Origin of the sequence: Inediibacterium massiliense (assembly GCF_001282725.1) — a bacterium.
In the GTDB taxonomy this organism is placed as follows: Bacteria; Bacillota; Clostridia; order Peptostreptococcales; family Thermotaleaceae; genus Anaerophilus; species Anaerophilus massiliensis.
This window is the reverse complement of the sequence record NZ_LN876585.1, coordinates 1-57,671: the sequence shown is the minus strand read 5'-3', so window position 1 is coordinate 57,671 and position 57,671 is coordinate 1. Positions and strand designations below refer to the sequence as shown.

Annotated in this window: 48 protein-coding genes, 3 tRNA genes and 1 other annotated feature; of the genes, 9 read left to right on the top strand and 42 right to left on the bottom strand. The window is 32.3% G+C overall.

Features of this window, described 5'->3' with window-relative positions; translation table 11 throughout:
• Positions 1 to 54: 54 nt before the first annotated feature.
• The 9 genes from BN2409_RS03205 to BN2409_RS03165 form a co-directional block, all read right to left on the bottom strand.
• Entirely contained in the window at positions 55 to 1,431 is a 1,377-nt protein-coding gene (locus tag BN2409_RS03205) for a GntP family permease (RefSeq protein ID WP_053955228.1), read from the bottom strand.
• A gap of 22 nt (positions 1,432 to 1,453) precedes the next feature.
• Positions 1,454 to 2,452 carry a 4-hydroxythreonine-4-phosphate dehydrogenase PdxA gene (gene pdxA / locus BN2409_RS03200; RefSeq protein WP_053955227.1) on the bottom strand — a complete coding sequence of 333 codons (999 nt, stop codon included), beginning with the start codon at positions 2,450 to 2,452 and terminating at the stop codon, positions 1,454 to 1,456.
• A gap of 18 nt (positions 2,453 to 2,470) precedes the next feature.
• Positions 2,471 to 3,790, bottom strand: coding sequence for a four-carbon acid sugar kinase family protein (locus tag BN2409_RS03195; protein ID WP_053955226.1), 1,320 nt, complete (start codon positions 3,788 to 3,790; stop codon positions 2,471 to 2,473).
• Positions 3,791 to 3,805: 15 nt separating this feature from the next.
• Positions 3,806 to 4,567: a DeoR/GlpR family DNA-binding transcription regulator gene (locus BN2409_RS03190; RefSeq protein WP_053955225.1), complete on the bottom strand. Its 762-nt coding sequence runs from the start codon at positions 4,565 to 4,567 to the stop codon at positions 3,806 to 3,808.
• 160 nt (positions 4,568 to 4,727) lie between these two features.
• On the bottom strand, positions 4,728 to 6,836 hold the full coding sequence (locus BN2409_RS03185) for a methyl-accepting chemotaxis protein (protein ID WP_053955224.1): 2,109 nt from the start codon (positions 6,834 to 6,836) through the stop codon (positions 4,728 to 4,730).
• 263 nt (positions 6,837 to 7,099) lie between these two features.
• On the bottom strand, positions 7,100 to 7,888 hold the full coding sequence (locus tag BN2409_RS03180; RefSeq protein WP_053955223.1) for a sugar phosphate isomerase/epimerase family protein: 789 nt from the start codon (positions 7,886 to 7,888) through the stop codon (positions 7,100 to 7,102).
• A gap of 79 nt (positions 7,889 to 7,967) precedes the next feature.
• Positions 7,968 to 8,636 carry a PAQR family membrane homeostasis protein TrhA gene (gene trhA / locus BN2409_RS03175; RefSeq protein ID WP_053955222.1) on the bottom strand — a complete coding sequence of 223 codons (669 nt, stop codon included), beginning with the start codon at positions 8,634 to 8,636 and terminating at the stop codon, positions 7,968 to 7,970.
• A 121-nt stretch (positions 8,637 to 8,757) separates the two neighbouring features.
• Positions 8,758 to 9,612 carry a YitT family protein gene (locus BN2409_RS03170; protein ID WP_053955221.1) on the bottom strand — a complete coding sequence of 285 codons (855 nt, stop codon included), beginning with the start codon at positions 9,610 to 9,612 and terminating at the stop codon, positions 8,758 to 8,760.
• A 215-nt stretch (positions 9,613 to 9,827) separates the two neighbouring features.
• Entirely contained in the window at positions 9,828 to 10,409 is a 582-nt protein-coding gene (locus BN2409_RS03165; RefSeq protein ID WP_053955220.1) for an ECF transporter S component, read from the bottom strand.
• A 221-nt stretch (positions 10,410 to 10,630) separates the two neighbouring features.
• On the opposite strand from BN2409_RS03165, the gene BN2409_RS03160 reads away from it, so the two are divergent.
• The gene (locus tag BN2409_RS03160) at positions 10,631 to 11,095 is read left to right on the top strand and encodes a spore coat protein (protein ID WP_053955219.1); all 465 of its coding nucleotides are present in this window, start codon (positions 10,631 to 10,633) and stop codon (positions 11,093 to 11,095) included.
• A gap of 59 nt (positions 11,096 to 11,154) precedes the next feature.
• Here the strand turns inward: BN2409_RS03160 and BN2409_RS03155 are convergent, their stop codons facing one another.
• The 8 genes from BN2409_RS03155 to BN2409_RS03115 form a co-directional block, all read right to left on the bottom strand.
• The gene (locus BN2409_RS03155; RefSeq protein ID WP_053955218.1) at positions 11,155 to 12,393 is read right to left on the bottom strand and encodes a nitrogenase component 1; all 1,239 of its coding nucleotides are present in this window, start codon (positions 12,391 to 12,393) and stop codon (positions 11,155 to 11,157) included.
• Between the two features lie 2 nt (positions 12,394 to 12,395).
• Positions 12,396 to 13,664: a nitrogenase component 1 gene (locus tag BN2409_RS03150; RefSeq protein WP_053955362.1), complete on the bottom strand. Its 1,269-nt coding sequence runs from the start codon at positions 13,662 to 13,664 to the stop codon at positions 12,396 to 12,398.
• Positions 13,665 to 13,666: 2 nt separating this feature from the next.
• Positions 13,667 to 14,416, bottom strand: coding sequence for a nucleotide-binding protein (locus BN2409_RS03145; RefSeq protein WP_053955217.1), 750 nt, complete (start codon positions 14,414 to 14,416; stop codon positions 13,667 to 13,669).
• Between the two features lie 26 nt (positions 14,417 to 14,442).
• Positions 14,443 to 15,231: an ABC transporter ATP-binding protein gene (locus BN2409_RS03140; RefSeq protein ID WP_053955216.1), complete on the bottom strand. Its 789-nt coding sequence runs from the start codon at positions 15,229 to 15,231 to the stop codon at positions 14,443 to 14,445.
• A gap of 65 nt (positions 15,232 to 15,296) precedes the next feature.
• Positions 15,297 to 16,337 (bottom strand): FecCD family ABC transporter permease, encoded by a 1,041-nt coding sequence (locus tag BN2409_RS03135; RefSeq protein ID WP_053955215.1) that lies wholly within the window; start codon positions 16,335 to 16,337, stop codon positions 15,297 to 15,299.
• Positions 16,337 to 17,380 carry a FecCD family ABC transporter permease gene (locus BN2409_RS03130; protein WP_110942918.1) on the bottom strand — a complete coding sequence of 348 codons (1,044 nt, stop codon included), beginning with the start codon at positions 17,378 to 17,380 and terminating at the stop codon, positions 16,337 to 16,339. The genes BN2409_RS03135 and BN2409_RS03130 overlap by 1 nt, the downstream gene beginning before the upstream one ends.
• Before the next feature lie 95 nt (positions 17,381 to 17,475).
• Positions 17,476 to 18,465: an ABC transporter substrate-binding protein gene (locus BN2409_RS03125; RefSeq protein WP_053955214.1), complete on the bottom strand. Its 990-nt coding sequence runs from the start codon at positions 18,463 to 18,465 to the stop codon at positions 17,476 to 17,478.
• A 339-nt stretch (positions 18,466 to 18,804) separates the two neighbouring features.
• Complete coding sequence (locus BN2409_RS03115) at positions 18,805 to 19,626, bottom strand: helix-turn-helix domain-containing protein (RefSeq protein ID WP_053955212.1); 822 nt, start codon at positions 19,624 to 19,626, stop codon at positions 18,805 to 18,807.
• Between the two features lie 218 nt (positions 19,627 to 19,844).
• Here BN2409_RS03115 and BN2409_RS03110 point away from each other — a divergent pair, with 218 nt between their 5' ends.
• The gene (locus BN2409_RS03110; protein ID WP_053955211.1) at positions 19,845 to 20,039 is read left to right on the top strand and encodes a hypothetical protein; all 195 of its coding nucleotides are present in this window, start codon (positions 19,845 to 19,847) and stop codon (positions 20,037 to 20,039) included.
• 118 nt (positions 20,040 to 20,157) lie between these two features.
• On the opposite strand, the gene murJ is transcribed toward BN2409_RS03110, so the two are convergent.
• From murJ to cdaA, 14 genes are all read right to left on the bottom strand, one after another.
• Positions 20,158 to 21,711 carry a murein biosynthesis integral membrane protein MurJ gene (gene murJ, locus BN2409_RS03105; RefSeq protein ID WP_053955210.1) on the bottom strand — a complete coding sequence of 518 codons (1,554 nt, stop codon included), beginning with the start codon at positions 21,709 to 21,711 and terminating at the stop codon, positions 20,158 to 20,160.
• A 121-nt stretch (positions 21,712 to 21,832) separates the two neighbouring features.
• Positions 21,833 to 22,561, bottom strand: a complete 729-nt coding sequence (locus BN2409_RS03100) for a hypothetical protein (RefSeq protein WP_053955209.1) — start codon at positions 22,559 to 22,561, stop codon at positions 21,833 to 21,835.
• Between the two features lie 643 nt (positions 22,562 to 23,204).
• On the bottom strand, positions 23,205 to 24,134 hold the full coding sequence (locus BN2409_RS03095) for an ankyrin repeat domain-containing protein (protein WP_053955208.1): 930 nt from the start codon (positions 24,132 to 24,134) through the stop codon (positions 23,205 to 23,207).
• Positions 24,135 to 24,185: 51 nt separating this feature from the next.
• Positions 24,186 to 26,252, bottom strand: coding sequence for an RHS repeat-associated core domain-containing protein (locus BN2409_RS03090; RefSeq protein WP_053955207.1), 2,067 nt, complete (start codon positions 26,250 to 26,252; stop codon positions 24,186 to 24,188).
• Positions 26,253 to 26,279: 27 nt separating this feature from the next.
• The gene (locus BN2409_RS03085) at positions 26,280 to 26,897 is read right to left on the bottom strand and encodes an RHS repeat protein (protein WP_053955206.1); all 618 of its coding nucleotides are present in this window, start codon (positions 26,895 to 26,897) and stop codon (positions 26,280 to 26,282) included.
• A 649-nt stretch (positions 26,898 to 27,546) separates the two neighbouring features.
• Positions 27,547 to 28,347 carry an RHS repeat protein gene (locus BN2409_RS03080; RefSeq protein WP_053955205.1) on the bottom strand — a complete coding sequence of 267 codons (801 nt, stop codon included), beginning with the start codon at positions 28,345 to 28,347 and terminating at the stop codon, positions 27,547 to 27,549.
• 326 nt (positions 28,348 to 28,673) lie between these two features.
• Positions 28,674 to 28,946, bottom strand: a complete 273-nt coding sequence (locus tag BN2409_RS03075) for a hypothetical protein (protein WP_053955204.1) — start codon at positions 28,944 to 28,946, stop codon at positions 28,674 to 28,676.
• Positions 28,939 to 29,136 carry a hypothetical protein gene (locus BN2409_RS03070; protein WP_199872909.1) on the bottom strand — a complete coding sequence of 66 codons (198 nt, stop codon included), beginning with the start codon at positions 29,134 to 29,136 and terminating at the stop codon, positions 28,939 to 28,941. The genes BN2409_RS03075 and BN2409_RS03070 overlap by 8 nt, the downstream gene beginning before the upstream one ends.
• A 243-nt stretch (positions 29,137 to 29,379) precedes the next feature.
• On the bottom strand, positions 29,380 to 31,209 hold the full coding sequence (gene glmS, locus BN2409_RS03065) for a glutamine--fructose-6-phosphate transaminase (isomerizing) (protein ID WP_053955202.1): 1,830 nt from the start codon (positions 31,207 to 31,209) through the stop codon (positions 29,380 to 29,382).
• 352 nt (positions 31,210 to 31,561) lie between these two features.
• Positions 31,562 to 32,908, bottom strand: a complete 1,347-nt coding sequence (glmM, locus tag BN2409_RS03060) for a phosphoglucosamine mutase (RefSeq protein WP_053955201.1) — start codon at positions 32,906 to 32,908, stop codon at positions 31,562 to 31,564.
• Positions 32,909 to 33,066: 158 nt separating this feature from the next.
• A complete protein-coding gene (buk, locus tag BN2409_RS03055) occupies positions 33,067 to 34,140 on the bottom strand; it encodes a butyrate kinase (RefSeq protein ID WP_053955200.1) in 1,074 nt (357 codons plus the stop codon).
• A gap of 19 nt (positions 34,141 to 34,159) precedes the next feature.
• Entirely contained in the window at positions 34,160 to 35,068 is a 909-nt protein-coding gene (ptb, locus tag BN2409_RS03050) for a phosphate butyryltransferase (protein ID WP_053955199.1), read from the bottom strand.
• A gap of 200 nt (positions 35,069 to 35,268) precedes the next feature.
• A complete protein-coding gene (locus tag BN2409_RS03045) occupies positions 35,269 to 36,549 on the bottom strand; it encodes a CdaR family protein (protein WP_053955198.1) in 1,281 nt (426 codons plus the stop codon).
• Positions 36,542 to 37,363 (bottom strand): diadenylate cyclase CdaA, encoded by an 822-nt coding sequence (gene cdaA / locus BN2409_RS03040; protein WP_053955197.1) that lies wholly within the window; start codon positions 37,361 to 37,363, stop codon positions 36,542 to 36,544. The genes BN2409_RS03045 and cdaA overlap by 8 nt, the downstream gene beginning before the upstream one ends.
• Before the next feature lie 233 nt (positions 37,364 to 37,596).
• Here cdaA and BN2409_RS03035 point away from each other — a divergent pair, with 233 nt between their 5' ends.
• From BN2409_RS03035 to BN2409_RS03010, 6 genes are all read left to right on the top strand, one after another.
• Positions 37,597 to 38,280: a BON domain-containing protein gene (locus BN2409_RS03035; protein ID WP_053955196.1), complete on the top strand. Its 684-nt coding sequence runs from the start codon at positions 37,597 to 37,599 to the stop codon at positions 38,278 to 38,280.
• 5 nt (positions 38,281 to 38,285) lie between these two features.
• Positions 38,286 to 39,503 carry a 2,3-bisphosphoglycerate-independent phosphoglycerate mutase gene (locus BN2409_RS03030; RefSeq protein ID WP_053955195.1) on the top strand — a complete coding sequence of 406 codons (1,218 nt, stop codon included), beginning with the start codon at positions 38,286 to 38,288 and terminating at the stop codon, positions 39,501 to 39,503.
• A gap of 63 nt (positions 39,504 to 39,566) precedes the next feature.
• Positions 39,567 to 40,619 (top strand): M42 family metallopeptidase, encoded by a 1,053-nt coding sequence (locus tag BN2409_RS03025; protein ID WP_053955194.1) that lies wholly within the window; start codon positions 39,567 to 39,569, stop codon positions 40,617 to 40,619.
• The gene (locus BN2409_RS03020; RefSeq protein WP_053955193.1) at positions 40,610 to 41,632 is read left to right on the top strand and encodes a M42 family metallopeptidase; all 1,023 of its coding nucleotides are present in this window, start codon (positions 40,610 to 40,612) and stop codon (positions 41,630 to 41,632) included. The genes BN2409_RS03025 and BN2409_RS03020 overlap by 10 nt, the downstream gene beginning before the upstream one ends.
• Entirely contained in the window at positions 41,629 to 42,627 is a 999-nt protein-coding gene (locus BN2409_RS03015) for a M42 family metallopeptidase (protein ID WP_053955192.1), read from the top strand. The genes BN2409_RS03020 and BN2409_RS03015 overlap by 4 nt, the downstream gene beginning before the upstream one ends.
• A 125-nt stretch (positions 42,628 to 42,752) precedes the next feature.
• On the top strand, positions 42,753 to 44,366 hold the full coding sequence (locus BN2409_RS03010) for a PucR family transcriptional regulator (RefSeq protein ID WP_053955191.1): 1,614 nt from the start codon (positions 42,753 to 42,755) through the stop codon (positions 44,364 to 44,366).
• A gap of 67 nt (positions 44,367 to 44,433) precedes the next feature.
• Here the strand turns inward: BN2409_RS03010 and arcC are convergent, their stop codons facing one another.
• From arcC to allC, 8 genes are all read right to left on the bottom strand, one after another.
• Positions 44,434 to 45,375 (bottom strand): carbamate kinase, encoded by a 942-nt coding sequence (arcC, locus tag BN2409_RS03005; RefSeq protein WP_053955190.1) that lies wholly within the window; start codon positions 45,373 to 45,375, stop codon positions 44,434 to 44,436.
• 25 nt (positions 45,376 to 45,400) lie between these two features.
• Positions 45,401 to 46,243 carry an oxamate carbamoyltransferase subunit AllH family protein gene (locus tag BN2409_RS03000; RefSeq protein WP_053955189.1) on the bottom strand — a complete coding sequence of 281 codons (843 nt, stop codon included), beginning with the start codon at positions 46,241 to 46,243 and terminating at the stop codon, positions 45,401 to 45,403.
• Positions 46,244 to 46,282: 39 nt separating this feature from the next.
• A complete protein-coding gene (locus tag BN2409_RS17460) occupies positions 46,283 to 47,545 on the bottom strand; it encodes a YlbE family protein (RefSeq protein ID WP_053955188.1) in 1,263 nt (420 codons plus the stop codon).
• A 17-nt stretch (positions 47,546 to 47,562) separates the two neighbouring features.
• On the bottom strand, positions 47,563 to 49,314 hold the full coding sequence (gene fdrA / locus BN2409_RS17455) for an acyl-CoA synthetase FdrA (protein WP_053955187.1): 1,752 nt from the start codon (positions 49,312 to 49,314) through the stop codon (positions 47,563 to 47,565).
• A gap of 82 nt (positions 49,315 to 49,396) precedes the next feature.
• Complete coding sequence (gene allD, locus BN2409_RS02985; RefSeq protein ID WP_053955186.1) at positions 49,397 to 50,467, bottom strand: ureidoglycolate dehydrogenase; 1,071 nt, start codon at positions 50,465 to 50,467, stop codon at positions 49,397 to 49,399.
• Positions 50,468 to 50,501: 34 nt separating this feature from the next.
• Positions 50,502 to 51,287 (bottom strand): (S)-ureidoglycine aminohydrolase, encoded by a 786-nt coding sequence (allE, locus tag BN2409_RS02980; RefSeq protein ID WP_053955185.1) that lies wholly within the window; start codon positions 51,285 to 51,287, stop codon positions 50,502 to 50,504.
• Between the two features lie 16 nt (positions 51,288 to 51,303).
• The gene (locus BN2409_RS02975) at positions 51,304 to 52,542 is read right to left on the bottom strand and encodes an MFS transporter (protein WP_053955184.1); all 1,239 of its coding nucleotides are present in this window, start codon (positions 52,540 to 52,542) and stop codon (positions 51,304 to 51,306) included.
• 31 nt (positions 52,543 to 52,573) lie between these two features.
• Entirely contained in the window at positions 52,574 to 53,806 is a 1,233-nt protein-coding gene (gene allC / locus BN2409_RS02970) for an allantoate deiminase (RefSeq protein ID WP_053955183.1), read from the bottom strand.
• Between the two features lie 325 nt (positions 53,807 to 54,131).
• Between allC and BN2409_RS02965 the strand changes: the two genes are divergently transcribed.
• Entirely contained in the window at positions 54,132 to 54,977 is an 846-nt protein-coding gene (locus BN2409_RS02965; RefSeq protein ID WP_053955182.1) for an alpha/beta hydrolase, read from the top strand.
• Between the two features lie 55 nt (positions 54,978 to 55,032).
• On the opposite strand, the gene BN2409_RS02960 is transcribed toward BN2409_RS02965, so the two are convergent.
• The 3 genes from BN2409_RS02960 to BN2409_RS02950 all read right to left on the bottom strand — a co-directional run bounded on the left by BN2409_RS02960 (position 55,033) and on the right by BN2409_RS02950 (position 55,293).
• Positions 55,033 to 55,116: transfer RNA gene (locus BN2409_RS02960), tRNA-Leu, on the bottom strand.
• Positions 55,117 to 55,136: 20 nt separating this feature from the next.
• Positions 55,137 to 55,212: transfer RNA gene (locus tag BN2409_RS02955), tRNA-Val, on the bottom strand.
• A gap of 6 nt (positions 55,213 to 55,218) precedes the next feature.
• Positions 55,219 to 55,293, bottom strand: a tRNA-Glu gene (locus BN2409_RS02950).
• A gap of 41 nt (positions 55,294 to 55,334) precedes the next feature.
• Positions 55,335 to 57,671, bottom strand: a sequence feature (most likely nonfunctional fraction of RNA operon).

Here is a 57,671-nt window from a genome sequence, read left to right as displayed (position 1 = left end):
TTGATTAAAACCAATAGCCAAGCCACTCTTTTATTAAAAAGAGTGGCTGATATTTTAATGAAATATCATATTTACAATTAATAATTCAATAAGTCCTACTGCCCATGCAATAGTAGTAGTCATAGACCATACTCTAATTTGTTCCTTTGCCTCTTTAATTCCTAACATACGATTGACTACCCAGTAATAGCTATCGTTAAAATAAGAAAATACCAAAGATCCTATACAAGCTGCTAACGCTGCAAATACTGGATTTACATCTAATGTTGCAATCATAGGTGCAGTAATAGGCGCAGCCGTAATCATGGCCACTGTTCCACTTCCTTGAATCAATCTTACCAAAGAAGCTACTACAAATGGAAGAAGTATAGCTGGAATTGAAGATTGTGCAATTAAATTTGCAATATAATCTCCTGCACCACTATCACGAAGTACCATTCCTAGCGCACCGCCACCACCAGTAACTAAAATAATAATACCTGCTGACTTGATTCCATCTTCCATTTTCTCTAATGTATCTTTTCTTAATTCTTTTCCAGTAAGTCCATATATAGCTACTAACAAACCAATTCCTACTGCTATAATTGGAGATCCTAAAAATTTAACAACACTCACAAAATCTCCTTCTATTTTTAAAGCAGTTATTACTGTATTAGAAAGAATGAGTAATACAGGAACTAAAATAGGTGCAAACGCCATAAATGTAGAAGGAAGATTTTTGTCTTCTTCATCATCTAAAAAGCTTGAAATACTTTCTTGATAATTAGGTCTAATCCATCCTTGCCCATCTTCTGTAGGAAGCTGATAAATTCTTTTTCCTAACCATTTCCCATAAAGCATTCCCGCAATCGTCATAGGAATTGCCAAAACAATCCCCCAAAGAAGTATACTTCCAACACTTACTCCAAATATACCAGCAACACCTACAGGTCCTGGAGTAGGAGGTACTAAAGAGTGAGTAATCACTAATCCTAAAGCTAATGCAATCCCTAATGAAACTACAGATTTTTTGGTTTTTTTAGAGATTGCCTTTACAAGGGGTGATAAAATAACAAATCCAGAATCACAAAATATAGGAATAGATACAATAAATCCTGTTAATGCTAAAGCTAATTCTTCATTATTTTTTCCTAATTTTTTCACAAAAGTTTTGGCCATTCTCTCAGCTGCTCCTGAAACTTCAAAAATTTGCCCCATCATAACACCAAAACCAATAATAATTCCAATGCTTCCTAAAGTTCCTCCAAAACCTTTAGAAATAGACTGCATAACTTGATCGGCTGACATTCCTCCAATAAGTCCTGTCATAGATGCTGCAATAATAAGTGCCAAGAATGCATGAATTTTTGTTTTCATAATCATAAAAATAAGACAAATAATACCAATCGAAAGGCCTATGATCATTTGACTTCCTGATACCGAAGCTTCCATATATTTTCCCCCTTCACATTTATTATTGATTAAACTTTGGTGCATATAATGCTGCTAATCTTATGGCTTCTACCATACTGACTTCACTAGCTTTTCCTGTTCCTGCAATATCAAGTGCTGTTCCATGATCTACAGATGTTCTTAAAAAAGGCATATTATTTGTAATAGAAATAGTTCTTTCAAAATCAACCATTTTCGTAGCAATATGTCCTTGATCATGATAAAGAGATAATACTGCATCATATTTTCCTTTTAATGCAAAATAAAATACAGAGTCTGCTGGAACTGGTCCTACTACATTGATTCCTTGTTCTTGTCCTAATCGTACAGCAGGCTCAATTTCTTTTACTTCCTCATCTCCAAATAATCCATGCTCCCCACTATGAGGATTTAATCCTGCAACAGCTAATTTTCCGTTTTTAATACCAAGTCTTTCTAAAGCTTCACTACATCTTTTGATATAATCTAGTACCCTTTCTTTTGTAGCTATAGTACATGCATCTTTTAAGGATACATGTCTAGATAAAAAGAACACTCTTAAATCGTGTACTTGAAACATGGTAAGAGGATCTTTTGTATTTGTTAGATCTTCTAATATCTCTGTATGTCCTATATAATTTACTCCTCCAGCTTTAAATGCTTCTTTATTAATAGGTGTAGTAGCAATAGCATCTACTTTTTTGTCCATTGCTAATTCCACTGCAAGTTTTATATATTCAAAAGCAGCTTTTCCAGCCATTCCTTGTACTTTTCCTATTTGAAGTTTTTCTATATTTATATTTTTTAAATCTATTACATTCAAAATTCCTTTTTCATATTCTCCCTCTTCTACATCTTCAATAACTTTTATCTTTAAATTTACATTGCAAAACTTCATAGCTTGCTCTAATGTTTTTTGTTCTCCAATCACTACTGGCTTGGACCATTTATATACTTCTTCATTATTTAATGCTTTGACTACAATCTCAGGTCCAACTCCAGCTGGATCTCCCATAGGAATACCAATATAACTTCTTTTCATTTCAATCTATCCTTTCTATTATGAATTTTTATGATATCCAGTAGATACCTTTGTCAATAAATACTCCACACATTTTATGATGGCATTTGTTTCTCCTACAAGTCCTCCCTTTGTAATAATAGGCATACTTTCAAATTGTCCTTTTATGACTCTTCCATAAACTGCTAGTGGCAATACTTCATCTTTTACCTCTATACCAGAAGCTTTCAGTTCTTTGCAAACAGCTACCGTTACGTCTCCTCCACTTGTAAACAATCCTCCTATAGATGTATCTGTCTTTTCCATAAGGATTCTTGTAATTTTTGCAAGTCCAGTGGAAATTCTTAAAGTTACATCATCCTCAGTAATTTTTAGCTTTTGAGCAATATGAGATAAATTTAATATTTCACATTCATCATTCGTTGTAACAGCACCTAAAATAGCATATTCATCCATATCTTTTATAAAATTCTCTACTACTCTATTGATTTCATATTCACGAGTCTTCTCATAAATAAGAGCCTCTGCATCTACTGTTATAAATAAACATTCATGACTCACCTTTAATGCTTCTAGTTGTCTTCTTGTAAGATTGCTTACACTCCCTACTGTCAGCATAACCTTTTGTCCTGGTATAATCTTTGGTTTTTTTACCATTTCTTTTGTAAGAGCTGCACTAAATGGCCCTGGATCTACTGCAATAACACTAAGTCTTGTATTTCTTACTGCCTTTGCAATTTTTTGTATATCTTCATCTGTAGTGGCATCTACTATAAAGATTTTATTTCCTTTATCTTTTCCACTCATGATCCTATTTTTTAAACTTTCTTCTCCTTTTAATACTTGATCTAAAGGAATATAATCTACTAAATATTTACTTTGATCTTTTATAAGCTTTTGTACACAAGAAGTATATACAGGAGTCTTTGGATCTTTTGCCACATCTGTATTTTCTAGTGGAATAGAATTTACCATTAAATATCCACCAATTGTAATTCTTCCTGATGATGGAAAAGCAGCTACCACTATAGCAATCGTCTCTTCCTCTAACTGATCTAATACTGCATCTATTTCTGTTCCTATGTTTCCTCTTAAAGTAGTATCAATTCTCTTTGAAAATAATTTTACATCCTTTTGTTTAAAAAAATCTGCGATCTTACTTACTCTTTCATAAGCCATATCTTTATGAATAGCTCTACTGTCTGTACTAATAGAAATCACTTTAAAATCTTTGTGTTCATTTTCATCATAATCCTCTAATTTTAAAAAAGTAGCAGCCTTATATCCTGCTCTTGAAAGCAGTACACTTGTAGCATTTGCTCCTGTTAAGTCATCTGCAATAATTACAACTTCTGGCATACAATCCCTCCATTTTTATACTAATTTCACTTCTACACCTAATTGTTTAATTTTATTGACTATTTTTTCATCTAATCCTTCATCTGTAATAATTTGACTTAAACTTTCTAAAGAACAAATTTTAGCAAAGCTTTTTTTCCCAAATTTAAAGTGGTCTGTAACTAATATAGTTTCTTCTGCTGATTGTATAATCTGTCTTTTTATTCTTGCTTTTTCAATAGTAGGTGTAGTAAGACCCTCCTTTACATCTGCAGAGCTTGTTCCTAAAAATGCAATATCTGCATAAACTTGTTCTAAGAAGTCTTTGGTGTTTGGGCCTAAACATGTACCTGTACTTCCTTGAATAAATCCACCTGTACAAAATACTTGAATCGCTGAAAATTTAGACAGAAACAAAGCAATCACTAAATCTGTTGTGATTACCTTCAAATTCTTAATATCTTTTATTTTCTTGGCAATTTCCATATTGGTCGTTCCTGCATCTAATATAATGGTATGTCCTTCCTTAATCAGAGAAGCTGCATACTGTGCAATTCTTTTCTTCTCTTTTGTATGTTCTGATGTTTTTTGTCCATAAGGAACTTCCTCTGTAAGCATGTCATGAAGAACTGCTCCCCCATGAGTTCTTGTGATTAAATTATTTTCTTCTAAATATTTTAAGTCTCTTCGAATAGTCATAGGGGAAGTATCTAATATACTTGCTAAATCTTCTACAACTACTTTTCCCTTTTCTTTTAAATGTTTGATAATATAATTTCTTCTCTCTGCTTGAAGCATATCTATCACCACTTTGTTCTAAATTGTTTATTTATATGTTTTATTTTGTTTTTTTATGTTTGTTTATGTTGTTTTAATTATAATGTCCTTCATTTTGTATGTCAATACATATAAAAAAAATAGTAAAAAAGCCAACCTATAAAAGTCGGCTTTTTTGTACTTATATTTTAAATTGATTCACCAATTGATTTAATGCCTCTGCTAAGTGTGATAAATTTTCACTAGCATTGGCTACTTCTTGTATAGATGCTAACTGTTCTTCTGTAGCTGCTGAAGCTTCTTGTGTACTTGCTGCATTTTCTTCTGAAATCGCAGATAAACTATGAAGAATTTCTACCATTTCACTTGTCTTATCTCCAATTCCTTTTCCTATTTCATATAACTCTGTAATCATATTTTGTGTTTGACTGATAGAATCTGTAATTCCTTTAAATTTAGTATCTGTTTCTAACACACTTTTGTTTTGTTCTTCTACAGTTTTAGACATGACCTTCATGTTTTCTACCGTATCCTTAGATTTTAATTGGAGCTCGTCTATGACTTGATGAATTTCATTTGCAAAAGAATTCGATTGTTCTGCAAGCTTTCTAATTTCCTCTGCCACTACTGCAAATCCTCTTCCTGCTTCTCCTGCACGTGCAGCTTCTATCGCTGCATTTAGTGCTAACAAATTTGTCTGCTCTGCTATGTTTTGAATCATCTCACTTGATACACTAATTTTTTTTGTACTTTCATCTGTAGCTATAATTCCTTCGTAAATAATATTTGAAGCTTCCTGATTTGCATTGGTTTTGTCCATTAAATCTTCTACAATAGTTAACCCTTCTTCTGTAAGTATAGATACTTGATCTGAATTGTTTTTTAATTCTTTTATATAATTTACTGTCTTGTGAATCATCTCACTTATTTGAGCTGTTTTATCTGCTCCGTCTTGAGTATCTTGCGCTTGCTGAGTAGTACTTCTTGCAATTTCTTCTACCGTTTTTGCAACTTCTTCTGAAGCTAAGGCAGTTTGCTCTGATATATTTGTAAGCATATCTGATGAATTTGCCATTTCATTAGATGTATCCATCATATGCTTAGCCATAGTTTTTAAATTATCTCCAGTTTTTTGAAATGATTGTGCCAATCTTCCTACTTCATCTTTTCGTTTTAAAAATTTCTCTGGAAAACTTACTGTCAAATCTAAATTCGCTATTTTCTCTGCATAATCTGTAGCCAAAACAATAGGCTTAGATATATATTCAGCAATAAAAATAACAATTCCTGCCAGTATAATAATTCCAATTAATAGGATAAAGCCCATCATCAGTGCTTGGTGATCTACCTCTTTATACATTTCTTTCTCTACAATATCTACTCCAAAACTCCAAGGAGTATCTACTCCTGTTATATGTATAGGCACAAATACTTTAAAAACATCTTCTTTTAAAGTTTCTGAATAAACAACATTACTATAATTTTTCCCATTTTGAATCGCATCTTCATAAGTTTTTTTGATTTCTTCATCTTCCGATCTTAATTCACTAGATAACTTTCCAATAGATTCTGGATTTTTATGAGCTACAACAATTCCTTTGTTAGAAATAATTTTAGCAAATCCTGTATCATATAATTTAATTTTAGATGCCATCTGTTGAAGAGAATCTAAATGAATATCTACCCCTACTACACCAACTACTTGGTTATTATATACAATAGGAACAGATAAAGTAGTAAGCATTACTTTTTTACCACCCATAGTATATTCTGTAGGTTCTGTAATGACAGATTTTTTTTCTTGAAAAGGTTTCAGATAATAATCTCCTACACCTGGTTCATGGTATTCTTGTAAAGTTTCATACTGAATCTGTCCATCTTTTTTATACCAACAGGGAATAAATACTCCTGTTTCATCATGAAAATCTTTCCCTGCAAATTCTTGGTCTCGTCCATCAAAAGCATTAGGCTCAAACCCTACCCAAACATCATACAGATTTGGATTACTCTCTAATATTTTTTTGAGCATATCCATAACAAGTTTTCTATCTGTATGATTATTTTCTTTCATTGTTTCAATATTTTTTGCTAATATTTTTGCATAATCAAAAGACTCATTGATCACTTGAGCAGTCTGCTTAGAATATTCTCTTGCTGTAGTCTCAGCTAATTGTGTGGCTTGTTCCTTTGCAATTTTTCTTGAATCCATAATAGTAATTCCCATAGTAGATAAAAAGATAATAAGTACTGTAGATAATGTAATTACTAAAATTCTGGTTTTTAATTTCATTTTGACACCTCTTTCTATGGTTTGTTTCATTTATCCTAAACCGTTTTTATCGTATTTTGTCGCAATTTAGAATAAATTGTATTTTTATATCAATTGTATATGATATATACCCCTTTCGCAATTATTTATTTTATCAAAAGAATTGATTTTTTTTCTACATTATCCATATTAATACATCCATTTTATCCTTTATCTATTCTTCACTACTACAAATCAAAACAAGTTAGCAAAATAACTTATAGACATTTTGCTAACTTGTTTATCTAATTCATTTCTTTTAATTTTTGAAGAGACTCTATTGCATATTTTCTTGGACGTACTTCTATAATGTAAACTACATCCTTTTTATTCATTTGATTCATATGCCATTTAAAATCTACTTTTCCACTCCCTATAATTTGATGATCCATTTTTCCATTATGATCATGTAAATGACAGGTTCTCACTTTATGAATATGCTTTAGAAAAAATTTTACTTCATCATATTCATTTGTATAGGAGTGTCCTATATCCCAAGTCAAATAAATATTTTTTGTATCTATTATTTCTTCTAAAGTTTCTTGAACAATTTCTTTTGGAAATCTCCCTGAATTTTCTACGCACAATAAAATTTTATCTTTTGCATAGGAACTTAATTCTATTAAACTTTCTTTTAATACCTTTTTATATTGTTCTTTATATAATTCATCTAAATAAGATTTTCGATCTGTAAGAGTAAAACAAACTGCACTTCCTATATGGATAGTCATTCGACTTGCTCCTATATCATATCCAAAATCTATCACCTCTTTGAAACGATGGATACAAGCTTTTCTAATATTTTCTTGCAATTGAAGCAAAGTAATATCTTCAGGCCCGTGTAAAGTAATTTCTATATCATTTTCTATTTTATATTTTTTAATTTTTTCTCTATTCTCTTTTGTAAAGTTTTCTGGAAAAAAAATAGGCATATTGACATTAAGTTCAACCGCATCAAATCCATTTTTCTTAGTATTCTCTAAAGTATCCCATATATCTATTTCACCACTAGATGCTGCATATCCAATTTTCATATCATTCCCCCTCAATAGATTTATTCCTATTATACAACAAAAATCAGGAATCCCTCCCTGATTTTTAAAATAATCTTTATTATGTTAGATACTTAAAAATTCCTACAAAATGAAGTACACTTCCTGTTAAAACAAAAAGATGCCAAATTGCATGATTATATGGTATTTTTTTACAAGCGTAAAAAATTGTACCTAATGTATAGATCAGTCCTCCTGCTAAAAGCCACATAAAAAATCCAATAGGAACTACCTCCAGCATAGGTTTTATAGCTATAACTACAATCCATCCCATTAAAATATACAAACTTAGTGATACTATTTTATATTTTTCAAATTTATTAAAAGTAAACACTTTAAATAAAATTCCAGCTAAAGCAATCACCCATACTCCTGTTAAGATTCCTATTCTCCAATACCCTTTCATGGTAAGTAATACAACTGGAGTATAGGTTCCTGCTATAAATAAAAATATAGAAGAATGATCAAATATTCTTAAGATCTTTTTAATTTTTTCCTTTTGAAAGCTATGGTAAAGTGTAGATGCTACATATAAACAAATAGAACAAAATCCATAAATACTAAATCCTGTAATGGAGATAGGATTTTTCTCCCAAATTGCATAAACCAATAGAATAGTTACCACTACTATACTAAAAACAATACCCACTCCATGAGATATGCTATTTGCAATTTCCTCTTTTAATGAATATCTTTTTCCTACTTCTGTGCTCCATTCACTATTTTTCATTTTTATAAAGCGCCTCCTTAAAGGATATTACATATAACCATATATTTATATTATATCAGATATTTGTATTTAAAATTCTATCTTTTCAAAATAGTTATAAACTATACAAATTCTCATATTCTTATAGTGCCGGTTTTTTAAACCCTTTTCCATGTACTTCAGAAGTATCCAATATAGAAATAAAAGACTGCTGATCTGTATCTTCAATTAATTTTTTTATTTTTGGTAATTGTCTTAAAGACACAATGCAATAAATCACATTTCTATCTTGGCCTGTATATGCTCCTTGCCCATGTAAAAACGTAACACCTCTTCCTACTTCTTTTATAATCAAATCTGCAATTTCCCTTTCTTTTTGAGTGACTACAAATAATAATTTTTTTCTTTCTAATCCATCCATTACTCTACTCATTACCTCAGAACCTATATACATAGAAACCAACGTATAAAGTGCAATACTCACTCCATTGATAGTAGCTCCGATGATTACAACTACTATATTCATGGCAAATAGATACTGGGCTATATTTCCTCCTGTCTTTTTTCTTAAAACAACAGCAATAATATCTGTTCCTCCCATAGATGCACGACTTTTAAAAACAATGGCTCCTCCAATTCCTCCAAATATTCCTCCATATATACTAGAAATCACCATATCCTCTGCATATAAGTAGTGGGATACATTTTGAGTCAAAATCATAAATACAGATAAAGAAACCATTCCAATCAAACTAAAAATACAAAACTCTTTATCAACAGCTTTTATTCCTATTAAAAATATAGGTATATTGATAGCTAATAAATAATATCCTGATGGAACATCTGTAAGATACTGAAAAATTAAAGCAAGACCTCCTGCTCCTCCACTTAAAAATTTATGAGGGATTAAAAAAGAATTAATTCCTATGGCAGATATTAAGCTTCCTATAAAAATAAATAATATTCTTTTTACTAATTCATTTTTTTCTTTGATCATAGTCAGTCCACCCCTTTTTACTTTTATGTCTCCACTCATTATGTCAGTATTTTATATAGATTTCAATCATTGTTTTTAAAATTTTTATTTATTTCAAAACTTTTTTTCTTGTTTAATAATTTTTCATTCTATGATACAAAAAATACTACTCTTTTTAAGAGTAGTATTTTTCTGTTTGATTATCCATGTATTAGATCTCTTATCATTCACCTAAATTATTTAAAACGTTTTACTGCAAGCACAACTGGAACCGTAATGACAATTGCAGTTCCTGCTGAAACAAACCCATTGAATACAAGGGCTAACAAAGTCTTTGTTGCCACACTTTGACTCATATTCAGTGCCTTTGCATACTCATCTATGTATAATATATAAATAAGCCCTAAAACTCCAATAGTATTGGTAAACGATCCTATTGCTGTCCCTATAGAAATATTAAAACTTATACTTTTTGTTTTGCATATTTTATATGCATAATAGGATGTAACGCCAATAAGCATCCTTGGCAAAATAGCAACAATAGGATTTAAAAATACAAAAGTAACAGGTGAAAAAGTATTTAGAGCTTGAAACATACTAAATAGTCCAAACAAAAGTCCTATCATAGCTCCCACTAAAGGACCTTCCAAAATTGCTCCAATAATCACGGGAATATGCATAATCGTACTTTTAAATGGGGGTATAGGAATAAATCCTAATCCTGTAACTCCCAGTACAATAGTCACAGCAAATAATGTACCTATTACTGTAATCTGCTTTGTTGTAAACTTTCCTTTTGACAATGTGATCTCTTTCATAATAATACCTCCGTTCTCATTCCTTTTTTTGGATATAAGTCGAAAAATTTGATTATAGAGATTTAAAACAAGGATTTTGAGTTTGGTTTCATAAAGAATACCAACACATAAAAATAATACCATTTTTTTGATGAAAATCAAGTTTTATTTTTACGAAAATATAGATAATATTATGAATAATTTTCCTGCTTAAAATCCATCCTAAAGTTGGAGGTGGTTTTATGACAAATTTAACTCAAAAAGAAAAATATTTATTACAAGATCAAAAAAGCCATGAAGAATTATGTATTAAAAAGTACAACAATCATGCAAGTAAAGCCAAAGATCCTCAACTAAAACAATTATTCTTATCTCTTGGACAACAGGAACAACAACATCTAAATACAATCAATCAAATTCTCAATGGACAAGTTCCCAATATGAATCAATCTAGTCAACAAAATATGCAAAATATACAAAATCAATTTAGCACACCAAGCAATATGAAGCATGAGAGCGATAAAGATCTCTGTACAGACTTACTTGCAACAGAAAAATATGTATCTTCTACATACGATACATCCATATTCGAATTTAAAGATCACAATATTAGACAAGCTTTAAATCATATTCAAAAAGAAGAACAAGAACACGGAGAAGCTATATTTAAATATATGGAAGCTCATGGAATGTACAATCTTCAGTAAAAATAATAGGATAGGAGTATAAGTACTCCTATCCTATTTGTTTTTTAATTGATATATATTTAATCATCTATTTGCTCTAAAATTCCATTGAGCCATAAATTCACTAAATTTACAGCTCCCCGAAAGCCCATAAAAGGAGATTCATAAAGGTTCAATCTCCATTTTACATCTGGATTAGATATTTGAAGATCTATATTTCCTTTTGCCCATTTCAAAGCTTCTCCACTTGCCATTAGAAGTCCACTTTCTTTGGATTTTATAGCTTGTATCCATTCATCTTCCGAAAAATAAGGAATTTCTGCACTTGTCATACTTGGACAGTCACACCAACAAACTCCTTTCATTAAAGACAATTCTTTTTCTGCATAAGAAAGAATCCCTTTTACCACATCTGCATGACCTCCTAATGAAATTCTTCCTTCATCAGGATGTTCTCGTATGATATGTTCAAATATAAGGATTGCAGGTGAAATTTGACTCATGATTTTTTCTTTTTCTAATTTTATAAAACTACTATCTGGAGTTAATCCACACATTTTTCCTATCTTATCTATCCATCCCAAAGTTTCCTTCATTCCATAGGGTCTAGCCACTAAATATGGCGTTTTAAATCGTTTCTTTAATTGTTTTGCAGCAGGTTCTCCTTCTCGTCGTATAACTAAATTAATATGGGCACCACCCATATCCTCAATTTCCTGTACACATGTATCAGAAGTCATAACGCAAAGTTTTTTCATACCAAAGGCACCCTTCATTATTCGAATCATCTCTTCTGCATCAGCATGGAAACGAAATAAATCAGCACAAGAACCGATTATATTAAATGTAGGCTCCTGTGTTTTTTGTATATCCTTTGGTAATGTTTTCGAAAGCAGCAAAAGTGCTTCTTGAACACCAACATGTCCACATATGTCAAACCCTCCATATCCAAATGGAAGTAATCGTACATTAGGATATTGTGGTTGTAATTCTTCACATATGGCCATTAAATCCGTCCCAATAACTGTTGGCACTGAAGATGACAGTAAAAAAATAATTTTAGGCTCATCTCTCTCTACAATTTGAGCAATAGCACGATTCAGTCTATTCGTATCTCCTAATGAAATATCTGTTTCGTCGATGTGAGTAGAATATAGTTTACACCTTTTAGATATACCTGCTTGATTTAAAAACATTCGCCCATACTGCATATGTCCCATACATCCGTATTCAATCAAAGCTGCATCACGGATTGAAGCAAGCGTCCATAATGTTCCCATTCTACCTGACATTGGCGGTTTGAATCTATGAATTCCCATGACTACTCCTCCTTATTTACTTTTTCATACATCTTTAACATCCTACTTAATAAAACTGCTGTTCTTTCATAACCCATTTGTCCATACAAATCCTCCAAATATGAAACGCAAGGAATGGAAGAGGAATCTTTTAGAAGTTCTCCTAAAGAAAATTCTGCTTGAATACATTCTAAAAGGTCTCTATCCGCATGATCATTTACCATATGGCAGATCATAGGATCATAGCCTTGCTTTTTAATAGCTTTTGCCCATTTTTTATCATCAGGATAAAATTCATCCATATGTAAAATCGTAGGCTTCATTTTAAATTTAGTTAGATATAATACAAAGGGCAAAGGCATCATGGCACCCATGTGAGTTAGAATATAACTTTTCCCTTTAAACACATCTTCTGCCTGTTTCTGCAATGTAATAGCTTTTTGCCTTGATGCATTAAATTCATGGTTAAACCTGATTTTCAATGATTTTTCTATAGCTTCATACATATGATCTATTTCCGATACATCATAAGTTTCATGAATACTTATAAATGGAACTTGAAACTTCTCCCACATCATTTCAGCCAAAGGATTCATAAAAGGTGAAATTACAATATTAAGAGCTGCATCTGGTGAAACAATAAAATCCTCAACATCAGATTTTGGAGCAAGCATTCTAAGGTAAAATCCTCTTTTTTCCAATGCTGTTAATAATTCAGGCATAGGAGCATGCTTTTCTCTCGGACTACGTCCAAGAATATTGATTGTATCATCCCTTTTTTTTCCCCTCTTCATTAATGTTTCAAATGCTAACAATGTTTTCCAATAACCTGACGGATAACTATTACATTTAAAATGTGCCATTAACACAAATGTCAGTAAAGCCGAAACCTTAGGCTGTAGCTCATGTACAATACCCTCTACATCTTCTCCGATTACCTCCGGAACACAAGTTAAAATGATCATGATGGCCTTTGCACCAGACTTATCCATTTCTTTGATTGTTTGAATCAATCCTTTACGGCATCCAAATACAACCTCGTTTGAATCTAAAATATACGTCCAATGTAGCTGACCTTCTTCACTTTTAATCTGAGAAATCACATTACGACTATAAGTTCCACATTCTGGTGTACCTACAACCAAAGTAGACATTCCCTTCACTTTTGCACTAAGTGCCAATGCAGTATGCATGGGACAGTGATTTCCCGGAAAAGCTGCCGGAGTCAGAAATTTTACACCGGCATTTGTCTTAACTGAAGATAAGCGTTTTATATGTTTTAATCCATTCATGATCACTTTTCTCCCTCCAATAGAATCTTTGCCAAAGTATGGTAGTGCTTTGTCATCTCACATTCAGGGAAGGCTTCAACTACCGTTTTTCCCAAGGCCTCAGCCTTCTGTACATAAGGATCTCGGGACATACAATAAATTATGGGAGTTTCAATTTCATCTGAAACTTTTTTAACTAGCTCTTGTTCATTTTCAATTTTTTTAGAGTTGAGTATCAATCCTCGTAAGGATGCATATCCACGCTTACCAAAACTTCTAACGGCATGTGCTATATTTGTAGCTGCGTAAAGTGACATCATTTCTCCTGAGGTCACTATGCACACCTCGTCAGCATATCCTCCTCTAATAGGCATAGCAAAACCACCGCATACCACATCACCTAAAACATCATATAGGATAACATCTGGTTGATACACTTCATATGCATCTAATTCTTCTAACTTTTCAAAAGCCGTGATTATTCCACGACCCGCACACCCTACCCCTGGAACAGGACCTCCTGATTCTACGCACAAAACCCCAGTACTACTTTTAAAGACAAGATCATCTAACTCAACATCCCCTTTTTCTCTTAAAGTATCTAATACTGTAGTAATGTTTTTACCTCCAGTTAGATTACGAGTAGAGTCTGCCTTGGGATCACATCCAATCTGCATTACTGTTAGTCCCATTTTTGCCATAGCTGCAGATACATTGGATACTGTAGTGGACTTCCCAATGCCACCTTTTCCATAAATTGCAATTTTCTTCATATGATCATCTCCTTTTCTTACTATTTCTACTCTTTAATCAGTTCATAAGAAATACATGTGGGTCTCCCTGTTCTAGACTCCAACCCAATCTCAGCATCAATATGGAATGTATCCTTTAAGACCTTTGTGGTCATAATCTCTTTTGGAGTTCCGCACCTTATAATTTCTCCACTGCGTATTGCTATCATGTAGTCTGCAAAGCGTGCGGCTAAATTCAAATCATGTAATACCATGACGATTGTACAACTTTGTTCCCTATTCAGATTGTATAAAAGCTCCAATACCTCTAACTGATATGCCATATCCAAATAGGTGGTAGGCTCATCTAGCAATATCAAATCCGTCTGCTGGGCTAGTGCCATTGCAATCCAAACTCTCTGACGCTGTCCGCCAGAAAGATTGTCTACCGATGCAGTCTCAAATTCAGTTAGCTTGGTCATCTTTAATGCCCATGCAATGATTTTCTTATCCTTAGAAGACAGTTTCCCATATCCTCTCTGATGTGGAAAGCGACCGTAGGATACAAGCTCCCCAACAGTAAGCCCTCCTTGAGCTTGAGGCGATTGAGGCAATATAGCCATCTTTTGTGCCACCTCCTTAGTAGGAAGCTTTCTAATATCATCACCGTTTAAATACACCATGCCTTTCTTTGGCTTTAGAATACGTCCTACAGTCTTTAAGACAGTTGATTTTCCACATCCATTTGGTCCAATTATGGTAGTAATCTTACCTTTTGGTATATTCATATTTAAATCATCAACTATAAGTTTGTCATCATAAGAGATGGCTAAATTTTTTGTTACAATACTGTTCATAAGCTCTTACTCCTTATATTAAATACATAATTTCTTCATAGTAAACTTTATGAATCATTCTATGGTTAAATCTTGCTGTTAGAAAGAAGATACAGAAAATATGGTGCTCCAATAATAGCTACCACAATTCCTGTTGGCAGCTCAGAAGGTTGAATGATAATACGTCCAATAGTATCTGCCATAGATACTAATACAGCACCAATGAGTATACTAGTCAACAGAAGTACACGGTGGCGTGGTCCAACAAGTCGTCTTGCCAAGTGGGGTGCTATAAGCCCTACAAAACTAATACTTCCGCTAACCGCTACACATGAGGCTGCAAGAGCGACGGCTACTGCAAGCAGTCTACGACGTTCTTTCTCTACTAAAGCACCAAGACTATAGGATATATCATCGCTCAGACCTAATATATCCATAACAGGAGCTTTTGTAAGTATATAAGGAATCAATATGACTAACCAAGGCAGTAATGTCATCACAAATTTCCAGTTGGAACCCCAAATACTTCCTGTCTGCCAAGCAACAACAAAGTTATACTGTGTATCATCCAACTTCACTACCAGTAAAGTGGTTAACGCTGAAACTCCAGCTTGTACTGCCACACCCGTTAAAATAAGTCTCATAGTTGCAATGCCCTTATTTCGTTGATAAGAAAAAAGATAGACTATCACTGCCGTAGCACCCGCTCCTATTAACGCTAGAAAAGGCAAAGTGAACACGGATAAGAACGATTCCCCACTAAAAATTAGTACATACAAAATCACCATTAAACCAGCACCTGCATGAATACCCAAAAGTCCTGGATCAGCTAGAGGGTTTTTAGATACACTCTGTATGATGCATCCTGATAGAGCAAGCCCCGCTCCTACCAACATTGAAATAATTATACGAGGTAGTCTAAATTCAAATAAAATCAATTTTTCTTGATCCATACTTTTTCCAAATAGTGTCCTTAAAACATCAAGTGGAGACATTTTAATATATCCTGAGTTCATACTAACAATTAGAGAAATGGTTAGTAATACAACACACCCAATTACAATGGATATATTACGAATCCATATCTTACGTTTATATGCTTCAATTATTTGTTGTTGTTCGTTCATTACATTGCACTCCTTTGCTTGCGAGCCAAGTTTAAAAATAATGGTACGCTAATAAGAGAAATCATAGCTCCTATGGGAGTTTCAAAAGGAGGGTTTAAAGTTCTCGCCCCCAGATCAGCCAATACAACCAACAAAGCTCCCATTACTGCTGTAGAGGGAATAATTAATCTATAGTCCATCCCAACAAAAAAGCGTGCAATATGAGGAACAATCAGTCCTACAAATCCAACTGCTCCTACTACCGATACAGATGCTCCTACCAATATAAGAACTATAATGGAAGAAAGTGCATTTACCACCCTTATATTTATTCCTAGTCCCTTTGCAACATCCTGACCTAAACTCAAAATAGAAATGGAAGGTGATAATAAAAAAGCTCCTATCAATCCTCCTATTATCCAAGGCAACATTATCCTAACTTGTTCCCAATTGGAACCTGCAACACCACCAACAGTCCAAAACATAATGCTTTGCGCCACATTAAAATAAAGAGCAATTCCTTGGCTCATGGCCACAAGCAGTGTACTAACAGCTGCACCTGCCAATACAAGACGAGTAGGTGTTTGTTCCCCTCTTTTCATAGAAGCAATTCCATTAACTAATATGGCTCCCAAAGTTGCTCCCAAAAAAGAAAATAAGATGATATGCATATACTTCATTTCTGGAAAAAAAGCAAAACAGATGGAAAGAGCAAAAGCAGCCCCAGCATTAAGCCCTAATAAACCGGAATCAGCTAGAGGGTTTCCGGTAGTTCCTTGCATAATAGCTCCTGCAACAGCTAAAGATGCACCAACTAAAGCACTTGCTATCACGCGAGGCATACGAAGATTAACTATAACAAGATGATTCATTTCTTCCTCATTAAAATGAAATAAAGCATCCCACACAAAAGATAACGGAATATGGGCTGTTCCCTTAGTTGTGGAAAATACCATAATAAAAGCAAGTAGTCCTAATCCCCCCAACACAATCAGCCACATCTTCCATATATGATCTTTTTTATTGATCTGTACACAACTTACCTTTTCCATTGGCTTCTTCATCTAATTGCTACCTCCTTATTTCTATAAACTATTTTTATTATGCCAAACCAATGGATAACTTCCATCTATTTTGCATCTAGTTTGCCAATGAAATATTATTTTGATATGGCTTTTCTTAAATTCTTAGCCGCAATCTGTAGTGACAGTGGACTTTCGCTATTTAAAGAATCATCAAAAAATAAAATATGATCGTTCTTTACTGCATTAAGTGATTGCCATACAAGGGAAGATTTTTGTTTTTGAATCGTAGAATTCACAATTTGAGGGAAATGTCTAAATATAATATAATCTGGATTCATCTGGGATAAAGCCTCTAATGAAATAATCTCACTATTCTCAGGATAGCCATTAGGTTTTGACAAGTTAAAACCATCTTTTTTGTTGTAATAAAGAGTATTACTAAAACCTACAGCAATAAAATTTCCCTTTCCATCCACTCGAAGTAAAGCAAATGTTTTGTCTTTATGATTTTCTAAAAGCTCTCTAGTTTTTTTGATTTCCTTTTCAGTTTCATGGATCATTTGAGTGGCCAAATCCTCTTTTCCAACAATTTTTGCACATTGCATAGTTTTATTTTGCCAAGAATCTTTAAGGTCTATCTGAACTACAGGAGCTATTTTTATTAACTGATCATAAATCTTATCTGCATGACCTTTAAATGTCACAATTACATCTGGTTTTGACTTAAGAATCGCCTCTAAATTTAAATCTCTAGCACTACCTAAATCCATAACATTAGCAGTACCTGCATATGGTTTAAGAGTTTCAAACTCATCTAAAGCCTTCATTGCACTACCAACTGTTGCTCCAGCAGAAGCCGTTGGTGGCGTTTCCAAAGCAAAAAAATAATCCAAAAACAACGCATGAAGAATTGCTATTCTCTCAGGTTTTTTATCCAATTGAATCTCTTTTCCTGTTGCATCTTTTATGGTTCTTATCCACTTAGACTTTTCATGATCTTTTGTTTCTTTCGTGAACGTACTATCCGATTTGCTTAAGCTATTTTCATGATGGGTGCCACTACAACCTGATAATATACCTATGGCTAATATAAGTGAGACAAATAATCCCATAAACTTTTTCATTTTCATTCCTCCTACATAATAATTTGAATCTATCATCATGATCATATGAACTAAACGAACTATGACTAATATAGCAAATAAAAAATTATATGAAAATGGATGATTACTGAATCCATAATGCATTATTCCTGAATTTCTTTTAAATGGCACATTCAATAATGAAATAATGTAATTGAAAAATTTTAATGAGACAAGCTACTATTTTTATTATGTTTTCAACAAAAATAAATATAAAAAAGTATAAAAAAAGAAAGCTCTTAAATCCTTCACAATAAGAATCTAAAAACTTTCTTTTATCTCTTTTTTCAATATAAATCATATAAAATAATTTAAGAATCATCACCCTTTATATCTAAACTTCTGCCTAAATTTACTTGGTGAAATACCAAATTGCTTTTTAAATCTCTTGCTAAAATGATATGGATCATGATAACCAACACTTTTTGCTACTGATACTACAGAAGCATCACCTGTTACTAATAATTCTTTTGCACGATTGAGTCGATGAATCATAAGATAATCTCCTGCTCCCATTCCTGCATATTTCGAGAATACATAGAATAATCTATTTTCATTTACCCCATGCAATTCTGCAAGAGATCGAATAGTAAGTGTATCCATGTAATATTCATGAATATAATCTGATACTTGTTTAAACAATATCCGATCATCACCACTTGATTGATTACGTACACATATAAAAATTTCATCTAATATACAACGAAATATGGTTTCCGTTTGAAATGCAGCAATTGCTCCTGGTTGATTGGATACTCTCCATAATCGTTGTAACAACTCAACCAGCCTAGGACTTTGTCCTATAACAAGTTCAAAATGTGTATTCTCTAAAGAAAATCCTTCTGGTTCAGGCTTACGAATACTATAAAGAACCAAGATATAATTCCATTTCTTTTTACCAACTACACTTTTACTTAAACTCATATTTGCACCACCATGGATTACACTTCCAACACCTGCTGTGTAAGAAGTCCCATCAAAAAGAAAATTCGCTTGCCCTCCCAAGGGAAAGATAAATCCTGGAAATGGTGACGTTTTTGTACTACCAAAGCTTCCCGGTTCAATACTATAATGATATACTCCTTCTACTTGAAAAGCAGTATGCACAAAATGTTCTACGAGATCAATGAATTCAATTTTCATTTTATGCTCCCCTCTTGCTCACTAAAGTTTATAACCATTCTCCTATTCTATTATTTTCTAAAAAAATAGCTCTATCACTTATGACAAGAGCTTAGAGATTGTGTTTATTATAACCTAAGTAAGTTATGGTTTACAATGTTTTTTCTATTATTATATATATTGATTCTCATTTTCATTTCTCTCATCTATCTTTAAAACATAAAAATTAAAATGTTTCTATGCATATAAAAGATATAGATCAAAACAAAGAACAAATTCTTACTATAATCGAGGATATATCTGCTCTTTCTGAAGAAGCTGCTGCATCTGTTGAAGAACAATCAGCAAGTATTGATATGATTTCACATACAGCACAACAACTTAATGAAATCTCCATTCCATTAAAAACACTTATGAATCAATTTCGTATTTAGCTAAAAAATATGCCTTCTATTCACTAGTCTCGAATAGGAGGCATATTTTTAATTGAATACCTACATAAGTATAGACTACTTTGACAATACTTTACACTTTTTTTAAATTTTATCTATATTATTTTCGCAATAATATTTTTACTACCCTATTTAATTCTTCCATTCTCAATAAATAAGCAATAAATACAAATATCCCCATGCCTACAATACTTGATACCCCTATTTTCAGTATTTGTAAATCTTTATCAAATGGATTGATAAATCTAGCTAAATACATATCTACAATAAAAACAACAATGCCCATTCCAATACATGCTAAAAGTGTTTTTCCTATAGAGATGAATATTTCTTTATCTTTGATTCCATTCATTTTTTTGGTAAAAATATAATACAATATAATCATATTTAGAAGGCTTGTAATAGAATATGCAAAAGCTAACCCCTTAACACCAAAGGAAGTATATTTAACAAAAACAATATTGAGTAATATGTTTGATGCAACTGTAATAATGCTGATCTTTAATGGAGTCTTTGTATCATGATTTGCATAAAAACCTCTCATTAAAATTTGTATCCCTGCTTGTGCAATTAATCCTAATATATAATAAAGTAGAACTTGCGCTGTTATGAATGCATCCTGCTCTGTAAAAGCTCCATGTACAAACAATAATCTTATTAAAGGCAATCTAAGTATAAGAAGCCCAACAGCTGATGGTATGATCACAAATAGTATATTTCTTAGTCCTAAAGAAAAAGTATCTTTAAATTTTTCCACTTCTCCTTTTGCGATCTGGGAAGTAATCGTTGGGAAAATTACACTTGCAATACTCATTGCAAAAATACCTAAAGGTAATTGGATAATACGATTGGCCAATCTTAATGCTGTAATACTTCCTGTATCTAGTAGTGAAGCAATATTCTGATTTACAATTAAATTTACTTGCGTTACAGATAATCCAATCAACGTAGGAAGAATTAACTTGAAAATTTTTTGTACTCCAGGATGTTTTAGATCAAAATCTAGACGATAATATTTCATTTTATTTTTTAGGAAAAAAAATTGAAATAAAAAATTAACAACTGCTCCTATAATTACTCCTATAGCAGTCCCTACAATCCCTAAATATTTTGATAGAAAAATTGTTCCAAAAATAATCCCTATATTATATAAAATGGGTCCTATATAAGAAACATAAAATTTCTTATACCCTTGTAAAACACCTGATGTTAGTCCTGCAAGAGCAGTAAATGTTACGGCTGGAAACATAAAACGAGTTAATTTAATCGTAAGAGCTAGCTCTTCTCCTTTGAAACCATATGCAACAAATGGAACTAAATATTGAGCAAATAATATCCCTATTATAGATATAAAAAACAGGGCGAAAACAATTAAATTAATAAAAGAAGATCCTACTTTCCAAGCTTCTTTTTCTCCCTCTGTAACTAAATAACTTGTAAATACAGGAATAAACGCTGCACTCAGTGCACCTCCAACAAGCAACATATACATTAAATCAGGTATAGTAAATGCAGCAAAAAAAGCATCTGTTTCTACCCCTCTACCAAATGCATTGATCATTATAACTTCACGAATAAATCCTAATAGTCTACTTACTACCATAATAATCATAACAATTGTTACAGTCTTTGTCGTGCTTTTACATTTTGTCATACTTTATCCTCATTTCATCCTCTATATCTTTTATCACTGGATTGTCAACATTTTTTACAAGATCTTCATTCAACTCACTTTTGCTTCTAATACCACGTTTGCCAAAAAAATTGCTCTCACTTCATTCAGTTCCTAATGTCTCTAATTTTTTATTCTGATTTCGTATTATAGTAAATTTAATTAATTTCCCACAGCTAGAAATTAATCTATTCTGTTTATAAACAATGATGAATGAATTATTTTTTAATATTTCATCATCGTGAAACTTTATTTTTTTAAACTGTGAATCATAATTATGACTATATTTCAAATCTATATCTTTTTCTACTAAATGTATATAGTTAGTATTATCTATACTCTTCCAATAATATTGATCAGGAGACGTTATTTTTATCTCTCTTTCCTTATATAAAGATACATGTAGAACTGTTAATAATAATACCATAATAAATATTACACATATGCAAAATTTTATTATTTTACTTTTATTTTGAGGTTTTAATTTATAACTTTTTTTAATAAGTCTTATTCCTCCAATGAACTGTAATCCTATAATGCCATATATAAGTATAGATGCAACAATCATTCCAGTTAATTGGATTAAGCTATCAAAATTACCATGTAAAAAAAATATATAAGTGTATACTCCTCCATATACTATAGAAGATAAAATCATAAACAACCCTAGCAGAGCAGGTCGTCCTGGATGTTTTATAAAAGGAGGTATATCTCCTCCTAGATAGTGATACGGATTAAAAATATGATTTTGACATTCATTAATTTCTTCTAAATAATTAGATTTATGATTTCTTTTTTTATGAATATTATTTTTATTCTTTATTTTATTCACAATATCACTTCTCCTTTTCTAATTATTAAAATATTAATGTAATTCATTGTATGAATTGTTAAAAATACTTTTTAGAAATATTATAGAAACGAAAACGGTCTTAATATTCCTTTTGTTACTTTCATCACAAATTTATGGATATAGTATCCAAATACAAGTCCTTTAATGCGTCACTAATTTGCTTTTTTACCTAAAATATTATTACGTTATAGTCTCAATTCGTCTTCTAAATTTGGAAATATACTAGGGAAGCTATTTGGAATATGAATCTTTACTCTTATTTCTTTTCATAAATATTAGATGAATATCTTTTTCTTTTTTTAGGTCTGGGGTTAAATTTTTATTGATATATCCCTTGTTGCTTATGATGGCTATTAATTTATAGCTTTCTATTAACTCCCATACAGCTTCTCGATCATAGACATTTTAGAAAATATTAAAGGATTATCCACAAAAATGGCTGATAAAACCAAAGAAAAATATCCTTTTTTTGAAGAGATCCTAAGTTTAATAACAGATAATCACAGATTTATCTATACTCCATAAAACCCTACAGAAGTTTAGATCACTTCTGCAGGGTTTTATTAGAAAGTTATGTTGGAAACTATAGACTCATTGCTCATTGTTTTCGTACAACATAGTATTAATATTTTTTTATATATTCTTTCCAAGTATTTGGATAAATTTCTTTTATCTGTTCAAGTATATCATTAGGAATTTTAGTGTCCCAATAATTTACACCTTGTCGTGCAAATTCTTCAACAATCTCCATTTTCATTTTATATTCCTTTGAATCTAAATCAAATACCCAATCTCTTAATAAAGTTACTGGAAAAAATTTTTCGTTAGGATCTTCGTCCCCATAACTTATTTCTATATAATATGGTTCTGATACTTTTGCTTTTTTTTCAACAATTAAATAATATGCATATTCTGGACACATATTCATTAGTAATGCTTCAATTGCTGCTGTATTTCCTGTTTTTGTTTTGTAGTTAATATCGGCTCCTGCTTCTACTAAGGCTTTTGTTTTTTCAATGCCACATAGTATTGAATTCATTAATGGACTTTGTCCTTGGTCTATAATAGTTTTTTCACTTCCAATATAATTTTTATTGGGATCGGCACCATAACGCAACAAGAGTTTTACATATTTCGGATCTTTTTTGGCATCATTATCTATCCAAGAATAATGTGTTGCTAAATAAAGAGGAGTCTCTCCTTCTGGTGTTGAGGCTATATTGGGATCAGCACCACATTTTAACAAGGTCTCTGCTGATTTATACTTTTCCATTCCTACGGACCAAAATAATAGTGTAGCACCGTATTTAGGTTCCTGATAATTTAACAACTGTGGTTTATCTTTTACTAATTTTTCTATCATTTTAATTTTTTGGTCTCTTACAGCTAATGCTAATTCCCATACAGGAGTATCTTTATAAATATTGATATTGTTAAGCATATATTCCTCCTCATCTGTTGCTGTGCTAATCAAGTAATCTTTGTTAATTAGGTAATAAGAAGATATTATTACAGTAAAAATTAATATAGTAAAAATTATTTTTTTAATCATTCTTCTATCTCTCCTTATTTGGTTCTTTTATAATTTTCTTTACTTCATCCATTAAACATATATCACTTGAGTATTATAATTTATGTGTTGGCTGTCTATTTTCTTTTCCCTTATTCCCTTCTTTACTGCACCCATTGAATGATTTTCAACTGGATCATCAGACTGTTTAGGCAAATAACTTATATGTCCAATTGGTCTTGAAATACCCCAGGATCTATATGTATTGTCTAAAAATTCACCAATTACAATATATTGGGTCATATGAGCACGATATTTCTTTTTCTTCTTTTTTAAACCATACTCATCTAGGTTAGGCACTGCAGGATTAAATATTATGGCATCTTTATTTGTTGCTACAGCATTGGAAATAGCTTCAGCACCTCCCACTGGACCTCCTATAACCGTTCCTATAGCTGCCCCAATGGTCGTTCCTGAATTTCTACTACTAGAACGTCTTTTTTTGCTACGCTTATTTGAACTACTACTTTTACTTGCAGCTTTTGTTATTGATTTATAAGCTGATTTTGCATAACTTTTCACTTTATTCCATGATGGCCAATGTCCTGTAGGATCTATATAATTCATTGGATCATTATAGCAGTATGTATATAAGTTTAAACTAAGTGGATTTGTATCTTCTCCCCAATAGCTATCTTCACTAATGAATCTTCCTATATATGGATTATAATATCTTGCTCTTAAATAATATAGTCCTGCTTCTTCATCAAAAAACTCTCCTGCATATCTAATTGGGTTTGTATATTTCTCTTTGGATAAAGTAACCTTTCCAAATATGTCATAGTTATATTCATTCTCTATATTGCCTGCTTCTGAAACTGTTTGTACTACATCTCCATGTCCATTATATAAGTAATAGGAATGATGATCTTGTGAATCTATTCTAGATATATAATTGATTCCTCTTACATATCTTGCAATCACCAAATGATCTTTATTTGTTTCTAATATAACATGTTGTCTATCATATAAATAATTTGTTTCTTTAGGAATATATCCATCACTCGAATTTTTAACAATCTTTCTTGTTCTAAGATTATCTCCATCGTATTCATAAAGAATAATTGTTCTTTTTCCACCTTTTATAGATTCTATTTTTTTTAGCCTATTAAAACCATCATATTGATTTTTTACAAGGTAAATAAGCGGATCTATAGGTGTATTAATACTATCTCCATATATACTTAGTTGGAAATTGGGTTTTATTTCATCTTTATTAACACGAGGTTTGATATACTCTGATGTTTCTGTTAATTGATTTTCATTTTTATCATAAGTATAATGGGTTATTTTTTGTATGACTCTATCATTTGATACACTCTTCATATTTTCTACAAGTATTAGTAACATATTTGTTTTAGAGTACTTATACCAGCTATCCTTAATTCTATATTTTATTTTATTATCAGGTAATTCGTTAAATACTTGATGAGATTTATAAGTTTCTCTAAGGTGCTCCCTATTTCCTACGTGATCATATTTATATATAGAAGTTTTATCAGGCTCTTCTACTGTTTTTATTTGCCCTGTAGAGTAATACTCATAGTACGTTGTACCATAATGATCTGTCTTAGCTTTTTTTCTACTTTCTAAATCATATATATAGCTATAACTAGAAAGAATATCTCCATTAGACTTTCTATTAATAATAGTCGTAAGATTATTATTTTGATCATAATTATATTCTTCTGTTATGCCTCCTTCATAATTTATAGCTTTCCTATTTCCATTTTCATCATAATCATAAGTTATAGTTTTAGTAGTGCCTAGAACATCATAACTCACGGTGATCATTCTGCTAGATTTGTCATAGGTATATGTTGTTTTAAATCCTTTTTCATCTTCCACAGATACTATATTTCCTATTTTATCATAACAATAAACATTTTTGGTAATATAATCCTTCGTTATATTAATTAATTGATTTTTATCATCATAATCATATATAGTTCTTCCTGTAACCTCATACATACATATTTTATTTCCAACAGAATCATAATCATAACTGATATACTCTCCTGTTTTGGGTATCTCTTTAGTCAATAATAAATTTCTTAAATCATAGGTATATAATATCTTATTACCATTTTTATCTACCATTTTTGCTAAATTTAATTCTAAATCATATTAATAAGTAATTAAATTATTGTCAGCATCTCTTACTTCTATGAGTAAGCCACATTCTCCATAAATATATTTTGTAGTTTGTCCATTTCCGTTAGTTATTGTGAGTTTATTTCCTGCTTGGTCATAAGAATATCTTGTATAATCACCTAATGCATCAATTACTGCAACTAATTTAGGTCCATTGTCATATTCATATTTTGTAACATTTCCCTCTCCGTCAGTTGTTTTAATCTTTTGACTATATTGATTGTATTCATATGTTACCTCAGATTTAAGCATATAATTATTAAATTGATACATTTGAGGATGTGCGATTTCTGTCCATCTATTTGCAAGATCATATTTATATTCTATTCCATATCTATCATTATCTGTACTTCCTGATAAGTAGCCTTTTGCATCAATTTCTTTTATAACATTTCCATTTGCACCATATACTTTTTTACTAATTACCACTCCATAAGGATCAATAGTTCTTTCTAACCTATTTAATTTATCATAGGTATAAGTCATTGTGTGGTTCAATTCATTTGTCTCTGATAATTTATTTCCTACTAAATCATACTGATAGGTTATTTTATATCCTAATGGATTTTGTATAGTTTTTATTCGATTCATATTGTCATAGCTATATGATGTAATGTTACCTTTTTCATTTCTTTCTTTAATTTTATTACCTACTTCATCATAAAAATATTGTTGATATACTTCATTATCATTATAATTCCAAATAGTTTTCTCTAATCGATTTAATTGATCATAGCTATATCTCGTAGTATATTTATTTCTATTCTTTTGATCTTTATCTAAGTATTCAAAGGCTCTTGGATGTATGGTAGCAACTTTATTTCCAAGAATATCGTACTTATATTCTGTAATAAGCTGTATTTTTCCTTTATATTCACCGTCTCTAATGCTTGAAATGTTATGGATTTTTTCTCAATTGTATATATTTTTTTCATCTACTAATTTTATATTTCTAATTTGTCTGTTGCGATTATCATATTCATATTTATACACATCATATAATTCTGGACTTCTTAAAATCTTTTTCACTATAAGATTTCCATTTTGGTCATAAATATTTTCTGTATAGCTTCCACTATTATCGGTTATAGTATCTAGTAGATTATTATTATAATACGTATAATTTATTTCTCTTTATGATGTGCTATCTTTTGTTCCTGTTTCAATAACTTTTTTAATATTTCCTAACTCATCATAAGAATACTTTTGAATTTTATATATAATTGTTTCATTGTTTTTTTCAAGGGGTATTTTTTTTTTCGATTAATCTATTTTTCTGATCATAGATATAAGTTGTTTCATTTCCTTTTTTATCCCTCTCTCGTATTAAATTACTATTTGCATCATATTCATATTCTATACTATGGTTATATGAATCTTTCACAGATATGACTTGTCCAAAGCCATTATAACTATAGAATGTAATATTTCCTAATGGATCCTTCTCTGTAAGTTTTCTTCCTAATTTATCATAAGTATATTCAACGATTCCTCTATCAGAAAATATCATTTTTGCAAGAGTTCCATCTGAATTATATTCAAATTTTGTTTTATTATTTTTTGCATCCGTTTTCTCAAGTAAGTTGTTCATTAAATCATACTTATAATAAATAGCATTTTCTTTTTCATCTTTAATACATGTTAATCTATTCAAGTGATCATAAATATATATATTTCCAGGTGACGTTTCCATGTTTCCAGTATATCTTAATCCATCTACTACTTTTTTTAGATTTCCTCTTGCATCATATTTTCTATATTCTATTATATTTCCTTCAGGAGACATAATAGATTTCAAACGATTCATATTATCATAAGTATAAGATAGTCCGATCATTGTATGAATGAGATCTGATGTATCTTTTGTAGAATCGTAATATTTCAGTTCTATCTCCTTAATTTTATTTCCAGCTGCATCATATATAGATCTTGTTATTGCTATTTTATCATTTGCTGTTGGAGCTTTTTCGCGAATTAATCTTCCTAGCACATCATACTCATAATAAGTAGATACACCTTTTACATTCTTCTTCTGAATCATATATTTCCCTGCATCATAGAAATATTGTTCTTCATTTCCTTCTGGATCTTTTGTTTTAATTAACCTATTTAAAACATCATAAGTATATGTGCTGTATTTGACGGATACATTTCTTTAGGCTTATACATTTCATTTTACTAAATTTTGCTCTCTTTCGAAGAACAATGGCAAAACGGCTATCATAAGATAACCGCCATAACCTTAAACATTATTTAACAATATTAAAGTTTCCTTTTATTTTTGTTAAATAACTCTCTGCCTCTTTTTTATTATGCAATATGCCTTAATAATTGTTGTCTACAAATATCTTCTTCACAAATATATTTTTATGGAAAAGGTATAGGCTTAATATCTTCTTTCCCTTCTTTAGCCCACCATTTAGAATCATGTCCATAACAAATTTCCTTAGCCCAAAACTCTCCTGTTTCATGATATATTAACATATCTTCTCCTTCAAAAGTTCCTAAATTTGACCAAAATCTATTTATCCTTCCTATTGCTTCTTCTTCTGTAATTCCAAATAACTTTCTCATTTCACTGGCAATTAACATACAAAACTCTTCTGCTTCTTCATCCATCTTAAAAACAAATTTACTCATTCTCACCAAAACCTCCATTTTCCAACCTTCCATTTTTTGTATGTAAAAAACTCATTCCGAAATCTCCATTTTTAATTTCCTTAAAATTCCTTTTATCTATCAAAAATTGAAAATAAAGTTGGTAAGAAAGTTTAGGAAAAAGATAATGGCTAAGAGGAAAAGAATAAGATTTTTCTCTGTCTTTTTTCAATCTTTTTTCTCCCCTTAATCCTGAGCCATTGCTCCAATTTCTCTCTTTTTCCTTAAATCTTTCTCCCCTTATCACCTGCCTTTTTTCCTCAATAAAAAAAGGGAAAAGCAGGAGTTCTTTCCTGTTTTCCTCTGATTTTTTCTCTCATTTTCGGAACGAGTTTATTTTTCTCTGTAGGGGTTTTTTTTTATTGGAACGAGTTTATTTTTATTGGACAATTTTTACTTTATTAGAATATATTTCCTATTCCACTGTTACGGATTTTGCTAAATTTTTTGGTTTATCCACATCGCAGCCTCTTGCCACTGCGATATAATAAGCAAGTATTTGAAGTGGGATGACACTTAAAATAGGTGTAAATTCATTTAATGTATCTGGAATATAAATTACTTTATCTGCGACTTTTTCTATTTCTTTGTTTCCTTCTTTGGCAACACCTATTACATAAGCTCCTCTTGCACGTACTTCTTGAATGTTAGATAACATCTTATCATACAACCCATCTTGCGTAGCTAGAGCTATTACTAATCTACCTTCTTCAATAAGGGCAATAGTTCCATGCTTTAATTCTCCTGCTCCAATAGCTTCAGAGTGAATATAGGATATTTCTTTTAATTTTAATGATCCTTCATAAGCTACTGCTACATCTACTCCCCTACCAATATAGAATACATCTTCATTGTTAAATTGCTCATCTGCAATTTTTTGTATGGATTCTTCATCTTCTACGATTCTCTCTATTTTATCTGGCATCTCTTTTAATACTTTTACATATTTTTTATATTCTTCATCTGTAATACTTCCCTTTGTGATAGCCATATGAAGAGCAATCAAATACATAGATACAAGCTGAGTTGTATAAGCCTTTGTAGATGCTACTGCAATTTCCGGTCCTGCCCAAGTATAAAATACATCATCTGATTCACGTGCTACAGAAGAACCTACTACGTTTACAATAGATAATATTCTTGCTCCTTTTCTTTTTGCCTCTCTTAGAGCAGCTAGAGTATCTAAAGTTTCTCCTGATTGACTTACTGCAATAAATAATGTATTTTCATCCACAAATGGATCTCTATATCTAAATTCTGATGCTACATCTACTTCTACAGGGATTTTTGCAAATTTCTCAATAGCGTATTTTCCCACTAATCCTGCATGATAAGCAGTTCCGCACGCAACAATATATACTTTATTGATTTTTTCTAAATCCTCTTTTGTAATTTTGATTCCATCAAGAACAATATTGTCTTCTTTATCTAATCTTCTGTGAAGTGTATCATATACTCCTTTAGGTTGCTCATTGATTTCTTTGAGCATAAAATGAGGATATCCTTCTTTTTCTGCGGCTTCTGCATTCCATGTAACTTTAAAAACATCTCTTTCTACAACTTGCCTAAATTCATTAAAAATCTTTACTTCATCTTTTGTAAGAAGAACAACTTCATCATTTTCAATTAAATAAATATCTTTTGTGTATTTTAAAAGAGCTGGAATATCTGATGCAATAAAGTTTTCATTCTCTCCTAATCCCACAATAAGTGGGCTGTCTTTTCTTACAGCTACAATCTTATCTGGTTCATCTTTACAGATTACACCTATTGCATAAGCTCCTTCCATTTTTTCAATGGCTTTATATACTGCATCTAATAGATCTCCTTCATAAAAATAATCAATTAAATGAGCAATTACTTCTGAGTCAGTTTCAGATTTAAAATGGTCTCCATTCACACTAATTAACCATTCTTTTAGTTTCATATAATTTTCAATAATTCCATTATGAATCAGTGCAATATTTCCAGAATAATTTGTATGAGGATGGGAATTTCTATCAGATGGCTCTCCATGAGTTGCCCATCTTGTATGTCCTATACCAATTGTTCCTTTTATAGTTTCTTTTTTAAGATTTTCTTCTAATATACTAATTCTTCCTTTATATTTTCTTACCTTTACTTCTCCTTCATCATAAATAGCAACTCCTGCTGAATCATATCCTCTATATTCAAGCTTTGATAATCCATCTATTAAAATAGGTGCTACTTCCTTGTTTCCAATATATCCAACGATTCCACACATGTTTTATTCTCCTTTAAATTTAAATTTTGGCAATACACAACTATAGGTAGTAAATAGACAAAATACTACCCTCTATCACCCAAGCCTATTTGTCCCTTCAATCACTTAAAGGTTTTGTAAGCTCTTTATCGGTGGTGATTACACCGCAGAGTATCCGCCGAAATCTCGATGAACCCTGTCCTCGTCAACTTAAATCATATCCGACCCAATTTAAGTTCTGGCGCTTCATATTTTTAAAAATTATTTTTCTTATTTATATTCCTCACCCCTTTCAAAGCATTGTATCATAAATCTCTCCTATAGTAGGAGAGATTTATAATATATTCTATTCAAAAATAAATAAAAAGTACTTTTATTTTAATCTTTCTTCTATTAATTTAGCCAATTCATGGCTTAATGATTCAAGTTGTTTTTGGTCTTTTCCTTCTAGCATAACTCTTACCAATGGTTCCGTTCCAGAAGGTCTGATGAGTACTCTTCCTTCTCCATCCATAATATCTTCAAGCTTTTGAATTTCTTTAGAAATGACTTCATCCTCCATGTACTTTAATTTTTTATCATTGCTTACTTTCGCATTGACAAGTACTTGCGGATATGTAGTCATCATACTTGATAGCTTTGATACAGATTGTTTTTTTTCTTTAACTACACTTAAAAATTGAAGAGCTGACAAAAGTCCATCCCCTGTAGTATTATGTTCTAAAAAGATAATATGTCCAGATTGTTCTCCACCTAATACATATCCTTCTTTTTTCATCTCCTCAAGAACATATCGATCCCCTACTTGAGTAGTCGCTACTTTACAACCTGATTTTTCTAAAGCTTTTTGAAGTCCCATATTACTCATAACCGTTGCCACTACTGTATCTTTTTTAAGCTTTTCTTTTTCCTTTAAATGGCTTCCACAAATAGTTAATATTTTATCTCCATCTACAAGCTGTCCTTTTTCATCTACTGCAATGAGTCTATCTGCATCTCCATCAAAAGCAAGCCCTACATCTGCTCCCCAATCAATCACAAGTTGTTTTAAATCCTCTGGATGAGTAGATCCACAATTAAGATTGATATTTAATCCATCTGGTTTATGATGTATAATTTTTATTTCTGCACCTAGTGCTGAAAGTACTGAAGGAGCTGCTACATAAGATGCTCCATTTGAACAATCTACAGCAACCTTCATTCCCCTTAAATCCACATCAATCGTGCTTTTTAAAAAGTTTGAATACTGCTTAATTGCATCATCAATTTCAGTTTTTCTTCCTAAATGTTCTCCTGATGGATGAATATTTATATCTTCATCATTTAAAATCAATTCTTCTATTTTATCTTCTACTTCATCTGCAAGCTTAAAACCATCTTCATTGAAAAATTTGATTCCATTATATTCAACAGGATTATGAGAAGCAGATATCACTACTCCTGCATCTGCACCATAATATCTAGTTAAATATGCTACAGCTGGAGTTGGAACAATTCCCACACAAAGGCAATCTGAACCTGTAGATAAAATGCCAGCTACCAATGCAGACTCTAACATATCTCCTGATATTCTTGTATCTTTTCCAATGACAATTTTGGCTTTTTTCTTTCCTTGGGTCAATACATATGATCCAAATCTTCCAAGTTTATATGCTAATTCTGCTGTTAATTCCGTATTTGCAATTCCTCTTACTCCATCTGTTCCAAATAACTTTCCCATATAAGTAGACTCCTCTCATTCTAGTCTATCCTTATTCTTTTTTATTGTACTTATTGTAAATAGTAAATCTATATTATTTTATCACATTTTATATAACTGTTCAATTTTTTGCCACATATCTTTTCTAATAGAAAAAACTAACGAAAAAATTCGTTAGTTTATTTGTATTCTTTTGCTTTTTCTTCTCCTTTTAATACTCTTAAAGCTCCTTGAGCTAAAGCTTTTAATTCTTCTTCTCCAGGATATACAATCACTTTTCCTAAAAATGATATATATTCTTTGATCCACTCTACAAACTGCTGATCATAAGCAATACCACCTGTTAAAATAATAGCATCTACCTCTCCTTTGAGTGCAGCAGCACAACTTCCTATATCTTTTGCAATTTGATAAGCCATAGCCTTATAAACAATCTCTGCCTTTTTATTTCCTTCTTGGATCATTTTTCCTACTTCTCTTCCATCATTTGTAGCTAAATAAGCTACTAGACCACCTTTTCCATTGATCCTCTTCTTTATTTCATCTAAGGAATATCTTCCTGAAAAACATAATTTGACCAAATCCCATACAGGAAGCCCTCCACTTCTTTCTGGTGAAAATGGTCCATCTCCATCTAACGCATTGTTTACTTCTACGACCCTTCCCTTTTTATGAGCTCCTACAGAAACTCCTCCTCCAATATGTGCTACAATAAAATTTCCTTCTTCATATTTTGTACCTAATTCTTCTGCTGCTAATCTTGCAACAGCTTTTTGGTTTAGTGGGTGAAAAAAGCTTTTTCTCTCTATTTCAGGAATACCTGATACTCTTGCTATATCATCTAGTTCATCTACTACTACTGGATCTACAATAAAAGATGGTTTTGAAATAATCTTTGCAATTTCATTTGCAATGATTCCTCCAAGATTAGATGCATGTTCTCCGCTTACTCCTATTTTAAGATCCTCAAGCATCTTTTCTCCAATCTTATATGTACCACTTTCAATAGGTTTTAAAAAACCTCCTCTTCCTACTACTGCATCAATACTATGAATATCTATTTTATTTTCTTCTAATGCATCTAAAATAAGTTGTTTACGAAAAGAATATTGATCATAAATCTTTTCATATTGATTGATTTCGTCAGATGCATGTCTTAATGTTTTTTCAAAAATAGATGTTTCATTTTCAAATACAGCAATCTTTGTGGATGTAGATCCTGGATTAATAGTAAGAATCTTAAATTTTGTCATATGTATCCTTCTTTCTATTTTATTGTTCTTTAAAATCTGCCATTAAAACACCTAAGGCAATAGAATTTAATTTACTTTGTGGGCTATCTGCTCTTGATGTAAGAATAATAGGAGCTTTTGCACCTACAATTACTCCTGCATTTTTAGCCTCTGAGAAAAATACCAAAGACTTATATAAAACATTTCCAGCTTCAATATTAGATACAACTAAAATCTCTGCATTTCCTGCAACAGGGTGATTTATACCTTTATGTTTGGCAGCTTCTTTACTTACTGCATTATCTAATGCAAAAGGTCCTCCAACTATACAACCTTTGATTTCTCCTGCCTGATTCATATTTTCTAGTTCTTTAGCATCAATGGTAGCTTGCATATTCTTGTCTACTTTTTCTTTTGCACAAAGTATCGCAACCTTTGGCTTTTTTATATCTAATGAATGAGCAACTTCTACTACATTTTCAATAATTTCCTTTTTCGTTTTTATATCTGGAAGTATATTCATAGCCGCATCTGTAATAAAGAAAAGTCGATCAAATTTAGGAATTTCAAATACAGCCACATGGCTTAATACTTTTCCACTTCTTAAACCTACTTCTTTATTCAGTACTGCTCTTAATATGATAGACGTATCCACAAGCCCCTTCATAGCCATATGAGCCTTTTTAGTAGATACTAATTCTACTGCTTTTAAACAAGATTTTTGTGGATCTTCTTCATGGATGATTTCATATTGCTGTACATCTATTTGTTCTTCTTTGCAAACTTTTTTGATTTCTTTTTCATCTCCTACTAAGATTGCTTTTACTAAGCCCAATCTTCTAGCTTCATCTACAGCTTTTAAGACATCTTGATCCTGAGCCACTGCTATAGCAATCGTTTTGGTTTCTTTTTTACTGGCTAACATAACTAGTTCATCCATTTTTTTCATTATATTCACCTCTTTATCATATATTTATTTTATCATAATTTTTAAAAAAATTTCCTTTATAAGCTTTATTTTGTTAAAAATATATCATATTTATCACGTATTATTCACAATGTTAAATATATATCAAATGTTGAGAATTGTCAATTTTTTTGCATTCAAAAAACTGCACCTATTACTAGGTGCAGTTGCATGCTCTTCCTTTATTGAATCTCTCCTTGTACAGGAACTATTTCTTTTCCTTTAATGATTAAATCCACTCTTTCAGGATCAATTGTAATTTTTTCAAATTTTTGAGATGAATTATAATTGATCTTAACAGAATACAATCCTTCTGTTAATCCTTCTCCATTGATAGAAAGTTTTATACCTTCTTTATTTATATTTTCCAAAATACTTTCAGCACCTTCTACTTTTACTTTTATAGAAGAAGGAAACTTGCTATTGTCTACTATATAATTTTCTTGTATATTTTCTATATTGATCTCATCTTTTGCAAAGGTGAATTCTTTACTTTTTATATTTTCTATCTCTATGATCACATAAGGAGCTTTTTCCTTTTGAGAAAGTTCAATTCCCTTTGGAAAAATCAATTCTATATCCTTTTTAGTTGTCTTTTGTAAATCTTTTAACGAAATAGGTTTTGCTTGTATCTGTGTGATAGTATCTAATACTTCTTTTTTACCTTTAATCATCACTTGATTTTGACTCATTTTCATATCTTTTACTTTTACCCCATTTTGAATTTGTCCTTCATAAGAGATAGCTATAGGAACCTTTTTAACTCTAAGAATAGGAAGATTCACCTCTACATATTTATTTTTAACCTCTACTCCTCCTACTTCTTTTCCTGATCGAGTGATAGGCTTTGGAGAAAGTCTTTTTACCATATCATCCTTTATATTTTGTATATTTACTTGTGCTACCACAGAATGGACTGTGTTTATGAGACTTTCTGGACCTTCGACTAAAACTTCATTTGGAGAAATAGAAGCTTTTCCTGGTTCAACACTCTCTAATGGCTTTCCGATTGTTTTTACAACCACAGGTTTTTTCTTCTTTACAATTTCATCTAGTGTAATTTTAATTTGTTTAGGGGTTATATCTACTTCTATATTAGAAGGTACGCTCACTTCAACAGGAACACTATTTACTCCTTTTCTAAATCCTCTTAGATCTGCTCTTGCATTAATATCTTGAGAACTAATTTTATAAATATCACTTCTTCTTCCAGTTACCTGCACATTGACTATAAAATTCTTCTGGCCAATCACCACAAGACCAGATTCTCGTAGATCTTCTACATTTAAAAGTTGAACTGGTACATTTTCAATTTCAATCATACCTTGAGGATTGATTTCTCCCATAACATAAAGCCACATGACCACAGCAAAAACAATAGATATGATCTTGGGCATAGTATTTCTGCTAAAGAATCTGCTACTCTCTATATTTTTTTTAATTTGATCCCATAGATTATTCATTTTTTTGCCTCCATTTCCATCTAAATAAAGGCTTTTCATCTTCTGGTTTGTATGCATTTCTAAGAACTGATCTTAAAGTTTTTGCATCTAAATATCTAGATATTTTTCCATCCATTGCAACAGAAATAGCCCCTGTCTCTTCCGACACCATAACAGCTAGAGCATCAGACTTTTCTGTAATTCCAATACCTGCTCTATGTCTTGTTCCTAATTCCTTGCTTAGATTAGGATTTCCTGTAAGAGGAAGTACACAAGCGGCAGCCATAATTTTATCCTCCCTAATAATTACGGCTCCATCATGAAGAGGTGTATTTGGAATAAAAATATTAATAAGAAGTGCTGAAGATATGTGCCCCATAATAGATACCCCTGTTTCTAATACATCTCCTATAGCTGTTTCTCTTTCAATAATAATTAAAGCTCCTATTTTATTTCTTGAAAGATAAGTAGAAGCTTCCACTACTTCAGAAATATTATGATCTAAATCTTCATCAGATAATTCTACCAAAGATTTTGTGAAAAATTTTGTTCTTCCTATATGCTCTAGTGCCCTTCTAAGTTCTGGCTGAAATACAATAAGGACTGCAATCATACCTAGAGTCATAGCATTTTTTAAAATCCAATTTGTTACATAAAGCTTTGCCCATTCACTAAGCTTTGTAGCAATCAGTAATACTACTAGACCTTTTAAAACTTGCTCTGCACTCGTTTGTCTTATAAGCATCAAAAGTTTATAAAAAACGAAGGCTACAATGGCCATATCGATTACATCTCTCATGCCAATATTTAAAAATATCTCTACGATTTCTTTCATTGTCAACACCTCTTCTGAGCTTCCTACTAACTTGTTACTACTATTTTAATACATATAGCTCAAACCCTTCAAGTACTATAAAAATTTATTTTAATTTTCCTTTCTTATTTTACACTATTTTCCTCTCTTATAGAAGTTTGATACTAAAATGTAATATTTATAATCCTCTTACATGATTATTTTGTTTTTTGGCAAAATAAATAATAACGAAAATATAGAAAGGAAAGATTTTAATGAGTAAAAAAAGATCCAATCATATTATAACTGATAAAATGCCAAGTAAAGACGATTTGCTTACAGATACTATTAAAGATCAATTAGAAGAAAAAATGCAAGCAAGTGCAATGGATATTAATGTTTTTTGTAGAGATGGTCATGTGAATCTTTCTGGAATGGTAGATGTACTTGCTGAGAAAAAGATGGCTGAAACTATCGTCAAAAAAATAGAAGGTCCTACAAAAATAGAAAACAAAATCACAGTAGCTATGGATCATAATATTACAGACAAACACATGGAGAAAGAAGTAATCCAAAAACTTTTAGGAGTTTCTCATTTAAGTAGTGTAGGAGTAAAAGTTGAAGATGGAGTTGCCAATCTTTTAGGAACTGTACACACTCTTAAAAATGCTCATGACGCTTTAGATGTTGCTTCAGGTGTACGTGGAATAAAAGATGTAGTCAATAATATATCTATTGATTCTTATGAAAAATATGATGATTCCACAATTAATAGTCATGTAACCCAAGCTTTAAGTACTACCAATCTTAGTTATAAGGATATTGCCCACTCAGTAGAAAATGGAAAGCTTACTTTATCAGGTTATGTAAATAATAAAAATGAAATGGAAATTGCAAAAGAAATATCTATGGGTGTAGAAGGTGTAACAAAAGTAATCAATAAACTTAAAGTGAGGTAAATCATATGCATTATGAAGAAATTATTCAATCCACCATAAAAAAAAACAATTCAAAAATTGTTCTTTTAGTATTAGATGGAGTAGGAGATATTAGAAGTCCTCAATTTCATAATAAAACTCCACTAGAATATGCTCATACTCCTACCCTAGATACCCTGGCAAAAAAATCTGTTATGGGGCGTATGTATCCAATTCTTCCTGGTATTACTCCAGGAAGTGGGCCAGGACACTTAGGACTATTTGGATATGATCCTTTAAAAAATATCATAGGAAGAGGAGTATTAGAAGCTGTTGGAATTGATTTTACTCTTAAGCCTCATGATGTAGCCGCAAGATGTAATTTTGCAACAATGGATGAAAAAGGTATGATCACAGACAGGCGCGCTGGAAGAATTCCTACAGAAGTAACACAAAAGCTATGTGAAATTTTACAAACCATAAAAGAAATAGATGGAGTAGAAATTATCATCAAACCTGGAAAGGGACATCGTTTTGTTACTGTATTTAGAAGCAAACAAAAGGAGATTGGTTCTTTAATCAATGATACAGATCCATTAGTAGAAGGAAAAGCACCTCTTTTAGCAAAAGGTAAAAACCCTCCTTCACAATTTTTATCACAAGTCATTAATCAATTTGTAGAAAAAGGCTATGAACTTTTAAAAAATCAAGCTCCTGCCAATGCTTTTTTACTAAGAGGAATTGCATCCAAACCTAAAATACCTTCTATGAGTGAAAAATATCTTCTAGAGTCTGCAGCTATTGCAAGTTATCCTATGTATAGAGGAATTGCATCTTTATTAGGTATGACACTTTTGCCTGCCCCTGACTCTATAGAAGGACTTTTTCAAACCTATGTAGATTATAAACAAAAATATGATTTTTTCTTTATTCATGTAAAAGGTACAGATCAAGCTGGAGAAGATGGAGATTTTGAATCTAAAGTAAAATGTATAGAAACAGTAGATAAAGCTCTACCTATTTTACTAGATCATATGCCTGATGTATTAGCCATTACTGGAGATCACTCTACTCCTTGTGCTATGAGATCCCATAGCTTCCATCCCGTACCAATCCTTCTGCATAGTGCTTTTTCTGGCATAGATGATGTAGAAGTTTTTCATGAAAATGCTTGTAATGCTGGAGGATTAGGATTTTTTGAAAGTCGTTATTTAATGGGACTTTTACTCTCAAATGCCAAACGATTAGATAAATTTGGGGCGTAATAGTAATATTCTACCATGATATGCTATAATATGAATCATAGAGTCTTAGAAAGGAGGAATATAATGGAAAACGAATACCTGTTAAAAGAAATGCTCGAAGGATATGGTGTGTCAGGTTATGAACATACGCTCTCTGATAAAATCTCTTCTTTTTTTAAAGAGTATGCTGATGAAATTTATAAAGACAAATTAGGAAATATCATCATCCATAAAAAAGGCACTTCAAAAAATCCTATAAAAATTATGCTTGCAGCCCATATGGATGAAATCGGTCTTATGGTCAAAGATATTGATAAAAATGGATTTATAAAATTTACAAACATTGGAGGAGTCGATCAAAGAACTCTTCTTGCTCAAGAAGTAATCATTCATGGAAAAGAAGAAGTATTTGGAATCATCGGTACAAAACCTCCCCATCTACAAGATCCCAGTGAGAGAAATGAATCTATAAAAAGTGAAGATTTACTCATAGATGTAGGACTTTCTTATGAAAAAGCAAAACAAATCATTGAAATAGGAGACACCATTACCATTAAAAGAAACATGGTTTCTCTAAAAAACAATAAAGTAGCAGGAAAAGCATTAGATGATCGAGCAGGAATTTTAGCTATGATCCATTGCTTTAAAGAACTTCAAAATATAAATCATGACGCAGATGTATATGCTGTTTGTACCATCCAAGAAGAAGTAGGAACAAGAGGAGCTATGGTAAGTGCTTATGAAATCTCTCCTCATATAGGAATTGCTATAGATGTAGGCTTTGGCAGTACTCCTGAGTTATCTAAAGATGATACCTTAGATCTTGGAAAAGGTCCTGGTATTTGTATAGGAGCCAATATTCATCCAAATATTCATCATCGTTTTCAAAGTATTGGTAAAGAATATAATATTCCTTATCAAGTAGAAATAAGTCCAGGTAATTCAGGAACGGATGCAAGATCTATACAGATTGCAAGATGTGGAGTGGCAACTGGCCTTTTATCTATTCCACTTCGATATATGCACACATCTGTAGAAACCATAGATCTTTCAGACATAAAATATACAGCGCGAATGCTCGCTTATTTTATTTCCAGTCTGAATGGTGAAGATTGGGAGGGATTTTTATGTTATTAAAAAAATTATCTGAAAGCTGTGGAGTTTCAGGAAATGAAAAAGAAGTAAGAGATATTATTCTTGAGGAAGTCAAACCCTATGTAGATGACATTATCATAGATCCTATTGGAAATTTAATTGTTACAAAAAAGGGAAAAGAAAATTTTCCATCTATTATGGTCTCCGCTCATATGGATGAAGTAGGACTGATGGTAAAATCCATAAATGATCAGGGATTTATTAAATTTTTGCCTGTAGGAGGAATTGACGATAGAATATTAGTTTCAAAAGTCGTTCAAATTGGAAAAGAAAAAATTAAAGGAGTCATTGGTGCAAAAGCCATTCATCTTCAAAAACCAGATGAAAGAAAAAAGGCTTTAAAACATGATCAACTTTATATTGATATTGGTGCAAATTCAAAAGAAGAAGCAGAAAAATTAGTATCTATTGGAGATTATATTTCATTTTGTAGCGATTACATAGAATTTGGAGAAAATCTTATAAAAGCAAAAGCATTAGATGATCGAGTAGGATGTGCAATGATTATTCATCTTTTAAAAAATAATTATGACTATACGATCCATGCTTTATTTGCAGTCCAAGAAGAAGTAGGCTTAAGAGGAGCAAAAGTTGCAGCCTATAGATTAAATCCTGATTTGTCTATTGTCCTTGAAGCTACTACTTGTCATGATCTTACCGATGTAGATGCCCCTCATTTTGCCACAAGGCTAGGAGAAGGTCCAGCCTTGTCTATTGCAGATATGGGCACTTATTATCATAAAGGTTTAGTGAAAAAAATGATGGAAATAGCTAATAAAAATAATATTCCTATTCAGCTTAAACAAACCACAAAAGGTGGAAATGATGCAGGTGCTATTCATATTAGCAGAGAAGGAATTCCTACTTTGGCTCTTTCTATTCCTTGTAGATATATTCATTCTCCAATATGTGTAATCCATAAAAATGACTATGAAAATATGCTAAATCTTGTAGATCTTTTCTTAAAAAATGTTAAAAAGGAGGAAATAATATGAATCCTTCATATGATCTATTAAAAAAGCTTACACAAGCTTATGGTCCTTCTGGAAATGAAGAACAAATAAGAGGTATCATTGAGGAAGAAATAAAAGATTATGTAAATGAAATGAAAACAGATACTATGGGAAACCTTATAGCTATCAAACATGGATCCGGGAAAAAAATAATGATTGCCAGCCATATGGATGAAATAGGCGTTATTGTAACAGGTATAGATGATAATGGGTTTTTAAGATTTGCTAATATGGGAGGAGTGTCTAGTTTTACTTCTCTGTATCAACGAGTTAAATTTCCAAATGATGTAATAGGAATTATCGGCATGGAACATATGGATGATATGAAAAATTTAAAGCTTGAAAAAATGTATATAGATATCGGTGCTACTACAAAAGAAGAAGCAAAGAAAAAAGTAGGCTTAGGAGATGTAGGATCATTTTGTGGGGATTATCATGATTTAGGAGACTTTATCACATCCAAAGCCTTAGATGATCGAATTGGTTGCTTCATTGCCATAGAAACAATCAAACAAATCAAAGAAACACCTCATGAACTTTATTTTGTATTTACAGTACAAGAAGAATTAGGTCTTAGAGGCTCTAAAACAGCAGCCTTTGGAATTGATCCTGATCTAGGAATCTCTTTAGATGTAACAACTACTGGAGATACTCCAAAAGCTAAGCATATGGCCGTAAAATTAGGAGAAGGTCCTGCTATTAAAATAAAAGATAATTCTATGTTGGCTCACCCTACTGTAAAAAAATTAATGATAGATTGTGCAAAAGAAAATAATATCCCTTATCAATTAGAAATTCTTGAATTTGGAGGTACAGATTCAGGAGCAATTCATCTTACAAAGAGTGGTGTTCCTTCAGGAGTTATTTCTATTCCTTGTAGATATGTACATAGTCCTTCTGAAACCATTCATAAAAAAGATATAGAAAATGCCATTTCTCTTCTTTCTAAAATATTAGAAAATAAAGAAATAAAATAGCTAAGACATGTTGTCTTAGCTATTTTATTGTAAACGGCATTTAAAGATTCATGTAAAAAATATTGTATAATGTATTTATAAGTCAGTTAAAAATACATTATGTCCTATCATAAGGGAGGTACACTATGATTTCAATCAAACAAATCCTTGAGATTCCACAATTTTCTGGAATTACTATATTAAATCATCAAGGTGATTTGACAAGACCTGTAGAAAGTGCTGATATTTCTGAAACTCCTGATATTGTTGGATATTTAGCCCCAAATACTCTTTTGATTACAACTGGTATGGCCTTTAAAGATAATCAACAAGATTTATGTAGATTAATAGAAGAATTAAGTCAACTTCCAGCAGCAGGACTAGGTATCAAACTTGGACGATATATTGAAAAATTAGATAGTTGTGTCATTGAAACAGCCAATCGATTACATTTTCCTTTACTAAAAGTCCCTATGTCTACAACTCTTGGAATGGTATGTCATCAATTACTTTCTTATATTTGGGATTTACAAAGAGAAAAGCTACATTATGCCCTAAGTATTCAAAAAGAATTTTCAAAAATGCTCATAGAAGATTCCTCTTTGTCTTCATTGATATGCCATTTAGGAAAAGTATTAAAACAAAACGTTTTTTTAATCAATCCTTTTATGGATATTGTTGCAACCTCTCTTCCATTGAATAAGACCAATGCAATCATTTTAAAAGCTCTTGATGCAATCCATGAAAATATACTATACCAACAAGCAAAAATCGAAGAAAATACCTTTGAATTATGCATTTCCAATACAAAAACCATATGCGTATCTGTATTTCCTGTAAAAGTAACTACTTTTAATCCTTATCTACTAGTCATATTAAAATCAGATAAAATCCCTTATCCTTATTCTCAATTGGTCATTGAGCAAGCTAGTACCATACTAGCATTTACTCTATTTAAAAATAAAAAATTAGAAGAACTTTCATGGAAATTAAGAGAAGAATTTTTTGATAAATTAATTAAAAATAAAGATGCTTCTAATGTATCTAATTTGATAGAATATGGTCATAAGTATGGCTTAATAGAATCCTCTAGCTATAGAATCATCATGGTAGGAATTGACAATTATATCTCCTATAACGATCTACATCAAACAGATATTTACACAATTACTTATGAGTGGTTAGAACGAGAAATTTCTACCAAATTTGAAAATGCTTCATTATTTCCTCTTTCTAACAAAGAAAAATTAGTAATTTTATTACAATCTTCGGAACAAAATTTAGAACAAATATTAATGGAAATATCTAACTCACTCAATAAATATTTTTCTATTTCTTTATCATTTGCTATAGGAAATGAAGTTTCTCAGTTATTTTCTACTTATTTTTCTTTCATTGAGGCAGAAGAAACCTATCATCGATGCAGAAAAGAAGGAAAGACTTCTTTTATAAAATTTTATCTTTCAAAAGGAATATTAGAGGTATTACAATTTATACCTAAAGAACATATTTCACATTTTTGTATTTATACTTTAAAAACATTGGCTTATCCAACTAATGATATTCAAATTGAACTCAGAAAAACATTGCAAACCTATTTAGATTGTCAAGGTAAAATAACAGAAACTGCAAATTCCCTATATGTACATCGAAATACAGTAAAATATAGAATCGCAAAGCTTAATGAACTATTTGATCAATCCATTGATAATCCTGATTATTCTTTACAATTAAGGGTTGCCCTATTGTTATCTCAATAAAAAAGTCTTTTCATATAAAAAAACTTGTAAGGATATGATCTCCTCTACAAGTTTTTTTTCATATCAATCAACTAGATAAAATTCTAGTTCCTTTTTTTCCTTCTAACGCTTCTACTGCCTCTTCTAAAGAGCAAATAATAGATTTTTTACCTTTTTTAGCAAAGGAAATAGCCGCTTCCATTTTAGGTCCCATACTTCCATCTGAAAAATGTCCTTGCATCAAATATTTTTCTGCTTCATCACAATAACTTGATTCTAATTTTTTTTGATTAGGTGTACCATAACTTAAATACACGTTTGTAACATCCGTTAAAATCATAAGTACATCTGCATCTATTTGTTCACATAATCGAAGTGCTGAAAGATCTTTATCTATAACAGCTTCAATTCCAGCATATTCCCCATTCTCCTTCTGAATAATAGGTATACCTCCACCCCCTGTAGAAATAACTGTAATATTACTTTCAAGCAATTGCTTTATTGATTCTATTCCATGAATTTTCTTAGGCTTTGGGGAAGGAACGACTCTTCTATATCCTCTATTAGAGTCTTCCTTCATAATCCAATTTTTCTCTTTTCTCATTTTTTCAGCTTCCTCCTTGGAGTAAAACAATCCAATAGGCTTGCTTGGGTTTTCAAAAGCTTTGTCTTTAGAGTCAACTTCTGTTTGTGTAAGAAGAGTCACCACTTGAGATGAATAATTTAATCTTGTTAAAGCATTTTTTAAAGAACGCTCCATCATATAACCAATCAATCCTTGGGATTGGGCACTACATACATCTAATGGAAAAGCAGGAACAAATTTTTTTGCTTCTTCATTTTGTCTTAAAATATTTCCTACTTGTGGTCCATTTCCATGAGTAATCACAACCTTGTATCCATTAACAATAATATTTGCAATAAAATTACAGCTCGTTTCTATATTCTTCAATTGATTTTCAAAAGATGCTTCTTGATTAGGACGTAAAATAGCATTTCCACCTAAAGCAACTACTACGGTTTCACTCAATTCAATTTCTCCTTACTTTTTTATTTTATTTGATTTCTTTAACTCTCATCAATCCTAATAAAATACCTGTTAATAGATCCATTCCTGATGTATGTCCATGGCGTAGTATGCTGCTTAATACTTCTTCCAAGGAATCATTTTCTTCGCATAAATTGTCAATAATAGTCAAAATTGAATGTTCAAACTTACCACAAAGTGCATATCTTAAATACCCTTTACTAATATCAGTAGTTAAATTTTCATTTTCAATCATATTACTCAAACTTTCTACAAAATATGGACTAACTTTTAAAAAAGCACTTCCTATACTTAATAATCCTACTAATAAATCATCTCCAGATGGAGTTAATCCTTTTCCTCTCCCTATAAAATATTTTATAATTGAATCAATTTCTTTTTGATCAGAAGAAAAAAGAGCATTGATAAGGACTTTCCCATAAAATGTGAATTCCTCATTTATTTTTATTGATTCTTCTATTGTCAATTCAAATCCATTCTTTCCCTTCAATTTACAAGCTTGTTCAATGAACTTGTGAACCAATTGAATCTTGAATGTTTTTGGCTTTTTCAAGATACAAGAATACTTATACCTTGGATGAAGTAATATGGTTATTTGTCTATTTATATTAATAATAGATTCATTGAAAATTTTTATCTTATCTTCTTGTTTCCACTTATTTTTTAGGAGGTTTTGTGTTTGCTTTGTTAGAACCACACCAAAAGGCAATAAACCATTTTGATCGTTTCCAATGAATATTAAATCTTTACCATTTGAAATATTGACTCCATTTGCAAAAGTACTATGTACTCTCCAATTAGAATATTTTTTACATAATTCTACAACATGGATGGATTGACAATAAGCCATATATGTTTGAATTTAAAAAACCTCCTTATCTTTTTTGCGTTACTCTTTATACCCTAATTTTTTTGCATAGGCTGTAATTGCTTTTTCAAAACAAGCCACAGGAGGCCGTACAGTACCTGCTCCGATTTGTCCTATGCCAGCTTTTTTATGGGCAATTCCTGTATTAATCACTGGTGTAATTCCAGTTTCAACCACTTTACGAGCATCAATTCCCAAACAAATTCCTTGAAAATCCCAAGTAGGAACAGGAAAATTTGGATTTTGTGTCATACAAATTTCCAACATTTCATTACTCGTATGAAGTGCATCATAAAAACCTCCACTACCTACAAACCTAGTAACAGCTGGTGCAGCAATCATTGCCATACCACCAACTCCAAAAGTTTCTGTGATCGCACTATCTCCAATATCTGGATTAGCATCTTCGCTAGAATATCCTGTAAAATATAAACCATCAGGAGTATTTACAGGAGCAATAAACCACTCATCTCCCATACCGCTAATGCGTATTCCAAAATTTTCTCCATTCCGACACATGGCTGTTACAACAGTTCCTTCTGTAATTGTCCTAGCTCCATCCATAACAGCCTTTGCTGTAGCCATCATAATATTTAGAAAAAACTGATCTGTTTCTGCTAAAAACTGAATCACACTTTCTTTTTTATCATTATCTATATCTAGACCAATAATGATAGGAGCAATTTCTTTTAAGAAAATAAGCGACGCGGCAATATTTCTTTGGTGAAATTCATCCCCCATGGCTACAGCTTTCGTAATCATTACATTTACATTCATCCCATCCGAAAGAGTTCGTAAAGCAAGTCCTAATACGGGGCCAAGAACATCTCTCATCCACCTCAAACGATTAATTACATCATCTGAATAAGCCCCAAAACGAAGTACTGCTCCTATCCCTTCATTCATAGTACAATAGGCTCGATTCCTCTGTGTTTTGTTTTCCACAACCAAGACAGGCATATTCCCAGAAGTAATCCCTCCCATTGGCCCTACTGCATTTACATGATGACAAGGAATAAATTTTATTTCGCCTGCTTGTAACATTTCTCTTGCTTCCTCTTCATCTTTTGCCCATTCTTCAAATAATACTGCTCCTATACAAGAACCTTGCATGGGGTTTGTCATTTTCTCCCATTTTATTGGTGGTCCTGCATGTAACAATACTTTTTCCTCTAATTCTTTGATGACAGATTTAGCTGGTACAACATCTACTAGAAATGGAGAAGAGGAAACAATTTTATCTATGACTTCTTGATTGGCTTCATCAATATTTTTATAAATCATTTTGACCCTCCTATTCTTTATTGAGCGCAATACTCATTTAAAAAATGTAATATTTTTTGTAATCTAATGTTTCCTCCTGCTTTCGGCTTCCAGTCAAACTGAAGAGTTTTTGCTCCATTTTCTTCTATTGCTTTAGTAAAACTTTTTAAACCCATATTAAGTACGTATGGTTTTTCTTTTAGTAAAGACTCAATAGCAGGTGAGACTTTTTCAAATTTCATTTTTTCTTTTTTCATTGGGAGGATTTCTTTCTTTATATCTTCAATTTCATAACCAATACATTGTAATGCAATTCTAACAGCTTTGTTATTTGTATCTGCCACAATGACTCCTGTATCTTTTAAAATTCGAATTTGATTTTTATAATCTTGCTTATCATTAGGTGTACCACAAACAGTAGCCACAAAAATAATAGATCTATTTTTTTCTTGTAAATTTTTATTAATTTCTTTAATAACTGGAGCCAATTGACTAGCCATATCAGAGTGTGATCCATATCCCAATACTATGTCAAATAAAATAACAGCCGTATTTTCATCTTGTGACATTTTTTTCATAAACTCAATTCTTTTTTGCGGATCAATCATAGGATGAGGTTTTCCCCTTGTGTATATGTCATCTCCTAGATCTAGTATCTCATGCCCCTTCGATTTTAAGATATATCCTTCCTCTTTGATCAAACCTTTTGATAAATGGAGTGCATCTCCAATCAACATACCTGCTTCATTGGCCAGTGTTCCTCCAGAATAAAGACCCTTTATATATTTTTGATTAGAATCAATATTTACTTTTATTGTCTGGATTTTCTCATTTATTTCTTCTTTTTTATTTCTTACTAAACCTACTGCCAATTTTGCTGCTTCTTCTAGGGTATATGCATAATAAATATTTTCTTCGTGATGGGTTGGTTTTTCTCCTAAAAAAATAGCCACTGTAGGTTTTGAAAGGCTTCGTAAAACAGAAACAACTTTATTTCTAACTTGGATTGCAGGCGGTTTTGAAATCACAACAATTACTTTTGTTTGATCATCTTCATCTAATGCCAAAAGAGAATCAATCATAGTAATCCCTCCAACTTTTTCAGAAAGATCTCTTCCCCCTGTTCCAATAGCATGCGTTACCCCTTCATCCAAGCGATCAATAATAGTACTTACCTCTTGTATTCCCGTTCCTGATGCACCTACTATTCCAATGTTTCCCTTTCGTATTTTATTCGTAAAAGCCATTGGAATTCCACTTATGATTCCTGTTCCACAATCTGGTCCCATTACTAGAAGACCTTTTTCGTGCGCTTTTTCTTTTAATTTTAATTCATCTTCTATAGACACATTATCACTAAACATAAAAACATGTTTTCCTTTATCTAGTGCTCGATTTGCCTCTTCGTAGGCATATATCCCTGGAATTGAAATTAATGCTAAATTTACATCCTTCCCTACTTCCAATGCCTTTTCCCATGTTTTTACACTCAATATAGGATCATTTGTTTCCTTCTTTCCTTGATGGTTTAAAAAGTCTTTTATTTCTTTTAAAACTATGTCTATAATATTTGTATCCATCACATCCAATACAATAGCCATATCATTAGCTGTGGCATCATCCAATTCTTTTGTTCTTAAACCACTACCTTCAAAAATATCTTTGTTTGCTGGTGTACCCATCATAATCGAAACACGTTTAACACCTTCTATGGTACTGATTTGATTTGTTAATAACATCAATGTAACTGAATCCTGATAAGAATTTTTTTGAATAATCGTATGTAACATAATTTTCTCCTCTCTATCAAATTTTATAAAGAATCATAGAGACGAATTCAACTTTTTCGCCTCTATAACTTTCTATTTTCTTTTATTTGGATGCAAAAGCATCTCCATGATTGTATCTATTGTAATGAATATCATCACTAATTAAATAATCATATATGTCTTTGACAATAGGGATACCTGTTTCATTATATTTTTTTATTACCTCATCGGAATTTTCTCCTGGATATTTTACTTGTTCAAAACCTGGTGCTGGTTTCATGCTATGAAGTTCATCTACCATTTTAGAGATATTTTCTTTAAAAGTATTCATATCTGTAAAATAATCAGGATTAATAACAATATGAATTTGTCCTAAGTCTCTTCCTTTAGATAAATCATCATACATAGAAGTTACATGTTTCCCAAATGGAAGTCCTAACAAAGAACCACATAAGATATCTACCATCATCATTAATCCATAGCCTTTTGGTCCTGCAATAGGTAACAATCCTTTTACTGCAAAGGGATCTGAAGTAGGTTCTCCCTTCTCATCTACCGCCCATGTATTTGGTATTTTTACATTTTTAGCTCTGGCATCTAATACTTTTCCCCATGCCTGAACAGTTGTTGCCATATCTATAATAATAGGTGAGCCATTCTTTCTAGGAGCACCAAATCCAATGGGATTTGTTCCAAAATAAGGATCACGACCACCATAAGGAACAACCATAGGATCAGATTGGCACATAGATAATGCAATCATATTTTGTTTTGTTGCTTCTTTAAGAAAATATGATAATGTTCCGCAGTGTCCCAAACGGCGCATTCCTACAATGCCTATACCTGTTTCTTTTGCCAACTTAATGGCCTCATGCATTCCATTTAATGCCACAACCATTCCCACTCCATTATCTCCATCATAAATACCTATACTAGGTGCGACTTTACGATAAGAAAAATTTGGTCTTGTATTACTACCACCTTTTGCAATTCTCTCAGCATAATATTCAACTCTAACTGCACCATGTGAATGTGTGCCTTTTGAATCTGCATAAGCCAAATGTTGTGCTACTATTATCGCATCATCTTTAGATAGTCCCGCTTTCATCAATTTATTTTTTATCAATTCAGTTAGTTCTTCTTTTTTTACATAAACAAGATCTGAATTACTCATATTTATCCCTCTTTTTATATTAATTTTTGAAAATCTATATTTCTTCATCTCTGTTACAATCTTTTGAATACAAATAACTAAATGCCTCTCCTCGTCCTACTCCATAACCAGCTTGTAAAGAATATGCACCCATAAAAAGATAATCTCCTTTTTTAACAGGTATCCAATGATTGTCTAAATTATATACCCCTTCTCCATTTAAGATATACGCCCCATGTTCTTGTACGTGGGTTTCAATATATCCATGAGAAGCCCCTGCCTCAAAGGATAATATATGAAAATTCATATCAAATTCAAGACCTTGTGGTAATAAGTCATAAACTAATACATCTTCCATTCCTTCGTATTGTTGAGGAATAATATCTTCAATATTTTTGCTGTATACATAAGGTTTATATCCATCTACCCATTTATATCTTCTCTTATACAAAAATAATTCACTTGTTCCTGAATAGACATTTTCTAAATGCATTTTTTCATTGGGAGGACAATATACATATCCACCATTTTTCAAGTCAAATACTTGATTATGAACAGTTACATTCACTTCCCCTGAAAGTACATACACAAAAGTCTCAACACCATCTTCGCCAAATCCTGTTGTTGTCTTTCCCCCTTGAAGCATACTTACAAAATAATCTACAAATGTAGCACCTAGTTTAGGAGATGCTAAAATCGTAATATCACAGTTTTCAAATCCAGGAATCGTATTTTTCACTAAGCCATCTTTTGGTATTAAAGCAAAATTTCCTTTTTTGATTACAGCTCTTGAAGACAATAAATCTTGTCTATAACCCATGTTATTATTTCTAAAACCCATTATTATAACCTCTTTTCTATTTATTATCTGTTTTTTTTACATTTGCAATAAAAAATATAGCCGCTCCTATAATCAACAACACAGCAGAAGCATAAAAGCCCATTACCTTTGTACCTGTTTGATCAGATATAAAACCTGTGACCACTGGGGCAAGAACTGAAGAGCTCATTCCGAAAAAGTTAAACACACCCAAAGATGTACCCAGACTTTCTCTCGGAGCGCTATCTGCAATGTGTGAAATAATAATTGGATCTACTGCTAATTTTCCTAGTAATCCATATAATAGTAATCCTAAGAGTAATATAGAAGAATTAGGAGCTAATACAACTAAGGCAAGCATAGCTGCTGCAGAGATTTCTAAGAATAAAATCAATCTAATTCGTCTGTCTTTAAATTTATCTGACATTCTGCTAAAAAAAAGTGCTCCTGGAATAGATGCAAATGCTACTAATGATGATGAAGATCCAATTGCAATGCCTTCAAATCCTCTTTCATACTGTAAAAAGGAAGGCAACCAAGTTACGATCATGTAGTATCCATAGCAAGTTGCAAAATACAAAACATAAGACGCCAACATTTTAGGAGCAAATAACCCTTCTTTTTTCCCTTTTTCTTTTATTTGTGATTCTTTGATATTCTTACACGCTTCTTCTCTTTGTGTATTGCGGATCACAATAGAAAAAGCAACAATCATACAAATAATCAGAGCAGCAACTATGTATAACATGTAATTCCATGGCAATCTAATATTTTTAACTAGATAGCTCGAACCCATTAAACCAATTCCCATACCTATGGCAGAGCCACTGTTGATAATAGCATTAGACAATGCTCGACGTTCTTGGGGAATGTTTTCAGATGACAAAGAATAAGCAGCTCCGTAATAAGAACCACAACCAATCCCCGCCATCAAACTACCTACATAAATCATAGTAATAGTAGAAGAAGATCCGATTAAAATCGCAGCCAGTGCAAACAATAAAAATCCAGGTATTAGAATTGTTTTCTTTCCAAATTTATCTACAAGTATACCTGCAGGTATTTGCATTCCTGTATATCCAAAAAAATAAAAACTGGATATCAGACCCATTTGAGAATCTGAATGTATACCTATTGTTTCTTGTATTTCTGAAAAAATAGGAGAAAGTGTAGTTCGGTAAATCCAGATAACAACCCAGCCTAAGCAAAGCAAAACGATGATTTGTTTCCAATATTCAAAACCTTTTTTCTGAACACCCACATCCGACAATACCATAAAGATCACCTCTCCAAAGAATACTTATATTTTAATAAGCTAATTCATACAATGCCTGATACAATGTTTTTACACCTTGAACTAAGTCTTCCAATTTTGTGTCTTCTGCTGGATTATGACTAATACCACCTATACTAGGTACAAAAATCATTCCTGTAGGAACTTTAGGAGCAAATATTTGTGAATCATGTCCTGCCCCTGAATGCATCACTCGATAATCCATCTTTTCTTTTTCACATATATTTTGTAACATTTGAATTAATTTTTCATCCATAGGTACTGGAGGTTCATCCATCCACAAATTTATCTCAATTTCTATTCCCAATTCATCTGCAATTCTTTTCATGTCTATTTCTATTTGTCTAGTAAAATTTGTGAGTACCTCCTGATCCGTATGTCTGCAATCCATTGTAAATAAAATTTCACCTGGAACCACATTCACAGTATTTGGTTTTGGCATAGCTTTACCAAAAGTAAGTACTAGGGGATCTCCTAATTTTTTTGCTCTTTCAATAGATTGAGAACAGATTTTACTAAAAGCATAAACCGTATCTTTTCTGTATTGCATCGGAGTTGTTCCTGCATGGTTAGATTGTCCTTTTAATGTAATATTGTATCTTCGTTGTCCCACAATTCCTGTTACAATTCCAACAGATTGATTATTCATTTCCAATACATTACCTTGTTCAATATGTAGTTCAATAAAAGCTTTTATATATTCTCCCATGTCTTTTTGCTTCTTTTGACAAGAAAAATCAAACCCTGCTTTTTTCATTGCTTCAGAAAAAAGAACTCCTTTGACATCTCTTATTTCCATCACATCTTTTGCATTTGCCAACCCAAAAATATTTTTACTTCCCCAAAAAGTATAAGGAAAACGACTTCCCTCTTCCTCTGCAAGTGATACAACCTGTAGTGTACGATAAGGTCTCCCTTTGGTCATCAGGAGATATTTTATAGCTAAGAAAGCTCCAATAATTCCAAATTGACTATCTAACTTTCCACCATTGACTACTGTATCCACATGGGAGCCTGACATTATGATTTCATCTGAATGCTTTGAACCTTTTATTTCCCCAAATAAATTGCCTACAGCATCAAATTTCGTTTCAAGTCCTATTTCCTCAAATTTTTTTTGTAAACCTTTTTGTGCATTCATCCAGCTTTCACTATATAAAAGCCTCGTAATGCCTCCAGATGAATCAGAACCTATTTCAGAAATCCACTCCATATTTTTTTGCACATCTCTTAATAAACCATCCATTCACATTCACTCCCATTTCGATTTTTATCAAAACAATGTCTAAAGCATCCCACCTTCCATATATATTCCTAATAACTAACTGAGTAATTAAATGCTGATTGTTTACATCTTTCAAACAATAAAAAATATTGTCTTATTTTGTATATTCACTATAACATTTTAATATTTTTATTTCATCGTTCGAAAAGGATAAAATATCATCTCACTTTTGTTTATTTTAAACAAAAGCGAAAATTTTGGTAATTTAATATGAATTTTTACTATTTATGTCGTATAATAAATTTGTTCTTAATCAAAAGTCAGATGGAAATGGAGGCATACTGGATTGTATAGAAAAGATTACATATATAAAAGAAAAGGTGAAATTCCTATAGAGTCTACTTTATACAAAACAACTTTAAAACAATCTATAGGAACAATTATTTATTTTCACGGGGGAGGATTAATATGGGGGAATAGAAATGATCTTCCCGAAAAATATATACAAATATTTCTAGAACACGGATATAATTTTATTTCTTTTGACTATCGTTTAGCACCAGAAACAAAGTTGACAGAAATATATGAAGATGTACAAGATGCACTTAAGTGGTTTGATCGTAATGCTTTCAATATATTACAATTAGACAATAAGCAATTCTATCTGTTTGGTCGTTCAGCAGGCTCTTATTTATCATTTCTCTTAGCAAAAGATCCTTTTATACCAAAGCCATCAGGTTTAATTATTTTTTATGGGTATAGTAACTTAAAAGATGATTTTTACAATCAACCAAATAAACATTATTTACATTATCCAAATGTTACTCAGAAACTTAGAGATGCCTTAATACAAAATAAACCTTTAACCAATGGACAATTAAATAATAGATTTGCTATTTATGTATATGCAAGACAAAATGGAACATGGGCAAGAGACATGTTAGAAAACCCTATTGATCCATATTTTTCTCTAACAAAAAATGATTTAGCTTTACTCCCCAAAACATTTTTAGCACACAGTAAAACAGATTTAGACGTACCTTTTTCTATTGCTCAATACCATGCCAAAAATATTCCAAAAGTCAAACTATATGAAGTAGATGATTTAGAACATGATTTTGATCAAAACATTAACAATCCTATTGGAGAGGAAGTCTATAAAGAAATAATCCGTTTTTTCACTAACAAATGAATTTATTATACATATAAAAAATAGCTAAAACAAAATGTCTTAGCTATTTCTTATATGGTGCGGGTGGAGGGACTTGAACCCCCACGCACAAGGCGCTAGATCCTAAGTCTAGTGCGTCTGCCAATTCCGCCACACCCGCATGATGTGAATATGAAATTTTGGTGGGCGCAATAGGGATCGAACCTATGACCCCCTGCTTGTAAGGCAGGTGCTCTCCCAGCTGAGCTATGCGCCCAAAATTTGGTGACCCATCCGAGAATCGAACTCGGGTTACCGCCGTGAAAGGGCGGTGTCTTGACCGCTTGACCAATGGGCCTTATTATTTGGCTCCACCATTGAGCTACCTTGGAATAAAAAAACTAGCGACGACCTACTCTCCCAGGGCGCTACCGCCCAAGTACCATCAGCGCTGAAGAGCTTAACTTCTGTGTTCGATATGGGAACAGGTGTAGCCTCCTCGCTATTGTCACTAGANCCGAAATCCAATGTCAGGCTACAGTAAAGCTCCACGGGGTCTTTCCGTCCTGCTGCGGGTAACCAGCATCTTCACTGGTACTACAATTTCACCGAGTCTATTGTTGAGACAGTGCCCAAATCGTTACGCCTTTCGTGCGGGTCGGAACTTACCCGACAAGGAATTTCGCTACCTTAGGACCGTTATAGTTACGGCCGCCGTTTACTGGGGCTTAAGTTCAGTGCTTCACTTACGTTAACACGTCCCCTTAACCTTCCAGCACCGGGCAGGCGTCAGCCCCTATACATCGTCTTTCGACTTAGCAGAGACCTGTGTTTTTGCTAAACAGTCGCTTGGGCCTATTCTCTGCGGCCACCTCGGGCTTTAACACCCTAACGTGGCACCCCTTCTCCCGAAGTTACGGGGTCATTTTGCCGAGTTCCTTAACAATAGTTCTCTCGCTCGCCTTAGGATTCTCTCCTCACCTACCTGTGTCGGTTTGCGGTACGGGCACCTAGGATCTCGCTAGAGGCTTTTCTTGACAGTGTGGAATCAGTAAGTTCGCTACTTAAATTTCGCTCCCCATCACCTTTTAGGATTGTCTATACGGATTTGCCTATATAGACTCCCTACGGGCTTAGACGCACACAACCAACGGTGCGCTTGACCTATCCTACTGTGTCACCCCATCACTCAAACGATCTTTGGTGGTACAGGAATATCAACCTGTTGTCCATCGCCTACAACTTTCGTTCTCGGCTTAGGTCCCGACTAACCCTGAGAGGACGACCCTTCCTCAGGAAACCTTAGGTATTCGGCGGGCAGGATTCTCACCTGCCTTTCGCTACTCATGCCAACATTCTCTCTTGTATATAGTCCACCACTCCTTACGGTATGACTTCAACCCATATACAATGCTCCCCTACCCCTGTCGTAGCATGAATACTAACCTTAGTTTTAGTTTGAGCTTTTTGATAATTTGGCCGAAGGCCTCCGATTGTATCTAATGATACCTTCGGTATAAATTACCTTTTCTGCTTCTTTCTAAAATCAGTATTCATACTACGACAAGCCGTAGCTTCGGTGACAGGTTTGAGCCCCGGTAATTTTCGGCGCAGGATCACTCGACTAGTGAGCTATTACGCACTCTTTGAATGAATGGCTGCTTCTAAGCCAACATCCTAGTTGTCTGTGCAATCCCACATCCTTTTCCACTTAACCTGTACTTAGGGACCTTAGCTGACGGTCTGGGCTGTTTCCCTTTTGACTATGAATCTTATCACCCATAGTCTGACTCCTAAAGATATGATTACGGCATTCGGAGTTTGATAGTCTTCGGTAACCGGTGAGGGCCCCTAGGACATTCAGTGCTCTACCTCCGTATCACTTTCTTTAAGGCTAGCCCTAAAGCTATTTCGGGGAGAACCAGCTATCTCCGAGTTCGATTGGAATTTCTCCGCTATCCACAAGTCATCCCAGCCTTTTTCAACAGACATGGGTTCGGTCCTCCACGAAATTTTACTTCCGCTTCAACCTGCTCATGGATAGGTCACCCGGTTTCGGGTCTACGGCATACAACTAAAATCGCCCATTTAAGACTCGCTTTCGCTGCGGCTCCGTAGCATAACTACTTAACCTTGCTGCATACCGTAACTCGTTGGCCCGTTCTACAAAAAGTACGTGGTTGTTCGAATAATGAACTTCCACTGCTTGTAAACATAGGGTTTCAGGTTCTATTTCACTCCCCTTCCGGGGTTCTTTTCACCTTTCCCTCACGGTACTATACGCTATCGGTCACCAGGGAGTATTTAGCCTTGGGGGGTGGTCCCCCCTGCTTCCCACAAGGTTTCACGTGTCTCGTGGTACTCTGGAGTATACTCAAGCTAGACTTTGTTTTGCCTACAGGACTTTTACCTTCTACGGTAACTCTTTCCAGAGTTCTTCGGCTACAAATTCTTTACTCTTAATGAATATATCCACAACCCCTAAAAGATAACTTTTAGGTTTGGGCTAATCCCCTTTCGCTCGCCGCTACTTAGGGAATCGAATTTTCTTTCTATTCCTCAGGGTACTTAGATGTTTCAGTTCCCCTGGTATGTCTCCTCACTACCTATGTATTCAGTAGTGGGTACCTAAGTATTACCCTAGGTAGGTTTCCCCATTCGGAAATCCACGGATCAAAGCCTGCTTGCGGCTACCCGTGGCTTATCGCAGCTTACCACGTCCTTCATCGACTCCTG

Coding starts and splice junctions, on each gene's coding strand:
- BN2409_RS03135 (WP_053955215.1), bottom strand. CDS start 16,337: ATGAACGAACAACAACAAATAATTGAAGCATATAAACGTAAGATATGG.
- BN2409_RS03125 (WP_053955214.1), bottom strand. CDS start 18,465: ATGAAAAAGTTTATGGGATTATTTGTCTCACTTATATTAGCCATAGGT.
- BN2409_RS03030 (WP_053955195.1), top strand. CDS start 38,286: ATGCATTATGAAGAAATTATTCAATCCACCATAAAAAAAAACAATTCA.
- BN2409_RS03195 (WP_053955226.1), bottom strand. CDS start 3,790: ATGCCAGAAGTTGTAATTATTGCAGATGACTTAACAGGAGCAAATGCT.
- BN2409_RS03190 (WP_053955225.1), bottom strand. CDS start 4,567: ATGCTTCAAGCAGAGAGAAGAAATTATATTATCAAACATTTAAAAGAA.
- allC (WP_053955183.1), bottom strand. CDS start 53,806: ATGGATGGTTTATTAAGAGATGTGCAAAAAAATATGGAGTGGATTTCT.
- ptb (WP_053955199.1), bottom strand. CDS start 35,068: ATGAAAAAAATGGATGAACTAGTTATGTTAGCCAGTAAAAAAGAAACC.
- BN2409_RS03155 (WP_053955218.1), bottom strand. CDS start 12,393: ATGGGAATTCATAGATTCAAACCGCCAATGTCAGGTAGAATGGGAACA.
- BN2409_RS03095 (WP_053955208.1), bottom strand. CDS start 24,134: ATGATTAAAAAAATAATTTTTACTATATTAATTTTTACTGTAATAATA.
- cdaA (WP_053955197.1), bottom strand. CDS start 37,363: ATGAAAGAAATCGTAGAGATATTTTTAAATATTGGCATGAGAGATGTA.
- BN2409_RS03185 (WP_053955224.1), bottom strand. CDS start 6,836: ATGAAATTAAAAACCAGAATTTTAGTAATTACATTATCTACAGTACTT.
- BN2409_RS03035 (WP_053955196.1), top strand. CDS start 37,597: ATGAGTAAAAAAAGATCCAATCATATTATAACTGATAAAATGCCAAGT.
- BN2409_RS03045 (WP_053955198.1), bottom strand. CDS start 36,549: ATGAATAATCTATGGGATCAAATTAAAAAAAATATAGAGAGTAGCAGA.
- BN2409_RS03130 (WP_110942918.1), bottom strand. CDS start 17,380: ATGAAGAAGCCAATGGAAAAGGTAAGTTGTGTACAGATCAATAAAAAA.
- BN2409_RS03000 (WP_053955189.1), bottom strand. CDS start 46,243: ATGGCTTATTGTCAATCCATCCATGTTGTAGAATTATGTAAAAAATAT.
- BN2409_RS03080 (WP_053955205.1), bottom strand. CDS start 28,347: ATGATTCAGAAGAAGAATGTAAAAGGTGTATCTACTTATTATGAGTAT.
- BN2409_RS17460 (WP_053955188.1), bottom strand. CDS start 47,545: ATGATTTATAAAAATATTGATGAAGCCAATCAAGAAGTCATAGATAAA.
- BN2409_RS03145 (WP_053955217.1), bottom strand. CDS start 14,416: ATGAAGAAAATTGCAATTTATGGAAAAGGTGGCATTGGGAAGTCCACT.
- BN2409_RS02975 (WP_053955184.1), bottom strand. CDS start 52,542: ATGGTATTGTCGGATGTGGGTGTTCAGAAAAAAGGTTTTGAATATTGG.
- BN2409_RS03150 (WP_053955362.1), bottom strand. CDS start 13,664: ATGAATGGATTAAAACATATAAAACGCTTATCTTCAGTTAAGACAAAT.
- BN2409_RS03205 (WP_053955228.1), bottom strand. CDS start 1,431: ATGGAAGCTTCGGTATCAGGAAGTCAAATGATCATAGGCCTTTCGATT.
- BN2409_RS03160 (WP_053955219.1), top strand. CDS start 10,631: ATGACAAATTTAACTCAAAAAGAAAAATATTTATTACAAGATCAAAAA.
- BN2409_RS03085 (WP_053955206.1), bottom strand. CDS start 26,897: ATGAATCGAATAAAAACTATACAAAATCCATTAGGATATAAAATAACC.
- BN2409_RS03075 (WP_053955204.1), bottom strand. CDS start 28,946: ATGAGTAAATTTGTTTTTAAGATGGATGAAGAAGCAGAAGAGTTTTGT.
- glmM (WP_053955201.1), bottom strand. CDS start 32,908: ATGGGAAAGTTATTTGGAACAGATGGAGTAAGAGGAATTGCAAATACG.
- fdrA (WP_053955187.1), bottom strand. CDS start 49,314: ATGTTACATACGATTATTCAAAAAAATTCTTATCAGGATTCAGTTACA.
- BN2409_RS03170 (WP_053955221.1), bottom strand. CDS start 9,612: ATGATCAAAGAAAAAAATGAATTAGTAAAAAGAATATTATTTATTTTT.
- allE (WP_053955185.1), bottom strand. CDS start 51,287: ATGGGTTTTAGAAATAATAACATGGGTTATAGACAAGATTTATTGTCT.
- BN2409_RS03180 (WP_053955223.1), bottom strand. CDS start 7,888: ATGAAAATTGGATATGCAGCATCTAGTGGTGAAATAGATATATGGGAT.
- allD (WP_053955186.1), bottom strand. CDS start 50,467: ATGAGTAATTCAGATCTTGTTTATGTAAAAAAAGAAGAACTAACTGAA.
- buk (WP_053955200.1), bottom strand. CDS start 34,140: ATGACAAAATTTAAGATTCTTACTATTAATCCAGGATCTACATCCACA.
- BN2409_RS03015 (WP_053955192.1), top strand. CDS start 41,629: ATGAATCCTTCATATGATCTATTAAAAAAGCTTACACAAGCTTATGGT.
- BN2409_RS03165 (WP_053955220.1), bottom strand. CDS start 10,409: ATGAAAGAGATCACATTGTCAAAAGGAAAGTTTACAACAAAGCAGATT.
- BN2409_RS03010 (WP_053955191.1), top strand. CDS start 42,753: ATGATTTCAATCAAACAAATCCTTGAGATTCCACAATTTTCTGGAATT.
- trhA (WP_053955222.1), bottom strand. CDS start 8,636: ATGAAAAATAGTGAATGGAGCACAGAAGTAGGAAAAAGATATTCATTA.
- BN2409_RS03025 (WP_053955194.1), top strand. CDS start 39,567: ATGGAAAACGAATACCTGTTAAAAGAAATGCTCGAAGGATATGGTGTG.
- glmS (WP_053955202.1), bottom strand. CDS start 31,209: ATGTGTGGAATCGTTGGATATATTGGAAACAAGGAAGTAGCACCTATT.
- murJ (WP_053955210.1), bottom strand. CDS start 21,711: ATGACAAAATGTAAAAGCACGACAAAGACTGTAACAATTGTTATGATT.
- BN2409_RS03115 (WP_053955212.1), bottom strand. CDS start 19,626: ATGAAAATTGAATTCATTGATCTCGTAGAACATTTTGTGCATACTGCT.
- BN2409_RS03140 (WP_053955216.1), bottom strand. CDS start 15,231: ATGAACAGTATTGTAACAAAAAATTTAGCCATCTCTTATGATGACAAA.
- pdxA (WP_053955227.1), bottom strand. CDS start 2,452: ATGAAAAGAAGTTATATTGGTATTCCTATGGGAGATCCAGCTGGAGTT.
- BN2409_RS03090 (WP_053955207.1), bottom strand. CDS start 26,252: ATGGTAGATAAAAATGGTAATAAGATATTATATACCTATGATTTAAGA.
- BN2409_RS03110 (WP_053955211.1), top strand. CDS start 19,845: ATGCATATAAAAGATATAGATCAAAACAAAGAACAAATTCTTACTATA.
- BN2409_RS03020 (WP_053955193.1), top strand. CDS start 40,610: ATGTTATTAAAAAAATTATCTGAAAGCTGTGGAGTTTCAGGAAATGAA.